The sequence below is a fragment of the Bacillus sp. EE-W1 genome (assembly GCF_009760835.1).
In the GTDB taxonomy this organism is placed as follows: Bacteria; Bacillota; Bacilli; order Bacillales; family Bacillaceae_G; genus Bacillus_A; species Bacillus_A wiedmannii.
The window spans coordinates 218,827-276,497 of sequence record NZ_WIPE01000063.1 but is presented as its reverse complement, the minus strand read 5'-3'; the positions used below and the strand labels follow the sequence as shown (position 1 = coordinate 276,497).

Annotated in this window: 51 protein-coding genes, 5 pseudogenes, 2 riboswitches and 1 other annotated feature (1 of these 59 running past the window's edge); of the genes and pseudogenes, 10 read left to right on the top strand and 46 right to left on the bottom strand. The window is 31.7% G+C overall.

The annotated features are described in order from the left end of the window. The 10 genes from GFJ36_RS14120 to GFJ36_RS14080 form a co-directional block, all read right to left on the bottom strand. A protein-coding gene (locus GFJ36_RS14120; RefSeq protein ID WP_087984444.1) for a GNAT family N-acetyltransferase crosses the window boundary here: on the bottom strand, positions 1-115 show its 5' end (the start). 302 nt of this gene lie to the left of the window's left edge; only the first 115 of its 417 coding nucleotides appear in the window; it begins with the start codon at positions 113-115; its stop codon lies beyond the left edge, outside the window. Positions 116-294: 179 nt separating this feature from the next. Then, positions 295-921: a cadmium resistance transporter gene (locus tag GFJ36_RS14115; RefSeq protein ID WP_087984443.1), complete on the bottom strand. Its 627-nt coding sequence runs from the start codon at positions 919-921 to the stop codon at positions 295-297. 235 nt (positions 922-1,156) lie between these two features. Further along, on the bottom strand, positions 1,157-2,365 hold the full coding sequence (locus GFJ36_RS14110; protein WP_097890149.1) for an L-lactate MFS transporter: 1,209 nt from the start codon (positions 2,363-2,365) through the stop codon (positions 1,157-1,159). A gap of 284 nt (positions 2,366-2,649) precedes the next feature. Then, on the bottom strand, positions 2,650-2,793 hold the full coding sequence (locus tag GFJ36_RS29155; RefSeq protein WP_087984441.1) for a hypothetical protein: 144 nt from the start codon (positions 2,791-2,793) through the stop codon (positions 2,650-2,652). 31 nt (positions 2,794-2,824) lie between these two features. Further along, entirely contained in the window at positions 2,825-3,841 is a 1,017-nt protein-coding gene (locus GFJ36_RS14105; protein ID WP_088063618.1) for a serine hydrolase domain-containing protein, read from the bottom strand. 102 nt (positions 3,842-3,943) lie between these two features. After that, positions 3,944-4,207 (bottom strand): heterocycloanthracin/sonorensin family bacteriocin, encoded by a 264-nt coding sequence (locus GFJ36_RS14100; RefSeq protein ID WP_060486806.1) that lies wholly within the window; start codon positions 4,205-4,207, stop codon positions 3,944-3,946. 198 nt (positions 4,208-4,405) lie between these two features. Further along, complete coding sequence (locus GFJ36_RS14095) at positions 4,406-4,852, bottom strand: NUDIX domain-containing protein (protein ID WP_087984439.1); 447 nt, start codon at positions 4,850-4,852, stop codon at positions 4,406-4,408. Between the two features lie 60 nt (positions 4,853-4,912). Further along, positions 4,913-5,371 (bottom strand): GNAT family N-acetyltransferase, encoded by a 459-nt coding sequence (locus GFJ36_RS14090; protein ID WP_087984438.1) that lies wholly within the window; start codon positions 5,369-5,371, stop codon positions 4,913-4,915. 193 nt (positions 5,372-5,564) lie between these two features. Then, positions 5,565-6,926 carry a family 8 glycosyl hydrolase gene (locus GFJ36_RS14085; RefSeq protein WP_087984437.1) on the bottom strand — a complete coding sequence of 454 codons (1,362 nt, stop codon included), beginning with the start codon at positions 6,924-6,926 and terminating at the stop codon, positions 5,565-5,567. Between the two features lie 122 nt (positions 6,927-7,048). Then, positions 7,049-7,963 (bottom strand): DMT family transporter, encoded by a 915-nt coding sequence (locus tag GFJ36_RS14080; protein ID WP_087984436.1) that lies wholly within the window; start codon positions 7,961-7,963, stop codon positions 7,049-7,051. 148 nt (positions 7,964-8,111) lie between these two features. Between GFJ36_RS14080 and pdxR the strand changes: the two genes are divergently transcribed. Next, on the top strand, positions 8,112-9,545 hold the full coding sequence (pdxR, locus tag GFJ36_RS14075; protein ID WP_097890151.1) for a MocR-like pyridoxine biosynthesis transcription factor PdxR: 1,434 nt from the start codon (positions 8,112-8,114) through the stop codon (positions 9,543-9,545). 45 nt (positions 9,546-9,590) lie between these two features. Here the strand turns inward: pdxR and GFJ36_RS14070 are convergent, their stop codons facing one another. Beyond that, entirely contained in the window at positions 9,591-10,121 is a 531-nt protein-coding gene (locus GFJ36_RS14070) for a DUF4269 domain-containing protein (RefSeq protein ID WP_157349658.1), read from the bottom strand. A 175-nt stretch (positions 10,122-10,296) separates the two neighbouring features. On the opposite strand from GFJ36_RS14070, the gene GFJ36_RS14065 reads away from it, so the two are divergent. Then, positions 10,297-10,758, top strand: a complete 462-nt coding sequence (locus tag GFJ36_RS14065) for a DUF2306 domain-containing protein (RefSeq protein WP_087984433.1) — start codon at positions 10,297-10,299, stop codon at positions 10,756-10,758. A 271-nt stretch (positions 10,759-11,029) separates the two neighbouring features. Here the strand turns inward: GFJ36_RS14065 and GFJ36_RS14060 are convergent. Continuing rightward, positions 11,030-11,881, bottom strand: a pseudogene (locus tag GFJ36_RS14060) (glycerophosphodiester phosphodiesterase). Between the two features lie 45 nt (positions 11,882-11,926). Beyond that, a pseudogene (locus GFJ36_RS14055) lies at positions 11,927-12,726 on the bottom strand (GNAT family N-acetyltransferase). Positions 12,727-13,221: 495 nt separating this feature from the next. Between GFJ36_RS14055 and GFJ36_RS14050 the strand changes: the two are divergent. Further along, positions 13,222-13,935, top strand: coding sequence for a hypothetical protein (locus GFJ36_RS14050; protein ID WP_097890153.1), 714 nt, complete (start codon positions 13,222-13,224; stop codon positions 13,933-13,935). 49 nt (positions 13,936-13,984) lie between these two features. On the opposite strand, the pseudogene GFJ36_RS30240 reads toward GFJ36_RS14050, so the two are convergent. After that, positions 13,985-14,140: pseudogene (locus tag GFJ36_RS30240) on the bottom strand (methyltransferase family protein); the annotation flags it as partial. A 69-nt stretch (positions 14,141-14,209) separates the two neighbouring features. After that, positions 14,210-15,505, bottom strand: coding sequence for an MFS transporter (locus tag GFJ36_RS14045; protein ID WP_097890154.1), 1,296 nt, complete (start codon positions 15,503-15,505; stop codon positions 14,210-14,212). Between the two features lie 496 nt (positions 15,506-16,001). Further along, a riboswitch (purine riboswitch) is annotated at positions 16,002-16,101 on the top strand. 58 nt (positions 16,102-16,159) lie between these two features. On the opposite strand from GFJ36_RS14045, the gene GFJ36_RS14040 reads away from it, so the two are divergent. Beyond that, entirely contained in the window at positions 16,160-17,344 is a 1,185-nt protein-coding gene (locus tag GFJ36_RS14040) for an MFS transporter (protein ID WP_097890155.1), read from the top strand. 93 nt (positions 17,345-17,437) lie between these two features. On the opposite strand, the gene GFJ36_RS14035 is transcribed toward GFJ36_RS14040, so the two are convergent. Then, positions 17,438-18,655: a methyltransferase domain-containing protein gene (locus tag GFJ36_RS14035; protein WP_087984483.1), complete on the bottom strand. Its 1,218-nt coding sequence runs from the start codon at positions 18,653-18,655 to the stop codon at positions 17,438-17,440. A gap of 260 nt (positions 18,656-18,915) precedes the next feature. On the opposite strand from GFJ36_RS14035, the gene GFJ36_RS14030 reads away from it, so the two are divergent. After that, positions 18,916-19,488 carry a DJ-1/PfpI family protein gene (locus tag GFJ36_RS14030; protein WP_087984430.1) on the top strand — a complete coding sequence of 191 codons (573 nt, stop codon included), beginning with the start codon at positions 18,916-18,918 and terminating at the stop codon, positions 19,486-19,488. Between the two features lie 134 nt (positions 19,489-19,622). Here GFJ36_RS14030 and GFJ36_RS14025 read toward each other — a convergent pair whose 3' ends face one another. The 9 genes from GFJ36_RS14025 to GFJ36_RS13985 form a co-directional block, all read right to left on the bottom strand. Next, the gene (locus GFJ36_RS14025) at positions 19,623-20,429 is read right to left on the bottom strand and encodes a DegV family protein (protein ID WP_087984429.1); all 807 of its coding nucleotides are present in this window, start codon (positions 20,427-20,429) and stop codon (positions 19,623-19,625) included. Between the two features lie 200 nt (positions 20,430-20,629). Then, positions 20,630-21,136 carry a DUF3189 family protein gene (locus GFJ36_RS14020; RefSeq protein WP_000576339.1) on the bottom strand — a complete coding sequence of 169 codons (507 nt, stop codon included), beginning with the start codon at positions 21,134-21,136 and terminating at the stop codon, positions 20,630-20,632. A 79-nt stretch (positions 21,137-21,215) separates the two neighbouring features. Beyond that, the gene (locus GFJ36_RS14015) at positions 21,216-21,683 is read right to left on the bottom strand and encodes a DUF1453 family protein (RefSeq protein WP_000353195.1); all 468 of its coding nucleotides are present in this window, start codon (positions 21,681-21,683) and stop codon (positions 21,216-21,218) included. Between the two features lie 206 nt (positions 21,684-21,889). Further along, positions 21,890-22,915, bottom strand: coding sequence for a serine hydrolase domain-containing protein (locus tag GFJ36_RS14010; RefSeq protein WP_098230295.1), 1,026 nt, complete (start codon positions 22,913-22,915; stop codon positions 21,890-21,892). A gap of 104 nt (positions 22,916-23,019) precedes the next feature. After that, on the bottom strand, positions 23,020-24,258 hold the full coding sequence (locus GFJ36_RS14005; RefSeq protein ID WP_087984426.1) for an MFS transporter: 1,239 nt from the start codon (positions 24,256-24,258) through the stop codon (positions 23,020-23,022). A gap of 65 nt (positions 24,259-24,323) precedes the next feature. Then, positions 24,324-24,582, bottom strand: a binding site (T-box leader). 177 nt (positions 24,583-24,759) lie between these two features. Further along, positions 24,760-26,898 (bottom strand): penicillin-binding protein, encoded by a 2,139-nt coding sequence (locus tag GFJ36_RS14000; RefSeq protein WP_098230294.1) that lies wholly within the window; start codon positions 26,896-26,898, stop codon positions 24,760-24,762. Between the two features lie 311 nt (positions 26,899-27,209). After that, a complete protein-coding gene (locus tag GFJ36_RS13995) occupies positions 27,210-27,809 on the bottom strand; it encodes an undecaprenyl-diphosphatase (RefSeq protein WP_060486824.1) in 600 nt (199 codons plus the stop codon). 261 nt (positions 27,810-28,070) lie between these two features. Continuing rightward, positions 28,071-29,060, bottom strand: a complete 990-nt coding sequence (locus GFJ36_RS13990) for a zinc-binding dehydrogenase (RefSeq protein ID WP_097890158.1) — start codon at positions 29,058-29,060, stop codon at positions 28,071-28,073. A 146-nt stretch (positions 29,061-29,206) separates the two neighbouring features. After that, entirely contained in the window at positions 29,207-29,710 is a 504-nt protein-coding gene (locus tag GFJ36_RS13985) for a GrpB family protein (RefSeq protein ID WP_087984423.1), read from the bottom strand. 127 nt (positions 29,711-29,837) lie between these two features. On the opposite strand from GFJ36_RS13985, the gene GFJ36_RS13980 reads away from it, so the two are divergent. Next, the gene (locus tag GFJ36_RS13980; protein ID WP_060486827.1) at positions 29,838-30,719 is read left to right on the top strand and encodes a protein kinase family protein; all 882 of its coding nucleotides are present in this window, start codon (positions 29,838-29,840) and stop codon (positions 30,717-30,719) included. Between the two features lie 86 nt (positions 30,720-30,805). After that, entirely contained in the window at positions 30,806-32,074 is a 1,269-nt protein-coding gene (locus tag GFJ36_RS13975) for a sensor histidine kinase (protein ID WP_087984422.1), read from the top strand. Positions 32,075-32,166: 92 nt separating this feature from the next. On the opposite strand, the gene GFJ36_RS13970 is transcribed toward GFJ36_RS13975, so the two are convergent. The 4 genes from GFJ36_RS13970 to GFJ36_RS13955 form a co-directional block, all read right to left on the bottom strand. After that, positions 32,167-32,274, bottom strand: coding sequence for a YjcZ family sporulation protein (locus GFJ36_RS13970; protein WP_000120182.1), 108 nt, complete (start codon positions 32,272-32,274; stop codon positions 32,167-32,169). A gap of 135 nt (positions 32,275-32,409) precedes the next feature. After that, positions 32,410-33,210, bottom strand: coding sequence for an energy-coupling factor transporter transmembrane component T family protein (locus GFJ36_RS13965; RefSeq protein ID WP_087984421.1), 801 nt, complete (start codon positions 33,208-33,210; stop codon positions 32,410-32,412). Further along, complete coding sequence (locus tag GFJ36_RS13960; protein ID WP_087984420.1) at positions 33,203-34,906, bottom strand: ABC transporter ATP-binding protein; 1,704 nt, start codon at positions 34,904-34,906, stop codon at positions 33,203-33,205. The genes GFJ36_RS13965 and GFJ36_RS13960 overlap by 8 nt, the downstream gene beginning before the upstream one ends. Before the next feature lie 10 nt (positions 34,907-34,916). Continuing rightward, positions 34,917-35,465, bottom strand: coding sequence for an ECF-type riboflavin transporter substrate-binding protein (locus GFJ36_RS13955; RefSeq protein WP_087984419.1), 549 nt, complete (start codon positions 35,463-35,465; stop codon positions 34,917-34,919). A gap of 138 nt (positions 35,466-35,603) precedes the next feature. Continuing rightward, positions 35,604-35,719, bottom strand: a riboswitch (SAM riboswitch). A gap of 153 nt (positions 35,720-35,872) precedes the next feature. Here GFJ36_RS13955 and GFJ36_RS13950 point away from each other — a divergent pair. Next, positions 35,873-36,553: an aspartate/glutamate racemase family protein gene (locus tag GFJ36_RS13950; protein WP_087984418.1), complete on the top strand. Its 681-nt coding sequence runs from the start codon at positions 35,873-35,875 to the stop codon at positions 36,551-36,553. Between the two features lie 49 nt (positions 36,554-36,602). On the opposite strand, the gene GFJ36_RS13945 is transcribed toward GFJ36_RS13950, so the two are convergent. The 6 genes from GFJ36_RS13945 to GFJ36_RS13920 all read right to left on the bottom strand — a co-directional run bounded on the left by GFJ36_RS13945 (position 36,603) and on the right by GFJ36_RS13920 (position 45,732). Continuing rightward, a complete protein-coding gene (locus GFJ36_RS13945; RefSeq protein ID WP_097890160.1) occupies positions 36,603-37,781 on the bottom strand; it encodes a macrolide family glycosyltransferase in 1,179 nt (392 codons plus the stop codon). Positions 37,782-38,117: 336 nt separating this feature from the next. Beyond that, the gene (locus GFJ36_RS13940) at positions 38,118-40,244 is read right to left on the bottom strand and encodes a peptidoglycan D,D-transpeptidase FtsI family protein (RefSeq protein WP_097890161.1); all 2,127 of its coding nucleotides are present in this window, start codon (positions 40,242-40,244) and stop codon (positions 38,118-38,120) included. Between the two features lie 221 nt (positions 40,245-40,465). Continuing rightward, complete coding sequence (locus GFJ36_RS13935) at positions 40,466-42,253, bottom strand: PAS domain-containing sensor histidine kinase (RefSeq protein WP_097857581.1); 1,788 nt, start codon at positions 42,251-42,253, stop codon at positions 40,466-40,468. A gap of 451 nt (positions 42,254-42,704) precedes the next feature. After that, positions 42,705-43,556, bottom strand: a complete 852-nt coding sequence (locus tag GFJ36_RS13930; protein ID WP_088063593.1) for a Cof-type HAD-IIB family hydrolase — start codon at positions 43,554-43,556, stop codon at positions 42,705-42,707. Positions 43,557-43,733: 177 nt separating this feature from the next. Next, the gene (locus tag GFJ36_RS13925; RefSeq protein WP_088063592.1) at positions 43,734-44,312 is read right to left on the bottom strand and encodes a cysteine dioxygenase family protein; all 579 of its coding nucleotides are present in this window, start codon (positions 44,310-44,312) and stop codon (positions 43,734-43,736) included. A 205-nt stretch (positions 44,313-44,517) separates the two neighbouring features. After that, positions 44,518-45,732, bottom strand: coding sequence for a cytochrome P450 (locus GFJ36_RS13920; RefSeq protein WP_088063591.1), 1,215 nt, complete (start codon positions 45,730-45,732; stop codon positions 44,518-44,520). A 140-nt stretch (positions 45,733-45,872) separates the two neighbouring features. Here GFJ36_RS13920 and GFJ36_RS13915 point away from each other — a divergent pair, with 140 nt between their 5' ends. Further along, entirely contained in the window at positions 45,873-46,370 is a 498-nt protein-coding gene (locus tag GFJ36_RS13915) for a PadR family transcriptional regulator (RefSeq protein ID WP_088063590.1), read from the top strand. A gap of 102 nt (positions 46,371-46,472) precedes the next feature. On the opposite strand, the gene GFJ36_RS13910 is transcribed toward GFJ36_RS13915, so the two are convergent. From GFJ36_RS13910 to GFJ36_RS13885, 6 genes are all read right to left on the bottom strand, one after another. Then, positions 46,473-46,628: a DUF1540 domain-containing protein gene (locus GFJ36_RS13910; RefSeq protein WP_000046089.1), complete on the bottom strand. Its 156-nt coding sequence runs from the start codon at positions 46,626-46,628 to the stop codon at positions 46,473-46,475. A 73-nt stretch (positions 46,629-46,701) separates the two neighbouring features. Next, positions 46,702-47,331 carry a Vat family streptogramin A O-acetyltransferase gene (locus tag GFJ36_RS13905; RefSeq protein WP_097890163.1) on the bottom strand — a complete coding sequence of 210 codons (630 nt, stop codon included), beginning with the start codon at positions 47,329-47,331 and terminating at the stop codon, positions 46,702-46,704. Further along, complete coding sequence (locus tag GFJ36_RS13900) at positions 47,321-48,604, bottom strand: MFS transporter (protein ID WP_087984410.1); 1,284 nt, start codon at positions 48,602-48,604, stop codon at positions 47,321-47,323. Before GFJ36_RS13900 ends, GFJ36_RS13905 begins: the two co-directional genes overlap by 11 nt. Positions 48,605-48,871: 267 nt before the next feature. Further along, positions 48,872-50,107, bottom strand: a complete 1,236-nt coding sequence (gene cypA / locus GFJ36_RS13895) for a cytochrome P450 (RefSeq protein ID WP_087984409.1) — start codon at positions 50,105-50,107, stop codon at positions 48,872-48,874. A gap of 158 nt (positions 50,108-50,265) precedes the next feature. Continuing rightward, entirely contained in the window at positions 50,266-50,670 is a 405-nt protein-coding gene (locus GFJ36_RS13890) for a hypothetical protein (protein ID WP_097890164.1), read from the bottom strand. Between the two features lie 149 nt (positions 50,671-50,819). Beyond that, complete coding sequence (locus GFJ36_RS13885) at positions 50,820-51,824, bottom strand: DUF1835 domain-containing protein (RefSeq protein ID WP_097890165.1); 1,005 nt, start codon at positions 51,822-51,824, stop codon at positions 50,820-50,822. Between the two features lie 229 nt (positions 51,825-52,053). Here GFJ36_RS13885 and GFJ36_RS13880 point away from each other — a divergent pair, with 229 nt between their 5' ends. Next, positions 52,054-52,266, top strand: coding sequence for a hypothetical protein (locus GFJ36_RS13880; RefSeq protein WP_097890166.1), 213 nt, complete (start codon positions 52,054-52,056; stop codon positions 52,264-52,266). 248 nt (positions 52,267-52,514) lie between these two features. Here the strand turns inward: GFJ36_RS13880 and GFJ36_RS13875 are convergent, their stop codons facing one another. The 5 genes and pseudogenes from GFJ36_RS13875 to GFJ36_RS13855 form a co-directional block, all read right to left on the bottom strand. Further along, on the bottom strand, positions 52,515-52,718 hold the full coding sequence (locus tag GFJ36_RS13875; RefSeq protein WP_000878362.1) for a hypothetical protein: 204 nt from the start codon (positions 52,716-52,718) through the stop codon (positions 52,515-52,517). Positions 52,719-52,857: 139 nt separating this feature from the next. Beyond that, positions 52,858-53,273, bottom strand: a pseudogene (locus tag GFJ36_RS13870) (DUF3995 domain-containing protein). A 128-nt stretch (positions 53,274-53,401) separates the two neighbouring features. Then, the gene (locus GFJ36_RS13865) at positions 53,402-54,175 is read right to left on the bottom strand and encodes a DUF3959 family protein (RefSeq protein WP_097857575.1); all 774 of its coding nucleotides are present in this window, start codon (positions 54,173-54,175) and stop codon (positions 53,402-53,404) included. A gap of 209 nt (positions 54,176-54,384) precedes the next feature. Then, on the bottom strand, positions 54,385-56,772 hold the full coding sequence (locus GFJ36_RS13860; RefSeq protein WP_141542832.1) for an RNaseH domain-containing protein: 2,388 nt from the start codon (positions 56,770-56,772) through the stop codon (positions 54,385-54,387). Between the two features lie 328 nt (positions 56,773-57,100). Continuing rightward, positions 57,101-57,370 (bottom strand): annotated as a pseudogene (locus GFJ36_RS13855) (thiaminase II/PqqC family protein); the annotation flags it as partial. Between the last annotated feature and the right edge of the window lie 301 nt (positions 57,371-57,671).

Sequence of the window (57,671 nt, the reverse complement as noted above, 5' to 3'; positions counted from 1 at the left end):
TAATTTTTTCTGAAGGCTTTTTCTCTTCATCCGAAATATGTTTTTGGTTATATTCAATTACTTTTTCTCTTATGTATTCACTATCTTCTTGGACCCATTGTTTTACTATTTTCATTTTAAGTAGCACACTCCTTTTAAAGTATCTATTCAATTTAATAATCGTAATATCCTGTCTAACTTAATAGTCGTAGAGCACTGTTTCATTTCACTAAAATAAAGAAAAGCCGTACTACATTTTATCTGTAGTACGGCTTTTTATGGGGTCTGATTCTTTTTAATCTAAGTTTCAACATATTAGTACAATAATTCAATTGTATTACTGCGGATAAGAATGAACATTCCTAAACCAATTAGAACGACTGGAACGATAATATGACAATTTCTCTCAAGTACTTTAGCTAAAATAGGAGCTCTTATCAATTTGTAGCTAATAAAACACCATATTGCTATCATGCAATAAAAGATTACTAATGTAACAATATTGGCATTAAGATTTTGACTAGCGAACATTGGTATATAAATCGAAATATTATCAGCTCCATTAGCTAATGTAATTGAAGCTACTTTAAATATTGAACTAGAAGCGTTAGCAATGACTTCGTTACTTTTATAAGAACGAAGTGACAATAGTCCTTTCACTCCCATATAAATTGGCACAAATCCTAATAATCCGATCCACGAAACAGGAATGAAAAAAGAGCTTAAAGAACCGATGATACTTAGAAAAATAATTAAACTAAACCCAAAATATTGTCCAATAACAATATAAAGTTCTTTCATTTTAGTTTTCCCTCGGACGGTACTACCTTCTTTCTTAATTACTCCTGTCCTTACTTGCGAAAATAAAACAAGAAGTATAAAAATGTCATCAACATTTGTTGAAGTGAATGCGATAAAAGAAGAAATTATAGTTGTAACCAATATAAGCCAACTACCTTTATAATAAAATAATGGTACACAAATGAATTGCATATCTAATAACAAAGGTGGTTAATGTAGGTTTATAACATGATTTCAGTGCCTTTATAAAACAATATGAATATTTTACCAACCTGCTACTTAGTTACTAAAGAAATAAATTACTTTATTACCTTTCAAATCATTTTCACTTATTTTGTAATATAAAAAGAGCCCTATACAAGGACTCTTTTTATAATTAAGCTACTTTCCGATATAAATGTCGTGTTTCTTTTTTGTTTTCTGCTTTTGGTGGACGAATTAATATCGAAATAATGAAGGAAATAACGCTTAAAACACCAATTATAATAAAGGTCGGTTGAAATCCACCCAGTAACGCTCCAATGAACGCTCCTGCAAGTGCACCAAACCCGAAACCTTGATATACAATCCCGTAATTTGTACTATGGTTTTTTAATCCGAAGAAATCTCCAACAATGGCTGGGAAGATTGTGATATTACCACCAAAGCAAAAGGCAACACTTGCTACACAAGCGAAATAAATACCGTAATTTAGTGGAATGAAACTTAAAGTAAAGACTGACAATCCAATAATAATAAGCGTTGCAGAGACAATTTTCATTCGGCCAATTTTATCTGATAACGTTCCAAGAACGATTCTACCTACCGTATTAAAAATTGCAATCATTGCAACGGCGTTAGCGGCGGTTGCTGCACTAAGTCCAACGAGCTGTACACCAATATCTTTTACCATACCGATTAAATATAGACCGCCCATACACGATGTGAATAGCATAAAAAACAAAAGATATACTTGTTTCGTTCGCATCATTTCACGAGGCGTATAGTCATTGTTTAATGATTCAGTTACAGTGTTACTTACGATTGCTTCACGTAAGAAGAACGATCCGGTTAAAACTAAAAGCAAGACGATGATACCCCAATATAAAAATGCTTGTGATACACCAAGACTATCGATAAGACTTCCGTTTATATATCTAAAGATTAAGCTGCCCATTCCATATGCCGAAACAGATATGCCAGAAATAAGTCCTTTTCGATTTGGAAACCATTTAATTAAATTAGATAGTGATGTAATATAAGCAGTTCCATCTGCATAACCAACAACGACACCAGCTAATAAATATAGTAATGGTAAGGAAGAAACTTGTGAACTAAGTATTAAACCGAGTCCCAAAACAATCCCTGCAGTAGCGATGAGTTTACGAAGTCCTAATTTTTGCTGCAACTTTCCTGCAAATAAGGTTGAGAATGATAATGAAAAACTTGTTATGGAGAAAGTTATCGCTACGGAATTGAGGTTCCATCCAAACTTACTAACAAGGGGTTGATTAAATAAACTCCATGTATAAATTGTCCCAAGGCCAATTTGAACAATGATTGTACCTAGAACAATTAGTAACGGATTTATAGAAGTTTGTTTCATACTAACTGTCCCCTTCTTTTATCATGACATGAATTTTCACAGTTAGTATAACCATCATAAGAAGCAAGATACTGAATGAAAAATGGAAATTGAATTCATGTACACAAAAAGACACTCCATAATGAAGTGTCTTTCTGCAGGTTATATTAGATTTACTTAAAGAAAGCTTTGTTAAGATAAGACATTTTCAAATGCTTATGTATATAGAATACCAAAAGATTTCAATCATGTGATGGGACTTAAGATGTATTTTTCATTCATCATATAGTCGGATGAACGAAAAATTAATATTCAATTTCATCAAAATCCTTCGGCTGCGGTACCGTTTGCATATTAGCTGCATCTTTAGGATCGCTATAAATTGCATTTTGTTCTGTATTCATATCTTTTATATTTTGTTTTTTATTTTTATTCATTTTATCTTTCATTTTTTTCACTCCTTTTTCATTATAGGAGTAATTATGCCCTATTACCGTTACGAAATGTATCAGCGACTAAATTGCTAAATTCACGTAAATAATATAAATAATTATCACCGCCGTAGTTATACCTTTTATTATACATTTTCGCAACAACTACATTATATTCAGGTATTACTAAAAGAGTCGGTCCTGTAATTCCTAATATTTGATACGCTCCTTTCGGCACTCGTTCACCAAGTTCACTTAAAAGCGTAGGTTCATTTTGAACGAACCAAAATAACCCATTTTGTGGTAGTTCTTTGTTTGCAAATGTTGGACTTTGCAAACTCGTAGCAATTTTTATAACTTCTTTTGGAACAATTTGTTTACCGTTTATCATACCTTGATTTAAATGAAGATTGCCCCAATAAGCAAATTCTCTAGCTGAGACAAATAGATTTTTTTCAGTACCATCATTTACCGTACCGATTTCACTAATCGCGTCTTCACTTGGATTATTAACAACTTTAACTAAGTTTTCATCTTCCTGAATTCTCCAACCTGTTTCTTTGAAGTTAGCTAGATCAAATACACGCTCCTTTAACAATTCAGGAAAACTTTTGCTATATAGCTGATAAATAAGACGTGTTATCATTCTGACATTAACATCTCTATACGCCCATGCTTGTCCAGGTTCAAATTCACGAAAAATTGTCCCATCATGCGTTTCTCCTAAACCGTGCGAATGGGTTACTAAATGTCTTATTGTTGTTTTACCAAGTAATACAGGATCAAAGTCTTTAAGATACTGTATCGCTTCATCATCAATAGAGTTTATTTTCCCCTCGTAAAGCGCAAATGCTACCATTAAACCTAAATAACTTTTTCTCGCAGAAGCAACGTTGAATTGTGAAGATGCGGTTACTTTTTTACTTATAGATGTATTTGAATGATGGCCACTATAATGCTCTAGTACGATTTTGTTATCTTTTATTATACACAGTGCTGTAGCAGAACTATGATTTTCTTCTTTTATATTTTCTACCCAAGAAATTAACTTATCGTATGTATACAAATAAATCCCCCTTAACACGAATAAAAAATTACAACATGAAAGAAAAGTATAAAATAGTATTTACACCTTTCTTTCATGTACACCATTGTTAGTTTTCTATACTTAAATGATCCACCAGTTCCAGCAGTTAAAACAACCGAAACATCCAGCGCAGCCTACACAACGACCACCACATCCTCCACATCTTCCGCCGCCACATCCACCACAGCGACCACCACAACCTCCGCATCCGCCGCAACGACGTGCATCGTCTTGAATGTAATAGTATGGATATTGATTTTGTTGTAGTTGATCCCAATACACAACATTACCAGATTGATAATCATTAAGGTTTAATGATTGTAGTTCTTGTTGAAACTGATTCATTACGAAACCCTCCATTTATAAAAATAAATTCCGTCCCAATGTTAAAGTTTATATATTTTTGCAAACAAAGTAGAAATAAGGCTATAGACTAAATGCGTACATCAACAAAATATGAACTTACACTAGGTGATGTACCTTGTTTTTCAGCCTATTTTCTTAATCTCCTTTCAGGGACGTATTTACTATTAATAGAGGTGTTTAAAAATTGCTAATCCAACAGTTTAGTCGTTCATCGCTTAATTTCCTTTCTAGTAACTCTTTAACTGAAGGTACTGGCATGATTTTATACGTATGTAAAGCTTCTTGATTATAATCTATCCAGTGAAACGCTAAATGAGATTCTTTAGATTTTGGTATGAAATCAATATGTAACTCTTGTGAATCTATTTCAAAAATGTGATTAATTTCATGATGAAGAACTTCTTGGTCTTCCCATTTGTTTTCTATTACGCCTAAAAATTGTTTTATACTACAGTTTACTCCGAGTTCTTCTCGTAATTCTCTTATTAATGCATTCTCAGCTGATTCGCCAACTTCAACATGACCACCTGGTAAAAAATAATGATGGCCAATATATTCAGCCACTAACAATTTTTTATCCTTTATCATAACAGCTCGTACAATATGATGAAATTTATTTTTCAATTGCTATTCCTCCCAGTCATTTAATTGTATCTTTCATTTCACATCTTTACTTCGTAATACTTAAACGAACAAACGATATACTTGCTCACCATCATATTCATGTCCCAATGGTTGAAAACCGTAACGTTCATATAGTTTCTTTGCAGAGATATTATCTTTATGTACTGTTAACCTTATTTCTTTACACGCCTTACATGTATTTTTTATTAAAGAAATACTTTCTTGTAATGCCGCTTTTCCATAACCATTCCTTTGCTGCTTTTGATCGATAATAAATCCGTTTATCCAATACATATCAGTTGTCTCTCTTACAACAGCATGCATAATAAACCCAACCATTAGATCGCCGTCGTATATCGCAAATGGTATGTACTCTACATTGTCACCATCTGGTTTTATATACACTTTAGCTAGTGAAACTGCAACAGCCGGAACAAAGTTTCTTTGCTCTTCTTTAACTTGTAATTTTAATGCATCTTCCCAATTCTCTCTCGTAACAATCTTTAACTGGACATTCAATATTTTAGGCTCCTTTATAAATAGGTTGTATTTTTATATTCAACAGAGTGACATGTTCTCCTTTTTCCGACAACAACCTACAACATGATCTTATTAAATTTTTCTTTATTTAAGTGTAAAGCTGTATTGTTTCACGAAATATTAAAAAGGAACTAGCATAGTGCTAATTCCTTTTACTAAAAAGAAAACCTTGTTATTTATCGTATCCTTTTTGAGTTTCACCATTTATTAGGTTTTCTATTTTCTTATCATCAGGTACTGGTTTCCACCAATTACCTGTAATAAATAGCATGGTTAATAAATTATAACTATCACTAAAGTAGCTTTCTTTCTTATTCTTCATCCAATCCCATCCACTATTTACCCACTTTTGATTATCGCTTTTCGTTGTACTTGCAGCAATAAACGGTGAAACAAATACAGCAGTTGGATAACTACCAATATTGGATCCGTTTAATTGATAACCATCCACAATTTTAGAAGGATTTCCATTCGTTTTATTTTGAATCCATGAAGAGACTTTATCAGAAATGACTTTACTTCTTTTCTCGCCGTACATCGCATAGTCCATTACAATTCTCAATGGTACCCGACTAGCATTGTAATAATATGCATTTGTATATTCTGACTCATCTAAGAAGTCTTTAGGTGCGGGTTGTGGTGGGGTTTTTACAACGAAATCTGAAATAAGTCCTGTATTTTGAGAGTACTTATTACTAAATTGCGTATAAACATCGTACAAATTATTAATAACAGTAAGCCAAGTTTTATCACCTGTAAATTCATAAAATGCTCTAAGGTGTGACATCATCCAATCAGATGGTCTCGTATCAAGTGAATTTTTAGAATCCCAATCTCCCAAATTTAGTCGATTATTATTTGTAACATTACTAGCTTTAATACCTTTTGTAATCATGTCTTGTGCTTCTTTCAAATAATTAACCGTTCCATTTGATCCCCACTGCTTATGAGCAAGAAGAAGAGAATACGCAATATCTAAATCCCCATCAGTAGCAGAATCAAAATGACCTTGTGCTTTTTTACTATCTGCGACAACCCATCCCATTAAATTAGGATTTTGAGAGCTTTTAAAAGTTCTTGCTGTTTTAAATAAACCGTCATAGATTTTTTGAGCATTCGAATCATAACCAGCCATTAATACTGTAATTATCATCCCATACCCTTGACCTTCTGAAGTTCCAAGTGGCTTAAACCCATCAGCATCACCCGTAATCTCTCCTTTTACGTAATAACCACCAGGTAAAGAAGATAAATCATTTTTCAAATATTTCTTTTTCCAATTATCGTAGTAACTTCTTACAGAAGTATTTAAACTTTCCTGTGTAACATGATTTGGTTTTATAACACCTGCATAATTAACTTGCTGGGGAAATGGTTTCATTTCTTTTACAGCAGCTACTTGTTGATTAACTATGGGAATAGAAGTTTGTACTGAATTGTCCGTTCCATTTGCTGCGAAACTAGAATTAGAAAAACTAGCTAGTCCGATGCCTATAATAGAAATACATGTGAAAATTTTTCTTTTTCCATTCATTATGTTGTCATCTCCTTTTAAAATGCTTACTACATAAAATGTAACATACAATATTTAACTGAAATACAAAATATTATATTTATCAACAAAAGAACGTATAATAAAGTGGTTATGGAATGAGTTTATATTGATTTATTATTTACTAGAGTTGTATATTTTTCTTTTTTTGATAGTGATATATGAGTAATTAAAACTCCAAGTATAGTAATTCCCCCGCCAATTATTGAAACAAAAGTCGGTACTTCACCTAACCATAACCAAGCAATAAAATATGCAGTTACTGGCGTTAAATATAGAGAACTCGTTGCCTCAGCAGCACCAGAATGAGATATGATATATGCCAATGCGATATATGGGAGTACTGTTGGAAATAAACCTAAATATATAACACTCATATTCACTTCAAGAGGAGCTGCTAGTATTTCTGTATACACTCCTGGCGAGAAAATAAGCATACATACAGTGCTAGATAAAATTGTATATATAGTAAATGGCAAGAAGCCATACTTTTTCAAGTAAGAAGTTTGGAAAACAAAAAATAAGCTTTCTGAAATCGCTGCTAATAAAATAAATAATCCTCCACTATTCAATTGAATAGCATCTCCTTGACTAAATGATATGAAAGCAATTCCTATAAAACTAATTACACCACCGATCCAACCATTTAATTTCATTTTTTCATTCAAAAAAACAGATGCAAAAATAGCCGTTACTATAGGTGTGACTGAAACAATTAAACTTGCAGATCCAGCATTTACTGTTTTTTCGCCGTAGTTTAATGCAATGTGATAAAAAGTAAATCCTAAAGCACCAAATATAAAAATTGCTGGGATATCCTTTAAGTCCGGCAGTCGTAACTTGTATATAAAAGAAAACAACAGAAGAATAAATGAAGCAATTAATAAACGTAGTAAAGTAAGGTGCTCAGGTGTATAAGATTCGAGCCCCATACGAATTGCTGGAAAGGCAGTCCCCCATATTAAAATCGTAAAAGCATGAGCACAAATAATCCGAAATTCCCATTTTTTATAATTCATGTTTTTTCTCCCCCTTCAAACCAACCACTTTATAATTACCAATTATTTCTTTTCATCATATTTAATAGTTGTTACAATGTCTTCAACCAGTTATTTATCGTAAAAACCAACCACTTGGCATTTATAAAGTGAACGAGGGAGTTTTTTTATGACAACTAATAAAAAACTGCCTAAGTATCGGCAGATAGTAAACTTTATGAAAGAAAAAATTGAAAATGGAGAATGGCCTATTGGAAGTAAGATTCCTAGTCAACGGCAGTTAGCCAAATTATTTCATGTAAATCGAAGTACTGTAATAACTGCGCTAGATGAACTTTTGGCAGATGGATTGATTCAAGGGAAAATTGGAGCAGGAACAATTGTAACAAATAATACATGGTCATTATTAGCGACGAATCCCCCGCCTGATTGGAGTGACTATGTAAAAGCTGGTATTCACAAACCTAGCAAGTTAATGGTACGAGAAATCAATGAGGCAGAAGCAAATAAAGAACTTATCCATCTTAGTAAAGGTGAACTTGCGCCTCAACTTTTCCCGCTAGAAACTATGCAGTCCATTATGAAAAGCGTAAGTGACGAAATAGATTATTTTGGATACGAAGAACAAAAAGGTTTTTTGCCGTTACGTGAAGCAATTAGTAAATACGTAAAATCATTCGGAATACATACTTCAGCCAGTTCTATATTAATCGTCTCTGGTGCATTACAAGCACTCCAATTAATATCAATTGGTCTTTTGCATAGAGAATCAACCGTTTTACTTGAACAACCTTCTTACTTATATTCACTTCATGTATTTCAATCAGCAAATATAAATCTATCTGGTATATGTATGGATAATCACGGTATTTTACCTAACGAATTATTAAAACGTATTAAATACAGTCAAAAGAAAAACATTTTATATTCTATCCCTAGTTTTCAAAACCCAACAGGGGCATTAATGTCTCAAGAACGAAGAAAAGAAATAATAAAAATATGTGAAAAGGAACAGTTACCTATAATTGAAGATGATATTTACCGAGAGTTATGGATTGATGAACCACCTCCACCTCCTTTAAAGTCGATAGATAAACATGGACATGTATTATATGTTGGTAGTCTTTCTAAAACACTTAGCCCAGGACTTAGAATTGGATGGATCATTGGACCCGAACCAGTTATTGATAGATTGTCAGATATAAAAATGCAAACAGACTATGGATCGAGCTCTTTATCTCAAAGAGTTGCTGCTGAATGGATAAATAAAGGTTTTTATGAAGAACATGTTGCAAACGTAAGAATTCAATTAAAAGAACGAAGACAATTCATGATACGAGCTTTAAATAAATACTGCGCAGATCTTGCATCGTGGGATATTCCTAGTGGTGGATTATTTATATGGCTAAAGATTGTACCTAACATTCCGATGAAGAAATTATTTTCAGAGGCGCTATCAAAAGGAATTCTTTTAAACCCAGGACGTATATATGAAGAAGAATCAGATCGGTACATTCGTTTATCATATGGATATGTTTCTCCAGAGCAAATGACTAGCGGAATTAAATTGTTGAGTGAATTAATCCGTAAGCTCATGGCATAACAAAAACTCCTCTTTTAACTATAGAGGAGTTTTTGTGTATCGTATTTACCACAATCTCATTTCCTGTCCCAATAAAATAAGTTCGTCATAAGGATCTCCGTCAATATTTAATACTTGAGCAAAAGCAGGTTCTGTTTTTAAACCGTTCTCTTTTAAGCGAAGAATTTCTTCCCTTATATGGGGATGCTGTATTAATAGCATGTGCTCTACTATCATATGTCTATATGCATTTTGGTTACGTACTGGCTTAGGCTGAGCAAATAATTCAAATTTAAAACCTTCAAATTCAAAATTTACCTTTATCGATTCTGTAGTTTTATTTTTTTTCTTTTTTATTTTGAATCCTTTATAAGAACCGTATAAAGATCTCATTTCCTGTTCAAAAACATCAAAGTTATGTACTTCCATTACTATATCTAAGTCAGATTGAAGAGTATCAATTCTAATAGGAATTGTCCCGCAAAGAACCGGACTATACAAAAGTAAATCCTCCATAATGTTAAGTTTATTCAAAACATCATACACTTTTTGTTGCTTCTCATTCCCAGATTGTAAATATGTAATAGATGTAAACATGGAAGTCTCTCCTTCTTTTCACGTAATACGTGTCTCCGCTAAGTTCAAGAAAAATTTGTCTGTTTATATTTTTGCTAGGAGTACATTTATTTCAAAATATTAAGGTGAATAAACAATGCGTTTCAACTTTCCTCTTATACTGCAATACTATAAAAATAAAAAAGGAGGAATTATTATGAGCATTTTTCACATTCTTTTAACCATCCACATATTATTTGGAACAATATGCTTAATCACCGGTATTGTAGCGATGGTTGCTCAAAAGAAGAAAGGAAAACATACGGAATGGGGTGAAATATATCATGCATCCTATGTTGTCATCACCCTTACTGCAATTATATTATCCATTATAAGCTGGGATAAAATCGCATATTTATTTTATGTAGCAATTTTCTCTTATTCATTTGCGATACATGGATACCTCGCACGAAAAAAACGTTGGAAAAATTGGCTCCATCACCATATTAGAGGTATGTTAGGTTCTTATATTGGTGCCGTTACCGCACTTTTAGTAAACGTCGGTATTCATATTCCCATAATTAATTTATTACCGCCTATATGGTTTTGGTTTTTACCTACATTAATCGGTATTCCTCTCGTAGTCAGTGTATCAAAAAAATATAAAAAGCGTAGTTAAAATTCATTACAATTTCGTTACTTTCTAATGGTAATTACAAAAAATCATACTCAATGTAATATTTTATTAACAAATTCAAATTCATATTGCTTTAAGTTCGTCTCTTGGAGCTAAATAAAAAGAATCCAATAAAAATATTGGATTCTTTTTCGGATTTCATTTCAATATCGGCTCTATGTATTCAATGATGTTACCATTTGGACCACAAACTATCTTTGTATACTTGTGGGTACTTGTTGTATTGATTCAGTGATAATTACACCATTATAATTCAAGATTGTAATAACGAATGTAAACGATCCGGGTAATTCGTAAACATCCCGTCAACTCCCCATAGAAGTAACTTTTTCATTATCTACAGTAAATGGATGAACTTCTAATCCGTGTTTCTTTGTTCTCTTTACATAAGCTGAATCAATATATTTATAGTTCATCCCAATACCGATACAGTATGTTTTATACTTTTTATCTCTAATTCAGTTAATTGAACTGCCTTTTTGTAAGGTAGTAATTGTACTAGAGGTATATGAACATCTAAACTATGAATTTTTTGCAAACTTACTTTACTAAATGATTGAATAATAACTTTATCACTTATTTCGTAGTGCTTTATAATTTCTAATAACTTTTCTTCCATACCGGGATATTCATCTGGCGATTTTGTTTCAATGTAATAATTAGTACTATTCCTGAACGTTTCAATAATTTCCTCTAGTGTTGGAACTGTAGCATCCTCAAATTCTTTCTTTGCTAAAGCTGGATGCTTTTCATTGAAAAAAGAACCTACATTTAGTTGCTTTATTTCTTCTAATGTATGTTCCTTAACTAGCCCCTTACCATTTGTAGTGCGGTTTACTGTTTCATCATGCATAGCTACTAAATGTCCATCTTTTGTCATTTGAAGATCAATTTCTATATAATCTCCTTTTAATTGTTGTCCTAGTTTATAAGCTTGTATTGTATGTTCCGGCGCATACGCAGAAGCTCCTCTATGTGCAATGTTTTTTATATGATTTGATTGATTAATAGCTTTTGTGTACTTAAGTTCATTTACTTTATGAAAAGCAAAAGTGACTATTACTATAAAGGTGAAAATGATTGTAACGATATATATTTTTTTCATAATGATGTATTAACTCCTAAATGAAGGCAATTTAGATTGAATAATTTATTCAATTAAACGTCTATTTTCAAATACAGTCATTTGTCCAACAGATTGAAAACCAGCCTTTTTATAAATATTAATTCCATCAGGTGAAGCTTGTAATACGCATTGAGAAACATTTAATTCCTTTGCTTCTTGTAGCAAGTATGAAACATAGTAGAGCCAAATCCTTGCCCTCTCATTTCTTCTTTTGTTGCTATATCATAAATACCAATACTATCTTTTGTACATACTAATGAACCAACAGATACGACTTCATTTTTAAAAATCCCTAAATATAGTTTCATATTCTCACTATTCCATAAATCGAAAGAAGCAGTTTCATTGTAGAATGCTTGTACATGTGTACCTTCCTCTGAAGTACCAAATAGATTAGCTAACGTTTCCCCAAAATTTTTAATTTGTCCTGACGAAGATGCTTTTTGTATCGTAAAACCTTCTGGCATGTTTATTGTTGGATGAATTGTTTTTAAGTCTGCTATCATCGCGATATTTTGTTCTGTTTCTTTTAAGCCAAGCCTTATTAATTCGCTTTTTATAGTCTGCTCATGCCTATCATTCCAAAACCAAACACTCATTGGAAATTTCTTTTGATTATAGTTGTTTACCACTTTATATAGTTTCTCAATACCTTCCGTTAAATTATTGTTTAGTATAGTAATGATATTAAATGTATCTGCCGGTAAACCACAGTCGACAGCAATGTAATCCTTCGTTTCTTTTACATTCATTCCATGTAACTGCCGCGCAATATATGAGGTTTTATATGTGAAGTTATCTATTAGTAACTGTTTATAATTCATTCATTTTGCTCCTTTCATAAAAATTCGTTTTCGAATTCTTCAGTATTAAATATAACACATAAGAAATGTATCTATTTCTATAAAAATATCTCTATACATTACTCTTTTTGCCCTAAAAGAATTAAAAATGATATAACGTTGTCGGAATGAAAAAAGTGGTATATAATAAATAGTAACATTACTAGTAATTATTTTAGGTATTCCTAGAATAAAGGAGCGATACATATGAAAATTACTATTTATTTCGGAAGTCATGAAGATCAAGATGTTCGTACTATGGACTGTCATTTAGATGTAGAAGATGCAGAAGAGATCGTTTCTGTATCATAATATAAATAGTTGGGATGAACCCTCTTCCCTACAGCGTTTAAGGCACCTTTTACAGGTGTCTTTTTGTTGTTTTTTTCGTCAAAAACCCTTTACTTTATAGCGTTTTAATAGTAAAATAAAAATATACGAACAAACGTTCTTTTTATTTTAATTGTACATGAAGGGATGATTTTTACAATGGCTCAAGCAAAGCGCAGAGGAAGAAAAAAGCAAACACCTATCATTTCAAATACAGGCTTTATCGGCTCTGTCTTTATTGATACATTGGAGTTACAAAAGAAATCCTATTATTTCGCTCGTAAAAAACTTCAAATTGTTCATCACGTACTTGATGGCCTCTCTGGGGCAACAAGTTCTTTATTTAAAGAACATAATATTTCAGCATACATGTCATGTGTGTATTTACATAAACAAAAGAAAATCGGCTTCGTTCTTTCAACGAAACCATTTGAACAAAGTGACGGCGTTGCTTATTTTGTAAATTATTTAATCGAAAAGAATTTTTACAGTAATGATGAAGAAGTAGAATATCAAGAAGTATTTAATACAGGTTTTATCGGTGTAGTATTCGCTGATTTATGTAGCATAGATCGCTTTAATTTCGAGTTTGAAATGGGTATGTTAACGAAATTAATGAAAGATATGATTATTCCGGTTAAAGAACTCTTTTTACGCCACAATGTACCGGCCTACATCTCCACTTCTCATTTAGAGGAACAAAACAAATTAGGTTTCGTTCTATCTGTAAAACCGTATGATGAACGTGCAGAAGCAGATTTATATTTTGAGGCGTATTTAAAAGAACGCGGGTTATTTAATGGTGATGAAGAAGATGATATTGATAAGATTGTTATTAGAAAAACAGCTGAATTACGATAGAAAAGCGCAGGATGATGATCCTGCGCTTTTTATAATTTATGAAACTGATTTACCAAATAAACGGTATTAGTTTTTTTGTTTTCTGTTTATACACTGTAAATTGTTCACCGTACTTATTCTGTAAGTAATCATCAGATTGCGGAATATAGTCAAAAACAAATACAAAGAATAGGCCTATAAGAATTAACAAACTATAAATTTCGTTTTATAGTATTTGCTTTTCTTAGCTTGAAAGAGGTAGCAGTATCCATTCTATAAATAATCTAAGAATCTACTAAGCACTATAATCTTTCGAATGAACCTCTAATATGAAACGATTTGATGAAACTTTAATTACTATGAAATATAAGAATCCCCCTACAATTGGAATGGTGTACGCTGGGATATAATTTAATAATAGACCGGATAGTGCCATTGCTATAGGGAGCATCATTTTACCTATACTTAATCCAATGCTGAGAACCCTTCCCCTGTATTCATCGGGAATCTCATTTTGCATGAAATAAATTAAAGGAATATCAATTAACGCTATAATAAATCCTAAAAAGATCATAACAACACAATACGTAATAACGAATACTAAATCATTCACTTCAAAACTTTTGAATAAAACTGGAATTCCTAAAATAATCATAAAAACTGACAACATAGAACTTAGTTTTTTCAAAAGATAAGAGTAAGAAAAACGATCAGTTATCTTTTTTACTACAATTGCACCAATTATCATCCCTACTGGAAAAGTCCCTTGAATGATACCAAATTGCTTAGAACCAAGATTGAGTACTGTGTTAATAATGTATGGCAATGGAACAGTTACAGCAAAGCCTAAGAAGAAATTAAACGAAATTAAAATATGAAACGTATTCTTTAAGCTTTCCTTTTCAAGTAAGTAAGAAAACCCCTCTTTTATATCTTTAATAAAATTAACTCCTCTTTTTGAATTTCCCTCATTTATGTTGTACTCGAACAGTCTAAAATGAATAAATAGTAATGCTATCCCTGAAAGAATAAAAGAAATACCGTTTATAATTATAAAGGTCTTAATATTAAATACTGAAAAAACGATGCCACCTAACATAGGGCCGAGAATTAAAGATACAGAATCGATAATTTTACTTATAGAATTAATACTCATAAGCCTCTCTTTAGAGACGATATTTGGTTTTGCAGCCTCTAATCCTATTCCAAAAAAGGTTGTAAACACTGTCATAAGAAAGGTTGTAGTATAAATGATGAATAAGTTTAATCCATAATAGCTGCTTAATATATAAACAGCTATTAATAAGCATCCACTTAGTAAATCCATACAAATAACTAGTTTCTTTTTATCAACCTTATCAGCAATTACACCAGCAAAGGGATTCAAAACAATTATTGGAATCGTTCCTAATATGAGCGTAATCGCGAAATTTAACGCAGATCCAGTTATTTGTAAAACATATAATCCTAGCGCGAAACTATACATAGAGCTACCGAATATTGATACTGTTTTTGCAATTGAATATAAACAAATATTTCTTAGTTCTTGGTTTCTTTTTTTATTTTCTATATGTAATCGTAAACTTCCCATAACAATTCCCCCCACTTTTCTTTGTATTACATTAAGTGTAAGTTATTGGGTTAACCCAATATCAATACATTGTGTTTAAAAATTAATACAAAGAAATAAAAAAAGATGGGGTTAACCCCATGCCCATTAAACTAATCTCATCTACCGTCAATGATTTGAAGATAAATAGCTTAGAATTGCTTAAGCAAATAGTTGTAATTGATTAGATACAAAAATATACATATAAAAAACGCCACCCTTTTCTATAATTAATTCTACAGAAAGGATGTCGCTTTTTTACTTTATATAGCCGTTTAATACTTACGTTTGTTATTTATATAATCTTCATTAGTGAAAGTTAGCAATAGTTGAATTATTTAGATCGCACTTCCATCGAAAGGTAAAATTATTAGAGTTTCAGAAAGCCCATTTTATCTCTTTCATATGGGTACACGTATACAAATGCAAATTTTTTTATTGAAATGTAAAAAGTAATATGGTATCTTCTATTACATTGATTAATTACATATGAGAATCATGTATAACTCCAAGAATATGGCTTGGGGGTCTCTACCAGGAACCAATAACTCCTGACTACAAAACGCGTCTTTTAGCGTTTGTGGTCAGGAGTTTTTTTATTCTAAGGTAAATAATGATGAGAAGGGAATACAAAAAATGAATTTCAAAGTATTTATATTAGCTTTAGCAACAATAGCAGTAGGGCTTGTAGAGCTTATTGTTGGAGGAATATTGCCAGACATCGCTAAAGATTTTAATGTTTCATTAAGTTCCGCTGGTCAATTAATTACAATTTTCGCCTTTACTTATGCTATAGCAGGTCCTGTATTATTGATTTTCACAAGTAAAGTGGAACGAAAAAAATTGTATATTATTTCACTTTACACTTTTCTAATTGGAAATATACTTACTTATTTTAGTCCGAACTTTACTTTTATGATGATAGCACGAATATTAACTGCTATGAGTACTGCTTTAGTTGTCGTACTTTCCCTTACAATTGCAGCTAAGATTGTTAATCCCTCTTACCAAGCAAAAGCATTAGGATTAATTTATATGGGTATTAGCTCTTCACTTGTTTTAGGAGTTCCACTAGGCATATTAATTTCGAACACATTTGGCTGGAGAGTTATTTTTTTATGTATAGCTATTTTATCATTGGGATCTATTATCTTAATTTCATTATTTTTAGAGAAAATACCTGGAGAGGAAAACCGAACTCCTTTATCTATCCAATTAAAAGCCGTGTGTAGTCCAAAACTAGGTGCTGCTCATCTAGCTACCATGTTTATGTTAGCAGGACACTATACTTTATATGCTTATTTTACTCCTTTTTTAGAAGAAAAGTTTCAACTAAGCCCTTATTGGATTAGCATATTTTATTTAATGTTTGGTATAGCTGCAGTAAGTGGCGGAGCATTCGGCGGTGGATTATCAGATAAAATAGGCGCTCCAAAAAGTATAGTGATAGTTATTACTTTATTTGCTCTAATCTTATTTATATTACCATTCACGACAGTTTCTATTAGCCTATTTATTCCCGTTATGATAGTTTGGGCTGCATTGAGTTGGGGACTTGCACCACCTCTACAAACTTATTTAATTCAAACTGCTCCAGAAACGTCAGATATACAGCAAAGTTTTAATAATTCAGCTCTACAAATAGGAATTTCGCTCGGCTCTGCAGTTGGAGGTATAGCCTTAAAACAAGTACATAATGTCGCTCATATGGCCTGGGTTGGTGGATCTCTAGTTCTATTGTCTTTAGGTTTGGCTATCTTTTCTCTTACTAGACATACATCGACAAGAGAGTGTCATGTGAGTGCTAAACATGTAGATTAACATACTCTTTGTCTTTTAATCGCAAAGAGTATAAATATAAATCGTCAAAAAAAGTCCAGTTATAAAACCGGACTTTTTTTGATGGGATTGCCCTTATCTTTTTCCGAAAAATGAATATGTATAAATTTCTTCTCCTTGAACAAAGAAATCCTCGTATTTTCCACCTCGTTTCAAATAGTTTGAAGTACTTTCATCTATGGATTGAAACTGTAAATCTTGGATTTCTTTCGTTACTTTTGAAAGTGTAAAATTTGCTCGAAAGTTATTTGTAATTTGGCTATTTGAGCTGAAATTTTTAAATAAAATAAATAAACTTAATAAATAACAATCCGTTTTAAAAAGTGGATTTAATTCGTGAAGTAAAAAATCCTCATGCTCAAAACTATAATTGCTCGTACCAGAATGATCAATTACAATATCAACAGACCGATTCTGAATAGGGATATTCAAAAAATCAGCACAGATAAAGAGAATGTTTCTTTTCGGATTTTTTCTCGCTAATACATCTTTTAAAAATAAAAGTTTATTTAAATCTCGATCCACTGCAATGTATAGGCAATCTTTTGGTAGTTCTTCATAAATGTTTCTCAAAAAGAACCCAAGTCCCGATCCTATATCCAGTATTAATTTATTATTTAAATCTAAATGTATTAGTTTCTTTTTCGCCCATTGTCCTTCTCTATGCATATTTTCCAAATACGCATTATCAGTTTCATGAATATAATCCGAAATAGTATCTTCAAGTGACGTTCGCTCATTTGCTTTAAATGATTTACCCGCAGTTATAATTCCTGAAGTAATAATATATTCTTCACCACAATTACAAATTAGCTTCCCCTCAGTAATTTGATTGTTAGTAATAATTCCATCTTGAAGAATTAGTTTTTTGCTACACTTAGAACATGTAAGTAAATGAAGTACGCTTAAATCTATCCCTATAATTGAATTTGAAGTTTCATTTGTTAATAATAAATCTTGTAACACTTCCTTTAATTTATCCCGCCTCTTCCCCAAAAGCTCTATTTCCTGTTCCATCTTGTCATATTTCAATTTAAATAAAGATTGGTAAAAAGTATCATTTTCGTAATTCATAGATTTCGCTAAATTTTTATAAAAAAATAGTTCTTTAATTTCATTCAAGCTAAATCCTAGATCTTTGTAATGTAATATAAGTTCTAAATCTATTTGACAATACTCATCAAAAAAATAATGCCCTCCCCTTTTTTCAGGAATAATGAGACCCAGGTCCATATAATGTCTAATTGTATCAATACTTATGTTATTTAATTCTCCAAATTTACCTATTTTCATAGCATCACTACCATTTATATATTTTTTTATATAGATTTCTATTTTTATATTTAAAAACCCTTTAAACTTTCGAAACAACATTATTTACGTTATGTATGGGATATTTGAATGCCACATATTTTATAGGTGTATAATCCTTTTATTTAATTAAATTTCCATCGCATAGAATATACAGGAATTTATAACTTAATATAGAACATAAAAAGGAGCAGTTTATATTCTAAATTAGGGGACATACATACGGAATGAGGGATTAGAAAATGAAAATTGCAATAGTCTGTTTTGATAACTTTACTGATATAGATGTTTTTCTACCATGGGATTTATTAAATCGTGTACGTTTAGTTGGCGGTATTTCTGATTGGGATGTTCAACTATTAGGAACGGGAAAAACTCATATATCCATGTCTGGCTTACGTATTCCCATGACAGGAAGCATATCTGATATTCCGTCTGCTGACGCTGTAATATTCGCAAGTGGTAAAGGTGTACAAAATTTATATAAAAATCAAGAGTATCTGAATAGCATTCATGTAGATCCTCAAAGACAACTAATAGGATCTATGTGTTCGGGTTCATTAATACTAGGAGCTAAAAAATTACTAACAGGTAAGAAAGCCACTACATATCCGTCCGTAGTAGAACAGCTTAAAGAATTTGATGTAGACGTTATTGAACAAAGTTTCGTAAACGAAGGAAATATCTCGACTGCTGCAGGCTGTTTTGCTGCTCAAGATCTCTCAGCCTGGATTATAAGAACCCTAATCAATGAAGAAATGGTCGATACTGTTCTAGAAACTGTTCAGCCAGTAGGCAAAGGCTTATATTTTTAATTTCAAATCAAGTTGAGGGATTGGTTGCTCCTTAAAACGATAAAATGAGCCTTTTTGTTTGATGGCGACATGATATGCCTCCAATTTCAATTCAATTAAATAAAAAACCCGTGAATTATTCACGGGTTTTCCTCTTAATAACTAATTGCTATTGTACCTTCACCTGCATGAACCGCAAATGAAATTGGTAATGGATATAGTTTAAAGTCCATTTCAGGGAATGCTTTTCTAATATCTGAAATCCATTCCTCAGCTCCATCTTTATCGTTAGCATGGAACATATGAAGTACTTTTGGTAATTCTTTTTCGAGTTCATTTTTAATGTATTCTCGACATTTTTGGATTTTGCGAACTTTCTTTTCAAGTAAAAGCTCTCCACCTTTTACTTCTAATATTAAGTTGACACTTAATAAACTTCCAAGTAAAAATTGAACTCCCTTTACACGTCCACTTGCGTAAAGGCCTTTTAAACTTTTCGGGAATACGTGGAAAGGTCTTCTTTTTTCATCTACTAATGTTTTGTGTATATCTTGTAACGTCATACCATCATTGTATAACGATTTCGCTTTTCTAATTAGTTCATCCATTGGATAACTTGTTGTTTCACTATCCAATACCGTTAATGGGAAACCTGCCATGTCTGCAGCTAACTTCATGTTTTGATAAGTTCCACTTACTTTTCCGCTAATAGCAACTGCAAATCCCTCTTCATATTCTTCTTTGCATTTCGAAAATAACTCTACCATTTCCCCTATGTTAGGTTGTGATGTAGTGACAGTTTTACCTTCGTTTAACGCATTATAGACGCGCTTACGCACACCTTCTTCACAATCTTTGTACGACACACCATCAATAATAACTTCAATTGGGATAACAAAGTTATCTCCTTCTGTTGTAAAACTCGCAGTTGTACTATCAGTAATCCAAGCAACACGCTTCATGTTGTTCCTCCCTTAATTCAATTCCTCTTTTCTGACTTTTCTATATATTTATGTTACGAAAAGAGAATATCCCTGTAATAGTAACAGGACTTTATTGTTTTGGCTATAGTAGATGGATATTAAATGTGAATATTTTTTGTCATTTTCACGAAAAAAAGAAGAAAACCGAAGTATTTGCCCGATTTTCTTCTTTTTATACATTATTTAAAGGTTTCATTATCTAAAATTACAACATAATCATTTGTCAATCGACCAGCTTCTTTCGTATAACTAACAAGTCTTTGTACGTTATCACAGCAAAGTTTCGCTCCCCATACGAGTAACGGTACGCCGATGAAGTCGATGTGAAATCTTCTAGAAAACAGACCACCGAAAGTCATTGGTAAAGGCACTGTTGGTGATGTATTAGAAAAAATAATCTTTTCATGACTTTGATAATGTTTTTGCAAAATCTCTCCTAAATGTTTCATCGCAGGTACAACGACTTTTGATGCACCACATCCAATTGTATAAACCGGATTACCATTTTCGTCTATTCCATGAAAAATGATTTTGCCCATATCCTCTGTTTTCAATTTATTAAAGTAATCTACATTCAAAATTTCTTCTTTCGTTAACTTACGATCCGTTGGTAATTTATTTAAATGATAAGCTGCAGCAAGTGAAGTTGAATGTGTTCCGCCAAAATCTGTATAAATGAATATCATATTATCATCCCTTGTTGTAAAAGTTCAATGTTATTTAGTATTACCGTTCACGGCGCTGTTAAACAATGGATGAATACTTTCATGTTTTTTGTATTAATTCATTATATTTTTTCCAAATATAATATCGTTTACTAATTACAGTACCTAATGTGATACATAAAAAGGTATTTGTTACAACCATTAATGTATAGTGAGTACTGCTAGAAAACATACTTTGTTTAATCAAAACCTTCGTACCTAGAATGGCAAGTAGAATAGTTGTACTTAACCAATTTCCTTTTCGTAATACATGACCTGTTTCACTATCTAATCGAAATGTTAAAACTTTTCCCCTAATCATTCCAAGACCCAATCCAATCCCCAGCATTACAACGAATAGTAATACTTTCAATATGGTTAATTGTCCCATATGAATAATAGACTGGATTGTCGCAAAGCACAGCAAAGTCGGAATGAACCAAATACGATTAATATTCACTTTATATTCTTTACCTTGCATTAATATCATTATAAAAACAACAAGTAGAATAACAAATAGAATATCCATTTAGAGTCCTCCTATTTACTTGTTTACATTTGAAAATTATATTCGCTTCTTTTCATTCCATACTTTAAATATACTAGCTAATAAAAATTATAAAATATAGAATGTGATTTCCCATCAGTTTTAAGCATTGTTTATGCAAAAAAGACGTACAAATAAATAGTACGTCTTTTTTGCATTTATTAATGCGTTCATAAACTCTTTTAACCTTATGAAAAAGAGTTTTCTAATTCTTTCATTATCTTTTCAGGACCCGCTCCTTTATTTGACGGAATAACTACTGTAATACCTAAGCCTGGATATACGGCTGAGCGAAAACTGACTCCTGGATCATATCCCATTACATGATATTTGAATATCTTGTTTTCTCTTGTTTCAATCCATATTCCATAGCCGTAAGACTGATTATTATTTACTTGCATATGAGGAGTTAAAAGCATGTTTGTATATTCTCGGCTTATGATTTCATAGTTAAATAACGCTTCCCAGAATTTCAGCATGTCTGGCGTAGTAATAAAAGCACCACCATCAGAACCACCTTTTATTGGTATAGAGTAGGCGTTTGTTCTCCAATTTTGGTTAATTTCGTCTTTTATATATCCTAAAGCTGTGTGTCTTGGTAAACTATCTAAAGAAAAATAGCCAGAATCATTCATACCAATTGGATTGAATATGTTTTTTTCTATATATTCCGTAAATTCAAATCCTGTCTGTTCTTCGATTATTAATCCCAGTATGATAAAACCTGCATTATTATAGTGAAACTTACTTCCAGGTGCAAACATCATATTTCTGCTTTGGAATAATGGTAAGAAGTCTTTTAAATTTTTTAATAGATACATAGGAGTTTGTTCCCAAAGATCTTCGAAGTTATCCATAATACTTTCATCAAAATAATCTGGAATACCCGAACTATGCGTCAGAAGGTGATGTATTGTAATATCTTCATTGAAGTTTGGACAGTTTATGCGTAAACAATCTTTTAACTTTGTTTGAAAAGTAATTATCCCCTTCTCAACAAGTTGACAGATACCGATAGCAGTGAATATTTTACAACCGGAGGCAATTCCGAACCTTGTTTGTAGCGTATTATTTATACATTCATTGCGATTTGCGTAACCAAACGCCTCTTCATAGACTAAGCCTTTTTCTTCTTTTACTAAAATTACCCCAGAGAAATCTATATGCTGATGCATTTCTTTTACAATACTGTCTATTTGATCTTTTGTTTTCATTACAAAAACCACCTTCGTTTATCAATATTGTTCACCCTTCTTATATTTCCATATATAGGAGGGTAAACCCTCCTATTGAATACCGTAAATCAAAACCAAGATTACTATTTTGAATTGATTGACTCAGAGGAATGCACTTTAGAATGTGAGGGCAATAAAGTAAATACACACAATATGATAGTTATAAGCAGCATTACCAATGAGCCTACAATAACCACAAGTTGTATAGAAATAAATTGAGTTGCAACTCCGAACAAAATCGTAATTAAAATGGTGATGCCCGCAATCACAAGCCCATATATACTCCCAATCCGTCCCATGATATGGACAGGGACATTATTTTGATAAAAGGTATAAAATCCTGTGTTTGCATACGCCATAGAGAAAGATAAAATAAAGAATCCAATAGCAGCTATTAAAAATTCATTTGAAAAAGCATAAATTAAATAACCGATTGCTATGAATAATGATCCTATTCCAATTAAAAATGAAGGCGCTATTTTTTGGGATAAAATTGTATTTGTTATAGCTCCTAAAATAAACCCGGCTCCAGCAATACTAACTAAAAAGCCATATTCACTATCTGTTAACAATAAAACTTCTTTCGCAAATGACAATTCAAGTGAATCAGTTGCGGCAACTAAAACCATCATCCCTTGAAATAAGAAATACACAAAAACGATATATAAAGATTTTTTACTGAAATTTAAAACGATGTTCCAATCTTTTTTTAGTACAGCTAAAGATAACTTATCATTTGACGTAGTAATATCGGATTTTTTATCAAGATTAGGTAACAGCAATGTAATTACTCCTGATAAGAGAAATGCTATAGCATTTATATATATAGCAAACTCCGGTGTACTTGCTATTAACAATACTCCCGCTATTGCTGGGCCAATTAAAGATGCACCAGATCCTATTAAACTACGTAATGAGTTGAAACGTTGTCTTTTCTCTACTGGTATTAATTTCGTCATATATGTCATCGCAGTAGGCTCATAAATTGCACTGGCCATACTGATAAAGAATACGAATACATAAACAATCCAAAGTGATGGAAGTAAAGGTAAAATAGCGATAAATACCGCACGATATATATCGAGGTGAATCATTAACTTCCGTTTATTTAAACGATCAATCATACTTCCTGACCATGCGTTTGTAAATAAAGCGGCTAATGGTTTAATTACATATAAAGTAGCAACAGCTAAGGCTGAGCCTCCCATATGATAGACAAGTACATTCAGTGCTATTAAATAAATCCATGCCCCTAAATTCGCAATACCAACTCCGGACAGTAATAATAAAGGATATTTCCAATCTTTAAGTAAGTTTTTCATTTTAGGCCCCCGCTTTCCAAATTGTATTGAAACAATAAAAAAATCCCACCCCCAAGACTTTTTGTCTTAGGGACGAGATTTATCATCGCGGTGCCACCCTAGTTTGTTAATATGTCGCCATATTAACCTTATCAGGTACTGCATTGTAAATCATGCTTATACCATAGCTCTATAACGGGAGCTCCCGTCACACCACCCCCTAATAAAAGGTTCCGATGTGCTGCTCAGAGGTTTGGTTCAATAAAGAATTTTTACTCCTTTTCAGCTAAATGGAGCTCTCTGTGAAAAATTCATTTTATTTACTCTTCTCTTCACTGCATTTGATTTTTTTCATATTATCACAGAAACATTTAACTGTAAATAAAAAATAATCAGATATTTAGTGGCGTGTTTCTGTTAATTCTTTTATTTATTATTTTTTCTAAAAATTACGGTGCGTGAAATTACTTAAATCTATAAAATAAAGAGCCTATTGTATATAGACCCTTCACTTTGTCCGAATTAATTTGTATTCGCCTCTACTAACGGTTGTAAAGGTGGTTCTAAGTTTAGTTCTAATGCATCGCCTTCTTGTATATCTTGTCCCTTTTCAATGCTTTGACTCGTTACATAGCCCGTACCTGTAGTCTTTAATTCTAATTTTAATAGTTTAGAGAAATACATAACATCACGCATGGACCAACCTTGTAAATTAGGCATTTTTGCGTTAGCACCTAATAAAAATATACGATCTCCTTCACTCATTATTTCACCAGATTGCGGATATTGCTTTTTTATTTTTCCTTCTCCTAAAACTATTGGTTGAAATTTCTCTTTTTTCACACTATTCTCTACTGTATCCATTGATTGATTTACATAATTTTGTACTTTTAATTCAGAACGTTTCGTTGCATCTGCCATTTGTTTTTCTGTATATGGTTTCACCTTTAAATATTCAAGACTATTTTTCATAACTGGTTTAAATATTTCAGCGAGCGGCTGAGCTCCATACTCATCTCCCTTTAACTTTGGCTGCTTAATAGCTAAGTATACAATTAACTCTGGGTCATCAATCGGAGCCATTCCTAAAAATGAAAAAATATAGTTTTCTTTTCCTTCCATATATCGTCCATTTTCAGGATTCGGAATTTGCGCTGTTCCTGTCTTACCTCCTATTGGATAACCATCCACTTTATACATTGTACCAGTACCTTTTGAAGACGTAATAACACGCTCCATTAAGTCTCTTACCTTGTCCGCTGTCTCTTTTTTTATCGGATTCCCAATTTCTTTCGGTTGATTTTCCATAATAACTTGTTTATTTATTGGATTTACAACTTTGTCAACGATATATGGTTGTATCATTTTCCCGTCATTTGCTATAGCGGTAGCAGCTTGGATTAATTGAATAGGCGTTACTGTAGAGCCTTGTCCGAAAGAAGTTGTGACTTGTTGAATTTGTGTATTTAATAATAAAGTATTTTTACTTTCACCAGGTAAATCTATTCCGGTTTTTTGATTGAATCCAAATTTATTCATATATTGCTTAAACTTATTTGGTTTCAATAGCTGATCTTCTAAAATAGAAAAAGCTACGTTAGATGATCTTTCGAAGCCTTCATCAAATGTAATGGATCCCCATCCAAATCCACCGTTATGATCTTTAATATCAGATGAACCAACTGAATATTTTCCAGATTGGAAATATTCTTTCCCGTTATATACACCTTCATTAATTGCGGCAGCTAACGTAAATATTTTCATTGTTGAACCTGGTTCGTATGCATTTGCGATTGGATCATTTAAAAAATATTCGATATCGCCTTTATTAGGATTAAAACTAGGTTTACTAGACATTGCTAAAATTTCCCCTGTCTTTGGATCCGCTATAATTCCTACTAACATAGAAGGATCATAGTGCTCTTGCGCTTTATTCATCGCTTCTTCTAAAAAACTATTAATTTGTTTATCGAGCGTAAGGTATACGTTATTCCCATTTTTAGCTGGTTCTATTTTCCCTATATCATTTGTAAGCGGGATCCCTCTTGGTGCTCCCACATATTCTATATTCCCGTTTGTAGAGCGCAAATATTTATCCAGGCTCTTTTCAAGTCCAAATTTTCCTTCTGTATTTCCTTTATCGTCAGGTCTCGCAAAACCAAGTATATAGGATGCAAAATCTTCATTTGGATATACTCTTGCTTTTTCTGACATAAAAGATACCCCTGGAATTTTTAATTTTCCAATTATTTCTTTTACTTCTCTAGATAAATTCCGGCCAACTTTTCCAATTTCAACTTGCGTGCGTCCATCATGAAAATTTTTTAATACGTCCTCTTTATCAATTTCAAGCGCATCAGCTAATCGCTCTGCAGTTTCATCTTTATTTTTCACTTTATTTGTTCCTTTTAAATTCACAACAACACGATATGTTGTGGAATCTTGGACTAACACTTTTCCAGCTTGATCATATATTGTGCCACGATTCGCTTCCAAAACACCATTTTTATTATGCTGTTCATTTGCTAAATCCTTTACATTTACATTATGCAAGACTCCTACTGCCTGAATATAGAAAAAACGCAAAAGCATAATAAGAAACAAAACAATAAAAGCAACCATAAAATACCGCGCGCCTTTATTCGTTTGAAGTTTATGCATATTTATCTCCTTTCTTTTACAATTAATTACTGCAAAAATGTGCTAGAAATTATGTAGTTTTTGCTTTCAATACTATATGTTTCGAAGTTTTCTTATTAATTCCTTTAAAACAATGTGAAACTAGTTATTGTTATTGATAGTTTATTTATATACTTAAAATACAGTACGTGAAATTTTTGAATATTCATTCTTTCATTTTTGCTACATAACACTCAAATTCTTTTTGCGAGTAATCTATTCACTTGTATACAAAAACCCTCCTTTCAATTTCCAAAGGAGGGGGGCAATATATAAAAGGCTAGTTATGAAATTTAAGCTACATGGTTATATTTCTTTAGAAAAGGAATTCGTTTCGCTACGAGTGCATACATTTTGAAAACAAGTTTTGCGATTGGTTCAAATATACGTTTTTTCTGCAATAATAAACTGCTTGTTATAATCGTTATTACAGCTGCACCCATTACATCTAAAGGAAAATGAACACCTACATACAAACGAGATATACAAACTAAAACCGCCCATAAAAGTGCAATATATCTTAACTTTTCTCCTCTAAGCATAAAAATGAACGCAATCGATAATACAAGTACAGAATGATCACTAACAAATGATGAGTTTTCTGCATGAGGTACTAATTGATTCACTTCATATGATACAAAAGGGCGTGGATGATAATATACTACATGAATAAAAACATTTACTAGTAATGCAATTATTACTGAAAGTGTCGTATACAACACTGTATATTGTTTTCTTATCGCATTCTCTTTCTTTCCGTTATGAAACCATAAAATAAACATGAATAGAATAGCCACATATGCAGCACTATTTGTAATAGCAATCATTACCTTATCTAAGAGCGCAGATGTACCTGCTAAATTGTTTATCCATTGAAATACTGTGTAATTCACGTTACTCTCTCCTTATAATTTCTTATATTACTTGAAATAAAGATACAAGTTAACTTGATTTACACAGTATACAACATTTACACATATTTAGATTTTCACTTTATTCATTTTACTATTTTTCATTTGACAATTATGTAACTATTTACATGAATTAAAGATATATAGGGTTGAAAAACCTTTTAAGTCAAATGATTCACAAACTATAAGTGTATATATTACATAACATATCCATATAAAAACATAGGTTATTAAATCATATTTTTATTCCATACGTAGAGCGATATTACCGAACTGTTCTCCTTGTTCCATACGACTTAACGCTTGAATGGCTTCTTCTAACGAATATACTTTATCAATAATTGGTTTAATTTTATGTTTCTCAATAAACTTAACCATTTCATTAAATTCCTCACGGCTACCCATAGATGTCCCCATAATATCGATTTGGTTATAAAATAATGCACGTAATGGCAATTCAATTTTATCTCCTGAACTTGCACCAAAATTAACAATTCTCCCATTTGGTTTTAATACATCAAAATATTGTAAGAATGTTGCTGGTCCTATACTATCGATTATTAGATCTACTTTCTCTTTGCCTAAACTCTCTTCCCAATTTCCAGAACTATTAAAAGAAAAGTCTGCACCATATGTTTCGGCAAACTTTCTTTTACTTTCTACCCTTGAAGTAACACTTACTTTTGCACCAATTGCTTTCGCAAATAACATGGCAAATGTCGCAACACCGCCGCCTATTCCTGGAATTAAAACATGTTCTCCACACTTCAATCTACCCTTTGTAAAAAGCGCTCTATATGCAGTTAATGCCGATAAAGATAATACGCCAGACTCTTCCCAAGTAAGATATGACGGTTTTGCCACTACATTTTCAGCTGGCACAATGACATATTCAGCGAACGTTCCATCTGTCGGTCCACCTAACACCTCTGGTAACTCTGGTACTTCGGCAATATTATCCCATCCAATGCTAGGATTTATAATAACCTCGTTATTTAATAAATGATTTGAAACGCCTTCTCCGATTTCTGTAACAATTCCTGAACCATCTGATCCTATTACTAACGGCAGATCCATTTCTTTTCTATTGTTTATAATAAATAAATCCCTATGATTTAATCCTGCAGCTTTTAACTTTACTTTTACTTCACCGGCATTAGGATTTGTTTCAGGTAAAAATTTACATTCTAATCCTTCTACCCCTTTTTTATATTGATGTACAATAGCTTTCATTGTTTAATTCCCCCTTAATATTTTCAATGTACTAGAAATATCGAAATAAATAAAATAATCCGTCTCCAATAATTAGAAATAATGTATATCGTTATGACAAAAGAAAAAATCCCTCCCTATAAATAACGTAGGAAAGGCAGGGGATTTTAAGTTTTGGCCAGTTCTAATATATTTTGAATAAACGGTGCTTTTGCACTTGTATATGAAGCACGATCAAAAGGATATGTAGCTGCAAGTTCCTCTTTTAATTCTCTATATTCTTTCTGTGCCCATTTATGTTCTATAAGAAAATCACGAAATAAAATGTTATTCTTCCACTCCTCACTATTATAAATATAAACATGTAAATGATGAGTACCAGCTCTCCATTTTCCCTTTCTAAAAAAACGTCGATTAGGTGTTTCTTTTGGAACATACTCATACCCAATTTTTAATAGCGCTTCAATCCAATTTTCTGTAATTTGCAAATCTGTTACACCAATCATCATATCTATTAGTGGTTTCGCTCCTAATCCCTCTATGGAAGTACTTCCTATATGTTCAATAGCAATACAATCTCCTCCGAATAAAGAAATAAATTTCTCTTTTTCTATTACATACTCTTTATGCCATTCTTTTTCATATGGCTTAATAACGATTTGTTGTTCCATTTTATCCACCCTCTTATAATCTTTTATTATTATATTTATAAAATTTCATGTGATTAACATAGGATTTTCACAAAATTTGTCGAATACTGAAATATACAACTTTATTATAATAAATGCGAGGTATAATATGAAAGATATTCCAGTTGAAATTCAATTGAATCAAGTTACATTCCAGTTAAAAGAACATCATAATTTTGATTGGCTATTGAAATTAGGAAACGTATTTGCGGTTTTTGACCAGCAAGATTCAGGCAATCTATCTTTTGGTGTAGAAAAAGATGGTCATAAGAAATTTATTAAATATGCAGGGGCACATACAATTGCATATAACGGAAAGACCAGCGATGCAATTGATAGATTAAAAAATTCAGTTTCCTTATATGAAGAATTAAAGCATGAGTCACTTATACAATTAATTGAACATTTTCCCGTTCAATTTGGATATGTCTTAATTTTTGATTGGTTTGATGGCGAATGTCTTCATTCACATTGGAGTTTCCCGCCTCCTGAAAAATATACTAATCCAAGCTCTCCATTTTATAAATTTAAGCATTTATCAGTTATGGAACGAATTCAATCATTACATTCCATTTTTTCTTTCCATACATTTGTTGAAAAGAAAAACTATGTAGCATTAGATTTTTATGACGGTAGTATTTTATATAATTTTCATACAAATGAGACGAAGATTTGTGATATTGATTTATATTCAAAAAAACCATATGTGAATAAAATGGGACGATTATGGGGTTCCTCTCGTTTTATGTCTCCTGAAGAATTCGAGCTACATGCAATGATTGACGCAAGAACAAATGTATTTAATATGGGGGCGATGGCTTTTGCTCTCTTGGGCGGTGGGAAAGATCGTTCCTTTACAAAATGGGAAGCAAGTAGGGATTTATATGAAATAGCGCATCGTGCTGTAAATGAAAGCCGAGCTAAACGATATGAATCAGTTAAAGTATTTTATGAAGAGTGGATAAACGTGGCAAATGCTGAAAAGATGTAAACTTATATTATGAAAAGCAAAAAGTTTCTACTATAATCATGTATAATACATATAAAATGGAAATTCAAAATAACGAGGAAAATATTATGAACTTTGTTTATATTAATCAAAACGTATTAAATAATCTTCTTTACATTTTAAGTAGTATATTTATTTTTTATTTTATATATGATAGCGGACGCTATTTAAAGAAATATAAAAAATTACTTATTATCCTTTGTACGAGTATCCCTCTTATTTTATGTATGCGCTATCCAATCTATATGGATGAAAATTGTATTCATGATTTAAGACAAATACCCGTTATAATAGGCACACTTTATGGTGGCTTCCCTGTTGGTATCATTTTGTTTGCTATTTTATTAATTACAAGATTTTCATTTTATGGATTTAGTATGTTAACAATACTAGTTTATGGAACAATGTTTATCGTTACAGCATTCGCATCCGCAAAATTTAATAAGTATAATAGAAAAATTAAAGTAGCTTATGGAATGTTTTTAACATTTTTTCTAGCAATATTTACAACTGTAATTGTATTAACTTTATCAGATTTTGAAGTGAATAATTTGTACATTATTTATTTCATAATATTACCAACCATTTTGATGTTGTTTGGCATTTATTTTAATGAAGTTTTAAAAGATGCAGTATGTATGCGATCAAAGATGATTAAAATGGAAAAAATGGAGATTGTTAGCCAACTTGCTGCTAGTATATCGCACGAAGTAAGAAACCCCTTAACTGTCGTAAAAGGTTTTACTCAACTTTTAAAAACACCTAATTTAACTCCAGAATCAAGAGACGAGTATATTGAACATATACTTGAAGAGTTACATCGTGCTCAAGGAATTATTGACGATTATTTAACCTTTGCCAAACCTGCTTCAGAAAAATTAGATCATATTTCAGTAGAACAAGAGTTAAATCGAGTTATTAATATGATCTTACCTTTATGTAACATGAACACAATACATATTACCAAAGATTTCTCTAAGGCAACAATTGTTGGTAATAAACAGCACTTTCAACAATGTTTTTTAAACTTAATAAAAAATGGGATTGAAGCAATGCCTAATGGTGGTACTTTACATATCTCCTCATCTATTAGTAATAATAAAGTTATTATTCGAATTGAGGATAGCGGAATTGGTATGTCACAAGAGCAAGTAAATCGATTTGGTGAACCATATTTTAGTACAAAAACAAAAGGTACAGGTTTAGGTACAATGGTTGCTGTTAAGATCATTGAAACGATGCAAGGTAGTTTAAAAATCCGAAGCGTTATTAATAAAGGTACAACTTTGACAATTACATTGCCGAAATGTAATATGAACTCATCTGAAAACAAATAAAAAAGGAGCATAATTGCTCCTTTTTTATTTGTTTCGATACATAAGTATCTTCTATGTTTTTTAAGTTTACATTTGTGGAGACTAATTAGAAATTAGTACCCTCCGCCCCAGCAGCTGCATCCAACGATAATTAATAAAATAAATAACACAACTAATAACGCGAAACCTCCACCAAAACCACAAGAACCACCGTAACTCATATTTTCTCCTCCTTTTGGTTTGAAAGCTAATAGGTAGTTGATCATTTTAACTGGTTCGTATTATACATTATGTAAATATCCCTTTTTTGAGCATGTCCACATAAAAATAAGTAAAAGCACTCATTTGAGAGTGCTTTAAAATGGATACCAAAAGTTTTGAAATATATGTAACTTTAAATACACTGCAACAATTAAAATAAAAACACCTACAAATAAAGCAATGAAATCCCCACTTTTCGCTTTATTTGTATAAAACCAAGTTCGTGTATTCTTCTTTCCAAATCCTCTTAAATCCATTGCATTTGAAACTGTATCGATTCTATCTAGTGAATGAATAATTAAAGGCCAAAAAATTAAGACACGGTTTTTCATACGAATCCATAAACTTGCTTCTCCTTTTTCAAAAGCTACTCCTCTCGCCTCCTGTGCATGTTTAATAACTTTATATTCGGACTGAATATCAGGTATATAACGTAATGCAATATTTATTGCATATGTAATCTTATAATGAATTCGAAATTTAATTAAGCTACTCACAAATTTGCTTGGATCAGTCGTGTATATATAAATAATTGTAAATGGTAATAACGTAAAATATTTTAATGAAAGTGTAGCTGCATAAAATAATGTTTCATATGTAATTGTTGCATATCCGATATGTAAAAACGAAGTATATGATTCGGTTAATTCAGATCCATGAGTTGGTGTAATAAATAAAATCATGACAGAATTTAATAAACTAAATGTAAATATAACAGTAAAAACAATGCAAATTTTACGAAATGGAATTTTAGCAATAAATAGTCCGATACATCCAATTATAAATACAAATAGCAATACGCGAAAATCAAAAAATAAAAAAGTAAGCGTCATGCAAAAAATAAATAACAACAATTTCACTGCTCCATCCATACGATGAAAATATGTATTATACACCTTCCTCCCTCCTCATAACATCAAAATAAAGTTCTATAAATCTTTCAGGTTTTGCAATACCACTTAATTTAACGAGTTTGAATAAAGAACTCTCCCCTAAGTGCGCTCTATGTAAAGTTTCTGAATTCCCTAATACAGTAGAGGCAGTATTATTCGCAATAATTTCCCCTTCATCTAGAACAATCGCTCTGTCTGCATATTCTAAAGCGAGATTCATATCATGTGTGATAAAAATAAAAGATATTCCCTTTACAGCTAGTTTTCTAATAAACGACATAAACTGTTTATAATGATAATAATCTTGTCCCGCTGTCGGTTCATCTAATATGATAAGTTTCGGATTTGCTATTAGTACAGATGCAATCGTTACTCTCTTCTTTTGTCCATAACTTAATGCCTGAATTGGCCAATTTCGAAATGGATACAAACCACAAAGTTTTAATGTTTCTTCCGCTCTAAGCTTAATTTCTTCCTTTGAAAACTTTTTTAATTTTAATGAAAATGAAACCTCTTCTATAACAGTAGGTTGTGTAATCATCTGATTTGGATTTTGCATCACATAACATATAACCTCACCACGTTTACGAATAGACCAAGAATTGATATTTACTTCATCAAATGCAATCCTATCATTTTTTGTTTTGTTTATGCCTATAAGACTATGAGCTAATGTTGATTTACCGGCTCCATTATGGCCCAAAAGTGCTACAATTTCACCTTCATATATGGAGAAATTTACATTGTCCAATACTTTTTGTTTATTAGGATAGGAGAATGACAAATTCTCTACTTTCAATAATTCTTTTTTTGTAGGAGTACCTTTAAAAGAAATTTGCTTCTCCATCCACTCATCTATTATGCTACGAACACTTTCCCTTTGAAGATTTTCAAGCGGGTAGTATATTACGTCATTATTACCATCAAACTGCAATTTCTTTAATACTTCTACGTACATAGGCTCTCTTAAGCCGATAGATGGTAATATATTTGACGCTAAAATCTCTTCTGGTGTCCCTATCGCAACAATTTCCCCTTCATTCATTAAAATGATTTTATCTAAATCCAGGTTTAACATTTCTTCTATTCGATGTTCAATAATTACAATTGTTTTATTATATTGTTTATGTATGCCTTTAATAAGTTCTATCGTATGTAAACTACTTGCTGAATCTAAATTTGCTAACGGTTCATCGAACAATAATATATCAGCATTTGTTGTTAACAAACCTGCTAAAGAAACAGTTTGTTTTTGCCCTCCTGATAATTCATGTGGACTTTGTTTATGAAAAGCATGCATCTTTACTTTTTTTAATGAGTCCGAAACAATCTTTTTCATATCATCTTGATTTACACATTCATTTTCTAAATAAAAAGCTACATCCTCTTCTACTGTAAGACCAATAAATTGAGCATCTTGATCTTGCAAAATTGTTCCTACCTGTTTACTCAGTTCAAAAACACTCTCTTTCCTCGGGTCTTTTCCGGCAATTAAAATATTACCAGTACTAATCCCTTCATAAGAAAAGGGGATTAGCCCATTTATACAATGAGCTAACGTTGACTTCCCTGAACCACTTCGTCCAGCAATTAGTACTTTTTCTCCAGGGTATATATGAAATGTAATGTCTTTTACAGTAGGCTGCGCAGCATGTTCATATTGAAAGCTGAATTGTTCAAAAGAAATGATTGGTTGCATGTTAACATCCCTACTTTTCAATTTTTAAATGTGTATGTTTCTTATTAGATTTAGCTAGACCTATTGTAATTGGCAATCCAAGAACTAAAAATACAATAACATCAGCAATTGTTGCTCCTAATACTTGTATAACAATTTTGTCAAATGGTTCTCCCATCACAATAACATCGAATGCCCCAGCAAATATAATAGCAATTACGATACCAAGTAACCCAGTAATAGCTAAATAAGAAATATCGCCTTTATTATACGTCCCGTTTTTCACACTAAAGCCAACTCTTTTTTGAATGAGTCCCATTGCAAAACCGATAATGCCTGAACTAATAACCCATCCCCACCAAATACCCCATCCAGCGATTGTATCTGTTACGGTATGACCGATAAGTCCTATTAGCAGCCCTGCCACTGGACCAAATAAAGCTCCAAAAACGGTTAAAATAGCTAATGCAGGTTTAATAAACGTATTTGGTGCAATAGAAAATCCCCAAAGTCCTAATATGCCGTATAACGCTGCTCCAATTCCGATTGCCACTACTAACTTCGTTGATAATTTGTTCATTACAATTCCCCTCTCATATGAGTCAACTTTTATTACTCTATATTTATTTTGAAAATGAATTATGCATCGACACTCCCTTTCTATACAACAAAAAATGACCCCTTACATAAGAGGTCATTTTCTTCACGTTCAAGAATCCTCTTATCTTCCAAAAAACACATCGTGTCCTCTGCGGAATTAGCACCTTCCTATACATTTACATAGGGGTTGCTGAGGTTTCATAGGGCCGTTCCCTCCACCTCTCTGGATAAGTATTAATTTGTAATTCGTATTATGGCACTAATAAGTGTAAATTTCAACACTTTTCTAATTATTTTTATTTTTCGTTTAACTGTACATTTAAATCATTGTATTCTTATAGGAATTATGAAATAATGAATTCAAAATAGTTACGGGAGGAATGTACGATGAAAGTAATCGGTTTAATTGGTGGACTAAGTTGGGAATCTACATCGTTATACTATAAACATATTAATACACTTACACTCTCTCAATACGATCAAAATGCGAAGCTTGTTTTATATAGCATGGACTTTGGTGAAGTAACTACTTTATTACAAAATCATCAATATGAAGAAGTGAAAAACGAATTAGTCACAGTTGCAAAAAAGGTTGAAAAATCCGGAGCTGATTGTTTATTAATGTGTTCCAATACGGTCCATTTATTTGCTGAAGAAGTAGAACAGGCAATATCTATTCCACTTCTTCACATTGGTGATGTAAGTGCTAAAAAAATGGTAGAGCAGAATATAAAACGGATCGGACTATTAGGTACGAAACAAACGATGGAACAAGACTTCTATAAATCACGTCTAGCGAACTATAACATTGAGACAATTATTCCAAATAAAGAGGAAAGAAATTTTATTCATCATGTTATTTTAAATGAATTAAGTAAAGGAATTATTTCAGAAACATCAAAAGAAAAGCTATTACAAATTACAAACTCATTAATTCAAAATGGCGCAGAAGGTATATTGCTAGGCTGCACTGAAATACCATTGCTCATTTCCCAAAACGACCTTACTGTACCTGTTTTTGATACCGCTTTTTTACATGCAAATACTGCTGTGCAGTTTGCAGTATAATAATATAAAAGCATAAATGTAGTGCCTCTATGCTTTTATATTGTCTAAACTATTTATTTAAAAGAGATGTAATCACTGCAATTGCTTCTTTAGTACCACCACATTCTAAAAAACTATCATTCAGTTTTCGTATACCATGTTTATACTTTTCATTTGAAAGAACGTCTGTTACCGCTTCATTTAAAGTTCGCACATTAACATTCTCTTTCAATAACCGATGTGCTACTTCAAGCTCAGTTAATCGTTGCGCTATCATTGGCTGGTCTTTATCATGTGGAATGATGACAAATGGGACATTAAAATAAATGGCATCGTGTACGCTATTCATACCACCATGTGTAATGAAAACATCTGCTTCACTTAATATTTCTGATTGGGGTACGTATGAAGCAATAATAAAATGGTCTGGCGCTTTCTTAATTTTTGAACGATCATTTCTATCACCAATTGCCATTACAACTATTCCATCAAAATTCGAGAAAGTATCAATGCAAGTATTAAAGAATGGTTCGAGTCCTTCAAGCAGTGTCCCCATTGAAATATAAATAACTTTCTTATCTTTAAGTAATTCAAATGGAAACTGTACATTTGTTTTACGATTTGAAATACTCGGTCCAATAAAAATGTTATTTCTTCCAAATAAATCGCTATTAGGTTGAAAATAGCGACTTGTGTACACAAGAGTAATATCTCCCTTGTTATGCATAAATTGAAGATTATTTTTAGGTGTTACTCCAAATTCATGTTCCATTTGATATAGTAACTGTTCAGAAATTTTATCAGGTTGGAATGGTATTTCTGCATTTGGATGAAAAGGTAATGTTTCCAAAAAATTTGGAGGAATTAAAAATATAGGAGAAGAAACTATGCCTGGAATTTGTAAATACTCTTTTACTAACTCTCCAGCGCCAAATATATCATAAATTAAGAAATCAAAATGTATGTTTTCACATAATTGTTTCGTAATTTCTAATATATACAAAGAAGTTTGAACATGTACACGAAAGAAAGAATTCAGCCCATCTGGAGTTTCAGAATCAATAGAAATCTCCTTTAATAAATCTGGATGTGTATATACAGTAGCTCCCAAATCTTCAATTCTGCCTTTAAATTGTTCTGTCGTAATATAATGTACGTGATCACCTCGTTCAGTATAGGCTTTGACTAAACTTAATGTAGGATTTACATGTCCCTCTGCTGGAAAATTAACCACTAAAATATTTAGCACTTATTTCTCACTCCTTACATTTCAATTCGCTTATTAAGCATACTGTAATTATTACCGTCAATCTTCACCTAATAGTCCTAATATGCTTGCTACTTTAGGTTGATAAATAATTGTTAGTGATTAAATTAAAAAAGGCATCTACATAAGTAGATGCCAAACCGTGATAAGGAGTGTTCTGTGAGGTTAGAATAAGCTTTTCAGCTTGTCCTATGCTATCAATATATGATTTATTTTATAAAATGTGAATAATTGATAGAATGATTTTACCTCTCTATCACCCATTTTGAACCTATTTCTAAATAAGTCGACTCTAGTTTCTGTACTATTTCATATGTTTTAACCTTCTTGAGAGCTATCTATTTTTATAGTTTCTCCAGTCAATCGCTTATTTTTCAATTCAAAATAAGCATCTAAAACTTCTTTTCCAATATCAGAGTTAATACCAGATTTATCATTAATAACCCACGGCACAACCACAGAGAATGCTACTTCAGGATTATCATATGGCGCATATCCTGCTAACGTTAAATTATAACATTCTCTTCTCTCGCCTTTTTCATTTCTTCCGATATCACTTTCTCCACCATATACCGTCTGTGCTGTCCCTGTTTTACCTGCTGGTTTATATGATGCTTTTTGGAACGCCCTTACCCCTGTTCCATCACCTTCTTGGAATACCTTTCTAAATCCTTCTTTTACTTGATTTATATATTCCTCTTTCATTTCAATTTTATTTAAAACGATTGGTTCTACTGAATGTACAACTTTACCAATCTCATCTTTTTTCGACGTTTGCTCTCTTACCTCTTGAACAATTTGTGGCTTCATTCGATATCCACCGTTTGCGATCGTTGATATATATTGTACAAGTTGAAGCGGAGTATATGTGTCATACTGACCAATTGAGTAGTCTAATAAGAAACCAGGTTGATTATCTTTTTTACCAATTTGTCCAGCTGTTTCATTCGGTAAATCGATACCCGTTGGAACACCTAATCCAAATTGTCTGAAATAATATCTCATTTTATCAAAGTACTCCTGTTTAATATTTAATGAACTATTTTTCACATAATCCACACCTGCAATTTTTAATGCTGTATGAAACATATAAACGTTTGAAGAGACTTGTAACGCTCTTAAATCATCAATATTACCAAAATCTTTCCAAGACTTTTTTTCCTTAGTTCCTTTAAACTTCATAGGTGCATCATAAAAATATGTACCTGGAGTTATAGCTTTCGTTTCAAATCCAGTTAAAACTGTCGCACCTTTCACTGTTGATCCAAGCTCATAAGAACTAGTCATTGTGCCTAATGCATAGTCTTCAACTTCTGTTTTCCCGTCTTTTTCTACAAGTCTTTTCCCAGCCATGGATAATACTTGTCCGTTTTTCGGATTCATCATCACAACGAAAGCACGGTCCAACATAGATTCTGACCCTTTATATGCCTTTAATATTTTTTCAATACTTTCTTCTACTTTTTTCTGCAGCTCCATATCTATTGTTAAAGTTAAATTCTTACCGCTCTTTCCCTCAGAAACAGTTTCGGTTCTTATTGTATTACCTTGTTTATCTGCAACACTTCTTATTTCTTTTTTTGAACCATGAAGTACATCTTCATATTGCTGCTCGATATAACTTTTTCCAACCCTATCATTTCGGCTATAATCACGTACCAAGTAGTAATCTAATCGTTCACTTGGTAATCCTTCATCGGAATTAGAAACATTTCCAAGAACAGATCGGAATAATCCATCATTTACATACACTCTCTCCCAATCAACCGATACGTCTACACCTGGGAGATTCGCTAAACCTTCACTAATTATAGTAAATTCCTTTTCACTAACATCTTTTTTAATAATTTGAGGAACCATTTGATAACCAGAAGTCATCTTACTTTTAATAGCTAACACTTTTATATCTTTCTCTGTTAATTCCTGAAGATTTTTATCTGTAACCCGTTTTCTTTTTAACTCTTCTATTTTTTTATCTAGCTTCTTGCCGCTAATATCCTTTTCTCTAAATGTATCTATTTCTTTTTTCGATACTAGATTTTCAGCCAGTTTTGGATTTAATTGCATCCAAAAATCTTTCTTATCTGTCTCAGTTAACTTAGCTATATCTTCTTGCGGCATTTCAATTATGTCTGCAAGTCGTCTTGCGGTTTTTAATATCTCTTCTGATTTTACACCTTTCATCTTTGTATATGTAATTGTACGTAAAGATTTATTATCAACTACTGGATTGCCTTCTCTATCAAATATTTTCCCACGCGGGACAGAAAGACTTACGGTTGCATTTTCTCTCTTCTCTACTTCATTTTTATACGTTTCTCCATCGATAATTTGTACTTTACCTAATTGTATAATCATGGCAGAAAATAATAAAAATACACAAAAGAATAAAATGTTTAACCGCATCGATAGTGCTCTACCTTTTATTTTCTCTTGTTTTTTCACTTCGTCTTAATCTCCTCCTTATAATATTCCAAATAATATTTTATTTATATATTAAAAGCAATGTATAACTTCTATACATTACCTTTTACAAATATTAATATAATATTTAAAACTTAATAGAAATTAAAACAAATCTAAAGAAAAGGTAAAGTTTACTAAATTAAATGTAAAAATACCCAATAACCAAAAACTAAGCTTTTGGTTATTGGGTATTTAGTAATTTAAGAATTAATAATGGGACGCATTGATTCGAATCTATCATCATAATTTGATAGAGGTTTTTTGATTTGAGCTTTCGGCAAATATATCGTTACTGTTGTCCCGACACCAACCTCACTCATAATACTTATTTTCCCTTGATGGCTTTCAATAATTTTATAACTTAACATTAATCCAATACCGGTACCTTTTTCTTTCGTACTATAAAACGGTTCGCCTAATCTCTTAATTCTTTCTTCAGGTATCCCAATTCCTTCATCAATTACATGAATAATAACACCTTCATCGTTTATCTCTTTTATATGAATTGTGATTTTCCCACCATCTGGCATAGCCTCGATTGAATTTTGCAAAATATTAATAAACACTTGTTTCAATTGATTTTCTGAGCACTCAATACTTATATCTTTGGTGTCTGCATATAGTTCTACTTGAATATTCGTCATAATTGCTTTTGTATTCATTAATGAAACGACATTTTTATAAATTTGATAAATATTTTTTTGTTCTGTATTTATTTCATCTGTTTTAGCGATTGATAAAAACTCTTGAAGAATCGCTTCTATTCTATCAATTTCAGAAAGCATTAAATCAAAATATTTTTCTTGATCTTCTTTATTAATTTGGAATAACTGTATAAACCCTTTAATAACTGTCAATGGGTTCCTCACTTCATGAGCAACACCAGCTGCTAATTGACCGATTGCTGCAAGTGTATCTGACTTATTTAGCAATTCTTCTGTCTTTTTCCGTTCTGTAATATCACGTACAATGATCATAATTTTATCATGTAATAATGGTAAACATCTGGCTTCAAAGAAATTAACACTATCATTAATTGTAAGTGGGTATTCAACAATTACATTCGTTGCTTTTTCCTTCACTTGAAGAATTGCTTCCTGAAACTGCTGCGCCACTGGCGATGGTAATACTTCGAAAAACTTTTTTCCCATAAAAGCTTCTGCCGGTACGTAAAATTTTGTAGGAGATCCTGCTTTATAATCTATAATTGTGCCATCATCTTTTGTTAAGAAACATAAATCCGGTAAAGCCTTAAAAATCAATTCCAATTCAGACGTTTGTTGTTTTAACTGCTCTTCTATCGCTTTTAAATGTGTAATATCTACACCAACAGCCCAATAGCTATATCCTTTTACAGGAAACTGTTCTGAAATATTGGACCACATGATTGTTTTGGTTTCACCATTTTTACATGTTAAGTGCATTTCCCAATCTCTGAAATTTTTTCCACAAGTTAAAAATTTCGTTTGTATTTGGTGACGATAATCATGATCAGGGTACAATAATTGAAGTGCATGTGGATTCCCTATTATTTCTTCAGCGGTATAACCTGTTACAATTTCACACTCACGATTCCACAGAACAAAATCTCCATTATAATCAAGCGCATCAACCATAACGGGCATATTTTGTAAAATCGTATGTAATTCCTCTTCTTTTCGAGAGAGCAATGTTGAATTTTTACTTTGAAATATTTTTGTTGCTCCATCTATAATTAGATTTGAAAGCATTTCAAAGTATTTTTGACAATTGAAAATGTCACTTTTGTTTGACCATACTACAAAAGATCCTAAATGTTGATTGTATAAAAAAATGGGGATTTCAATTTTGGGAAGTTTACATATTTTCATTTCATTTATTCCAAAAGAAAATATACATTCTTTTTCAGCATCAAGAAGTTGATGTGATATGTTGGTTAATTTATAAAACTGTTCTGCCATGGTTTCTATTGTACTCACATCAATAAGTTCCATTAGCCGCGCATTCATTCCTTTTTCACCTCAATATGTAAAATTAATACAAATTCAAAATTTATACTTCTCCATTATACGTAGAATGTGCCTTTAGGTATATAGCTGCAGAATAATTATTCGAATAAATTTTATTTTTCAATTAAAATAGAGAAGAATTAGCGTATAAAATGAATCCTTAATCAGTACGTATTTTGTTCATCACATATTAATTCTGAATGTACGACCAACCTAAAACGGGTACTCATGCAGAAACCGGATTTTAATATCAGAGTCATACACATCGATTTTAGTAGTATAAAAATACAAAGTTCATAAAATTTTCACAATTAATATGAAAAATATAAACATTTATTCCAATATATTCTATATAATAAAAAGTAATAAGGCTTCTATGAATCTCATAGAATACCTTACCCCTAATAAAAAGAAAAAAAGAATCCATTTGGATTCTTTTTTTCTTTTTATATTACATTACATATTTATATAAAGCATGTGCAACACCGTGTTCTTCATTTGATAAAGTTTCGTATTTACACATTGCTTTTATTTCTTCGACTGCGTTCCCCATTGCAATTGATATGTTTGCTTTTTCCATCATGGATACATCGTTTAGCCCATCACCTATCGCTACAGTATTTTCAACTGGAATATTTAGATGTTCTGCTAAAGTATATAATCCATTTCCTTTTTGAGCATCTCGATGATTAATCTCTAAATTATGCCAATAGGAAGATGTAATTGCTAAATCAGTATTATGCAGAAACGCTGCTTTTAACTTTTTTAATTTTTCTATGTCATAAGAAAATGGTAAAAGCTTATGCACATGTATATCAGTTTCTATAATCGGTTTACAACTTTCTGCACTATGAAACGCTGTATGCTCAAGGTATAAAGCTGCGATCGTTTCTAATTCTTTCAAGTCGAAATTTTCTTTTGAACTCTTCACATACTCAATTTCATTACGTACACTCTCTACTCCATAATCCGGTACATACACACCTTTATCAGTATAAAGCTGATAATATAAGCCATTCTCTTCAAGATATTCTACAATTTCAAGTGCTTGCATATTTTGAATTGGATATCTCTTCATCATTTTTTTATCTTTATATATAAGCGCACCATTTTCCGCAATAATTGGACACTCTAAATTAACTTCTAACAACAATCTTTCAATGTCGACGATAGAACGTCCTGTACAAATTGCTACAACATGACCCGCTTCCTGACATTTTTGAATTGCTTCTGCATTCTCTTTACTAATCATTTTATTCCCTGAAAGAAGAGTTCCATCTAAATCAATTGCAATTAATTTCATTATTTCTTCACCACTTTCTATAAATACACGAGTTCATTATAAACAAAAGGTATCGTTTTCATACTGATCTCGTGAAGTACTCCTTATTTATAATTTATGAAAAGCGTTTCAGGTCAAGAAATAATTAATAATAAAATCAAAAACTTTTCTTTTTAAAGAAAAGTTTTTGATTTTATACTATGAACTATAACTAATATATTTCGTCTCACACATGTAAACACTCTTTTCTTCAGTTGGGACATATACTTTAAACTTTTCTAAACGTTTTCCGTAAATATGAATAGTGACAACGCTTTCATTTTTAGCTATTTCAAGAATATGACAATCAGCTGGTGGAATGACTTTATCTGTTTCTCCTTCTCCCAAATAAAGATTTCCTGTATGTGTTAAATAAACAAGTGAATTTTCAAACTGCTTCGTTTGTATAAAGTTTTGCACCATTATCCTCCCTGTAAAAACGCCTTCTACTCCCCATGTACCATCATGATCATGTAAAGGTGTAGATTGTCCATCTTTCCATACAAGAGCTAATACTTCAAAACGATTAAAAGGATCTTCATATAACAAATGTCGTGCGTATTGAGCCGAATTCGCCTTCTGTTTTTCTAACGGAAGCCATGTTTTCTTTTCTAAAAGTTCTTCTAGTAATTTTTCAATCGCACAAACAATTTGATCTTCTAATAAATTACTATCCATTAAATCCGTTACAGCTTTAATAAATGTTTGAAACGTTTTACTTCCATTACACGTTAACATAAGCGTCCTCCTCCATTCTTTTTCACACACCTCCATACTAAATAACTAACTAAAATTTTACAATTGAGAAATAAAGTGAAACTTTAATCAGTGGGGGTTTTCTTCATCTCCCACTGATTATTAGTTGAACCAATCGGGACGTTTACTGTCCGTTAACGCGGGATAAAAAAACAAGGTACAGTAAATTTGTACCTTGCTGATCGATTTACCTATTATTCAAAAGAATAGGTAAGTAATTTAACGTTTGTTCATTTTCCAATAGACATTTTTCTAAATTGAACAATGGAGATAACTCTATTTTTTCAAAAGCATTTATGAAAGTTCTTAATGCAATCTCAGCTTCTAAACGTGCAAGTGGTGCTCCTAAGCAAAAGTGTGCACCTTTACCAAATGTTAAATGCTTTTCATTTCCTATTCGGTGTATATTAAATTTAGAGGCTTGCGAAAACTTTTTCTCATCTAAATTTGCTGCACTTACCCACGCAACAATCATTTGATCCTTTTTCATAAAAGGCCCAAATATATTTGTATCCTCTGTAATCCTCCTAGCTAATGTAACGGGAAAGCGATAGCGCAATACTTCCTCAATTGCCTTTGAAATTAATTTAGGTTCTTCTCTTAATTCTTTATATGTCCCAGGTGAATCCACTAAAAAGCAATAAAAGCTATTAATAATTAAATTAGTAGTTGTTTCATTGCCTGCCGCTAATAAACCTAAAGAAAAAGTAACAATTTCTTCATCTGTTAATCTTTCGCCTTCATATTCAGCTCGTATTAAATCCGAAATAATATCATCGGTTAAATGGTACCTCTTTCCCTGAACAATCGGTAGAAGATATGCTTTAAATTCATTTAGTGCTATACCCTTTTCCGCATCCAGATCACTAAACTTTTCTTTACTATACGGCATAAATAAAATATCAGACCATGCTTTAATTTTTTTACGGTCCGTTGTTGGCACTCCTAATAAATCGGATATGACGGTAACAGGTAAAGGTGCAGCAAACTCTTCAACAATATTAACCTCACTATATTTTTCGATATGTTCTATAAGTTCATTTGCGATTGCCTGTATTCGGGGTTTCCATTGTTCTAAACTTCTTGGAGTAAATGCTTTAGAAACGATAGAACGTACATTGCGATGTTCTGGTGGATCCGTAGAGTTTATATTTATCCTAGTTTCTAAAGGAGGGATTGCGAATTGTCTTCGCTCCCTTCTACTTGAAAATAAGCGATAATCCGATAAAACTCGATTTACATCATCGTATAAAAAAACATTCCATACATCTTGCTCTTCATCGTAATGTACAGGGTGATTATCCCTCATAAATTGATACCACTCATACGGATTCCACAATTCTTCTTTTGTTTTCAGCTTTGAAATTTCATGAACTAAAATCACATTTTCCGGCGAAGCCATAGTTCTTTCCTCCCTTTTCTTTTACAATAAAAGTGATAGGTCGGTAGTTCAAAGTTGTATAATCTAACATATGTTATTTTAACATATACTAAAGGAGATTTTTTATTGGAGAACTTGAGAAATATATAAGGGGGATTTTTATGTACGTTGACATTTTACTATTAGCAGAATTAACAACTGGACCAAAACATGGATATGAAATAAAGAAAAATGTTCAAAACCGGTTAGGTGAGAATTTCGAATTAAATCATAACACACTTTATCCCGCTCTTCGGCGCTTCGAAAATATGGGTGCTATAACGAAAAAAATACATAAACAAGTCGGAAAGCCAAACCGAAATATGTACGATATAACTGAAACAGGTGAAGAAATTTTTTCAGAGATGTTAAGAGAGTTTCCTGAAAAAATTGCGACAAATAACGCTGAGTTCCTTGTACGTATCGCTCTATTTGAAAAACTTGATTACGAAGGTAGAAAAGAAATTTTAACAATACGCCAAGACGTACTACATAAACAGCTTACTGCTATTCAATCTTTAGATGTTAGCTCATCTTTTATTACAGAAGTTATTGAATTTAGTAAATCACGTATAGAACACGAATTACTCTGGATTACATCACTTATGAAGAAAATATAAAAATTAACAAGAAAAGTTAAAAATAATGAATGAAAATGAGATTTATTATCAATACTATAATTAATAAAAGGGCAACCACGATTTGGCTACCCTTCAAAAATTTTATACTTCTGGATCAAAAGTTTTGCAATCTGTTTCTTCCGTAGTTGATGCATGTTTCCCTTTATGACTTACTACATAAATTGCATCTGCACTACATTTATTGCCGTTAGCCCAAAATTTACAGTTGTTTACTTCACATAAAACGTCTTGTGCCATAGTATCACACCTCCTTGTTCTATTATCATTAACAAAATTCGGAGGTATGATACTCTTTGTCACGCATTTTTTATTACCTTTTTAGCTTTCTTAATGGTTCAATATTTCCTTGTACAATAGCATCTATATTTTCTGTTATTTTTTCAATGTCAAAATGCCACCATTGAATTTGCAATAACTCTTCTACTATTGTATTTGTAAATCGTTCCTTTATTTTATTTGCAGGGTTTCCGCCAACAATTGTATATGGTGCGACGTCTCTAGTCACAACAGATTTAGCTGCAATGATTGCACCATCTCCTATTTTTATTCCAGGCATAATCGTTGCATCCATACCAATCCATACATCATTTCCTATAACTGTATCCCCTTTGTAAGGTAAATCAGACAAATTAGGTGTATAATTCTCCCACCCATTTCCAAATATATTAAATGGATATGCCGAAAATCCATCCATCCGATGATTCGCTCCGTTCATAATAAAGGTAACTCCATTTGCAATACAACAAAAATTTCCAATAATAAGGCGATCTCCAAGAAATTCATAATGATGTAATACTCGATCTTCAAAAGTTTCTCCATCTTTCGCATCATAATATGAATAATCACCAACAAGTATATTAGCTTTCATTATTGTATTTTTTATAAAATGGACATTTTCATTTCCTTCAATAGGGTATTTAACATTTGGATTAGGATTCATGTTGTACAGCACTTCCTTTACCATTTATTTCACTTTCAACCGCTATTACTGGTTTTAAATTGTATATAGGTAAAATAAAAAATAATCCGATTATAAATAGTAAAGCTGTGCCCTCATACATCGTACTTAATGAAAACATTTCTTTTAATGAACCAGCAATACTCATCGTTACTACCATTGAACCGGTAAATAGCGGACTTAAAATGCCATTTACACGACCGATAAAATCAGTATCGCTATTTTGGATAATGAGCGTATTAATACCTATTTGGATACAAGGAAGAGCTAACCCACTAAAAAGTTGTGCTGTCAGTGTTACCCATAAATTTGTGGAATAACCTATAATACCAATACCGATTGCCTGACCAAGCATACCGATAATTAACATCTTTTGCGGAGCAACGTTCTTCGCAAATACCATCGCTAAAGCGCCGCCAACAATCATTCCCACGCCATTTACTGTTAGTAACCATTGTAAACTCTCTTTTGATAATCCTAACTGCTCAGTTACAATAAAAATACCTAACGGCTGAATTAAACCAATCCCTAGTCCTGCTGCCATAAAACAAAGCCCTAGCAAAGTTAATGCTTTTTTCTTTTTCACATATTTAATACCATCCAGCATCTCCTGTAATAGCGTGATTTCTTTCTTCTCAATATCATTCTCAAGATCTTTCGGAAGAAATAACAACACAGCTGCTGCCAGTAAAAAAGCGATACCTGTTATGATAATTGAAATATAAATTCCAAAACTATGAAAGATAAATGTTCCAAGAATCGGTCCTAGCACCATAAAAATCGCAAATATTGTTTGATATATAGACATCGCTAATTGGATTTGTTCCGTTGATAAATGCTGTTTAAACAATTTCATACCTGATGGTTGAGAAAACTGCGAAAGGATTGCAGAAATAAGCGTGACAAAAAACACGATTTTCCAGGTTCCAAACATAAGTGTAATTAATACAGCGAATACTGAAATGGAACTTAACGTTTCACACCAAATCATTGTCTTCTTTGGCTTCCACCTATCAGCAAAGGTTCCACCTATAAAGGAAAAGATGAAAATTGGAGCAAACTCAGCAACCGAAATCATTGAAATAGCAAAAGCATCACCTTTCGTCATTTCCATTACATATAATAATACCGCAAAGTTCCGAACCCATATTCCAATTTGTAAAAATAATGCTGATGCAAGAATTCCTTGCACAAACCGATTTTTTAATACTTGTGATACCCCATTGTTTTGTTTCGTTACTACATTTGTCGACATAAAAAATCCCCCTATTTCATGTTCTGAACAGGAGGCAGCACAAATCATATAAAAAGACTATATATTCGCAGAGCGAAATACATCCCTTTTCTATAAATGCGCAGACTAATCCTATTCAGAAGAATATTTCGTTTTTTAACGAAGATCTCTTACAAATAGAATTAGTTGATCATTGGGATGTTTTCACCCTTCCGTTCCGAATTTAAATAACACATACATACTCTATGTAAATCAATTTCGATGTATGCATGTCTCCTTTTAACTATTCTAGAAATTTAAAGGCAATTCCTCTAAAGAACGCATTAAATAATTACCTTGCCATTTAATATCTTCACGATTCCCTTTTATTTGTAATTCAGGCATTCGATTAAACAAAGTAGTAATAGCAATCTTTGCTTCTAACTTAGCAAGTGGAGCTCCTAAGCAGAAATGGCTACCATGACCAAAGGCAATATGGCGATTATTTTCCCGAGTAATATCGAATACTTCTGGGTTTTCAAATACATTTTCATCACGGTTTGCAGAAGCTAATGCAATGACAACCATATCTCCTTTTTGGATTGTTTGGTCATGGATTTGAAAAGGTTCATCCGCCCATCTTGAAGTTGTAACCTCAACTGGAGAATAATATCGTAACCCTTCCTCAATAGCTGCATCAATTAATTTGGGATTTTCTTTTAATAACTGTAATTGATTCGGATTTTCAAGAAGCGCTAATACCGTATTTGTAATTAAATTTACAGTTGTTTCGTGTCCCGCCACAATTAGTAACATTATCATTGAATATAGTTCCCGAGCGCTAAGTTTATGCCCTTCACTCTCTGCAAGTATTAAAGCACTTACCAAGTCCTCTTTTGGTTCTTGTCTTTTGATATCAACTAAATATTGGAGATATGTAATAAACTCAGATAGTTGCTTTTCGGTTTCTTTTATTTCTTCTGGCGTTTCTGGATAAGCAATAACAGCATGAGACCAAATTCTAAATTTCGCTTGATCCTCTTTCGGAATGCCTAGCATTTCACTTATTACAATAATCGGTAAAGGAAAAGAGTAATCATCAACAAGATTTAATGAACTTTTTCGCTCGACTTCATTTAACAAATCATCTGCAATATCCTGTATTCTTCCTTCCAATTGCGTGATCATCTTCGGTGTAAAAGCTTTTTGTACGAGTGATCGTAAACGATTGTGGTTAGGTGGATCTGAATTTAGCATGTGCGTCGTTAAATAATCACTATTATCAACAGTAAGAAAGACATTCAATGTATCTTGAGAAAATACATTGGCCGGATCTTTTTTTAAGCGATTATCTTTTAAAAGTGGCAGCGCATCTTCATATCTCGTAATCAGCCACTCTGCACCTAATTCGGTTTTATTCACAAATAAGATAGGTTGCACTTTTCTAGATTCTTTATAAATTTCATACGCATCTTCTTTAAACTGAGCTGAAGCTAAATTAATACCATCCTCTATTCTTAGCCCAACTTTATTTTTCATTGACATTGTATTCCCTCACTCTCATTTGTTTTTGAAAACCAACCAACATATGCATTATACTCTAATAAAAACGCGAAAATTGTAAATTTTCATTTAAAATCTTACTTCGTATATTGAAAAATAAAAAGTGAGAGAGTAAAATCCTTCTACTCTCTCACTCTTCTTTACGCAAAACACATGAAATTACTAATTTGTTGATAGCGATAACTTACTTTACGACGGCGACCACCTTGCCAAGTGTAACCTGAAACCCCATTTCTCCTCACTTCAGTCGGGAAGAACCATAAGTCTCTTCCGAAAGGTCCAGGACGATGCAAACGTAAGTAGCCCCATCTTCCTAGACAGTTACACATCCATGATTTCATATTCCCTGGTTGTGCTGGCGAAGCAAATGTAGACGGTAACGACGGTGCTTGTGACGGTGGTGGTGACGTTGGAGCATCTTCCGCATCATCTGGTCTATAATCTTCTTGTTCCATATCTCTCACTTCATTTACAGATTCATACCCGTAGTTTTGTGGATTATAATACACCCCTTGATCATATGGATAATTTTGCTGGTTATACATATTAACAAATCACCTACTTTTCATTCAGTACCTTTAACATTCATATGTGATTTGCCTCCTATAGGAAGCTTATGTATAGCCTAAATTCAACAAAAAAATAAAACTCGTATTTTAAAAATACGAGCTTCTTCATAATCGGAATAGATGTATTATTTTCTTAATTTCACACTATAAAAACGCATTTCATCTAACGAACCTTCAAATTCAAATACTTCTTGTTTAATTAATTCCTTTAAGCGATATTCTAAAAACGTATCGCCAACTAACTGCTCTACATGACCAAGTGCTTCACCAATTACCCTAGGGGCTTTTAGGAATTCTCGATCAGCACCTATACTTTTCGCACATTCAATAATAAATTGATCAAAATAATCTTCTTGTACAGAACGCACTTCATTGTCTGTCCAAACTCTTAAAAATTCCGTACTTTTCGATAGACTGTCCCACTCATGTTCAAACTGCATACGTTTCTCTACAGTTAAATATCGCAATTCTACAAAACTTTTTTGAATTAGAGCTAAACTTTCAGGTGCTAACTCTCCAGTTCCACGAATAGCATACTCTTTTTTTAATATTTCTTTACTTGCTTCAGACGTATTAATAACGCGAATGTTTTTCTTATCTTTTAATTGCGCCATTACAAAACATAGGCCTACATGTTCATGTGCGTTATTAGCTTTCCAAATTGTAATAGGTGTTTCAATAGGAATAGTGTGTAGTTCTTCCATAGTTTCTAAAAACCTTGGTAAATACTCTTCTTCAAAATAATTATCATAAGCAGTTAAATTGTTTACTAACCATTTCTGTCTTGCAAGTTGCCCCTCATTCATATGTAGCTTGTTTATCGGCCCAATTGAAAAGAATTCAGAAAAAGCGACAACCCTCTCTTCCAATTGTTCTTCTTGACTAAGCATATATTTTAAACATCCAGCTGTTGAATCATCAAACGCAATATGTACGTGTGTGCTTTCTTTTACATTTCTTATATATGATGTATTACTCGTTAGTTGCTTAGGAATATCCATCAAATTTTTAATTGCATCTTCACTATAGTTTTCTTCTAATAAATTCAACTGAATAAGAATACTTTGAAGTAAATGTTTTGCTTCATCTTCGTACATATCCTCTACAACATTTTTGATTTTATCTATCATACAAATCCCTCTATTCGTTTCATAAATAACGTATATTATAGTGTATCATTTTAGTATCATTCTTTTAAAGTTTTTTTTAAGTAAAAGCATTTATTATTCAGATTGCTACAGCTATCCACATTTTCAACAAAATCTCTCCTACAATTCTTAATTACTAAATATTCTTTTGTAAATTCTTTTATTTAAATGTATAATTATATAGAAAATAAAAAATACAGGAGCTATATGTATGGAGAAAGCGATTACTACTTATAAACATTATTTGAAAAATTGGAGATTTATATTTATTTGTATATTACCTACTATCGCCTTACTATATGTTCTCGATGTCATCTTTGAATTACTATTTCATCAAGATTTCTATTTATCTAACTTAATTTTTGCTATTATTTTATTTTTAATATTTATGAGCATCAAAGATATGTTTAAAATTGAAAGTTAAAGAGCCGGATAAAAAAAGAGCACCCTGCAATCGGATGCTCTCATGTGATAGAGGTTTTTTCTGAGTATTAAGTAGGACACGAAGGTCTTGTCCTACAATGTAATATATGCTTGTACTTATTTTATTGTGCATCTATTAAACATCAAATGTATACGTATTGCTAAAAATTCTGCTCATTTATTAATTGTATAATTATTATATTTATACATAAAAAAACATCCCTATGGATGTTTTTTATGTACCAATTTTTAAGCTTCCATAAACTTAGCCGGTACACCAATTTTTTCAACTACAGAAGATATATTAGTAGGATTAATCATTACATTTTCAATACTAACTAATTTATTTTCTAATAGTCCATTCTCTGTAGTAATAAGTTCTTCAAACCGATCTAAAGTCATCGAGAATTTGTGTTCACTTCCGCCATTCATACAGACTTTAACATACTTCATAGTGTCACCGCCTTTCATAATAATCTATATTTCGATAAGAAGACGCTTACATCCTTTTTATTTACTACTAGATTTCTCACTTTTACTCCTTGCTAATTCACGTTTATTTATTTTAGAAAAAGCAGTTACTATTTTATGTTCACGTTATAATTGCTAATAAGAACGATAAAGATACAAATGCACAAAGTGGTATATATAAAACAGTATCCATTTTAGCAAAATACGTATCTTTTTTTCGCTTAAAGATTCCAAAATAATGAAACTCACCAATTACTCTTATAAAAAAACAATCATACAAATCCAGGAGCCCAATTGAACGATAATATTAGGAACTTCGAAATGAACAACATTTGTTTGTTGTAATAAAATTATTGCCGCCATACTTAATAATAAAGCAATGAACAATGTCATTCCTACACTTGGTGTAAACGCCTTTTCTCCAGCTTTTGTTGGAATGACACTATTTGTCGCCCACTTACCTCCGAAAGCCCAGTAAACATGTAAAAAGCTAACTAAAAATAATATACAGACAGAAATATATGTAATAATAAGCATTTTGTCCTCCCATTATTTTATTTAAGTCCTTAACTTTAGGGTATGCTATAAATTCCTCATTAGCAATCTATATATAATTACATAAAAAACCCTTCAATGATAAATCATTAAAGGGTTACTCAAATATCTTATGCATTATACCTATTTCTACGACGTTCCATCCTCGTTTGTCCTTGAGCGATACCTTCTTTATATGGATCTATTTGCTCTCTCATTTCATATGTTGCAGCTTGAGCTGGTTCTTCGTAATTATGCTCACGTATTTTTTCTGGCGTATTTCGTTTTGATACTTTTCCACCAAACTTAAATAATTTGATCTTTAATTTCGGTAATCTAGGAAGTGGAATCTTAAATGATAATTTTTTGCGCTTCTTTTTTTGTTGAAATAGATTTATATTTTCTTTATTATCATCCTGCTCTTTACGATGTAATAACATCGCAAGTAATCCACCTAATATAAGTCCTCCAACTAACAGTAGAAGATATAAGTAATGACTTGTCATTAAACTCGACATACGTTCAAGTATGATTAACGACTGTCCTTCTTTAATATCCCAAAGTAAAGCGGCCCATAATGAGAATAAACCGAAAGTAAGTCCATATGTACGAAAACGGAATAAACATGGAATTAAAGCGATACAAGCGGCGATTTTCGCATTCCCTATTATTGAACTTGTTGAAATATCTTGATGCCAAATGACTAACAGCAGTGTTATAAATGGCGCATACGCTATCCAACTACATATACGTGAATATATTTTTTTCGCAAAATAGCTACCGAAACTAGTAAAAAATAAAAGGCCTCCGATATATAAAGATTGTTCTAGTGGGATTTGCTTCATAATTCCTGCAACTGGAAAGAGGCCGCTTAATAGCATTAATAACACATCTAATTTCTTCACAATTCCTCATTCCTTTCAAATTTCTTTTGAATCAATTCATATTGCTTTTCCATATGATGTAGATTTTGTATTTCTAAAAAATATCTTAATCCTGTATGTAAATAAAGTAAATACATAAAAGAAAAGATACATGACAAAGGATATCCTTATTTACATGAAAAAATGACAAATCCTGATCAATATAACGAGCAGGATTTGTCTACTATTATTTAAAGCAAAATAATTGAATCTTTCTTTTCTATTTTCATTATATCTACATCCAATTCATCATCAAACTCTTTAAACTCTCTTGCATCTATATCAGTCCTATAGCTCTTTATTACTTTCGCCATATGCATAGAATACGGCATATGTATATTTTTTTCCTGAAGCATACTTGAATTACAGCACATATAGTGTACCATTTTAGCGATATAATTCCTTTCTACAGGTTTTACACCTAGCGGTAATATTTCAAGTATGTATCGCTGCAATGTTTCACTACCATTTTGTGAATACTCGCCAGTGCTATAATACATCCCTTTTTGATCTACATATAAACTTGTACCTTCAGGAACATCATCACGTTCTATCACACCGTATTTTGGTGTATCAAAAGATGTATTTATTCTTATAATGTTTAAATTAGGGACCTTTAGCGCATCAGGAACAATCTCCGGTAAAATATCTATATCAATTTTTTTATTTTGTAACTCTTTTATCCAATATTTTCTTAAATTCGCATCAATAATAATATATACTTGCTCATTTTCCTCTTTTGCATGTTGTAAAATTTCTGTTAATGTTTCAGAAACAAATTGTTTAAATTGAATTCCCATATCATTTCTTTTTGAAGGCTGCGGTAAAAAGGCATTATGTTTATTTATATTTAATAATAAACGATCAATCGTTTGCCAATCTTTATTCCCATATAATTTATATGAAATTTCTTTTCCTTTTATTTGTGAAATAATAGGTAAGAAATCAAATTTCGATATTCGTTCAATTGATAAATTAACATATGTACAAGGTAAATTTATCTTATTCCAACTACGTTTCAAAAATCCTTTTTGTTCTAATAAACTAAGGATACAATTAATAATTGTTTTACGAGATACACTTTGGCCAATAAATAAATTAATAAATGCTGAAATACGGTTAGTTCGTGCAAACCCTTCTCTAACGATTTGCTTTGGATCGATTTTTTCACGCCCATCACAATTTTCCATTGCGATTAACGCCAATGTCGCATCATTGCGCTTACCTGCAGTAGCATAAACCGCTTTCATAACATCCTCTACTAAATTTGTTTTGTATTTCTGGCAATATTGCATTTTATATGGATTTTGTAATACTTTTTCAATATTATATCTTACTATTTTTAACAATACTGGAGAATCTGCATTTAATACATATGATGACTCACTGATTTGAGCTAACACAATTTCACTTTCAATTAACGCTTGTTCTACTTCCATCAATATTTTTTCAGACCATATTTCTAACGTTATAGTCTCTAATCCTTTTGGTGCAATTAAAGGGAATAATTCATTTTCATTATTTGTTGCTATCTTTTTACATTCTGGTAGTAATGTGAAATAAGTGAATTTTTGCTGAAACCCTTTAAATAGATACTCTCTTTCCTTTACTTTTATACCAGGTTTTATTTTAGTACCTTGAACTTTATATATTCTCTCATTGTATGGAAGTAACACCCTAATATTTGTTCCTAGCATATAATCTTTCGGATATTGAAGAATATGCTCTAATTCAACTTCTCCACCTATACGAAAATCATCTTTTAAATTTCTAAATATCTTAATCCATTTTATGCCGTTTGTAGCTTGTTGTACTTTTAGTTTTACAAACCGTAATTTCTTATTATTCGATGCAAATTCTGGCGTAGAAACCAATATCATGCCCCGTTTACGTCTTAATAGCAAAGGAATATCTGGATGATTATATTCTTGATAAAACCTCCGAATTCCTATTGAAACATTTAATAACAGAATATTCTCGCCACCGCGCGTTATACATTCGAACCGATATACATAGGCGAAATAATCTTGTGTTTTTTCATCTTTAATTGGCTTTGACATTGCCTCACAAATATTTTGTGATCTAAGAGGAGAAAAATATATATCTTCTTCGTTGATATTCTCTAATCGTACAGGTTGTTCACAAAAAATATGTGAAATTAAAGCAGGCACCCACTTAGAATATATTTCATTATCATGTAGTACTGTTAAATTAGAAATTAAATCGTAATGCCATTCATATTTTGGCAATTCTATTAATTTATTAGGTTTCCAATCATGAATCACCTCATACCAACTTTGGAAAATATAATCAAGTTGTTCTTTTCTAATAGGTTCTTTGGATACAATCCATGGTGTATTTTCATTTAATACATATGGATTATGCTGAATAAACAATATATCAGAAAACATATCATATAATCTTTCATTCAATCGTTTTAACTTACTTGTTAATAAAAATGTCTTATAATGTATTTCTACAATATCAAGCCATTCGATAGGAAAGTATATAAATGATACACTTTCATTTAAAAGCGGCTCTACTATATTCTCAAATGTTAATAACCGTAGTTTTTCCATGTAATAAATACTTCCTTTCTTCATTTGCCTTGATCATCTAAAAACTAGAAGAAACCGTTACGTTACATAATCTAATCAATTAAAACCCGGTTCTTTAAAATTAAATTATTATTAATTTATTCAAATAATACATTATAAATAAAAAATAATAATTGCTTATCTTCTATATTTTATAAAACACAACATATACATCACCACCTACTAATATTAAATACAATACATTAGAATTATACAATATAAATAGTGTATTATATTTGCAATTTACAATAACTTTACAAAAATAACTATAAAAAGGTATTGTCTATTCCTAAGTTTAGTAATACCTTTTTTATCCAATTACTTCTTTTACATCTGTATTCACTCGCCACTTTTCTAAAGTATAAGCCCTTTCCCGAAATTAATATTCATATTAACTATTGATAATAAAATGCTGTTTCATTCACTTGCAGTCAGACTCTGTCACTTGTTCAGCGATAGTATCTAACCGTGCAATTTGCTCTTCAACTAAAGTACGGAACCAGTCCGATGCAGAAATCCATTCTTTATAAATTGGCTCTTCTGGCTGACGCTCTTTTAAACATTCATCAATTGAGTAGAAATCAATATCATGTCCCGGTTTCGACTCAATACCAATAAAATATCTGGATGGTTAAACTCTTGGTATTAAGACTATTTTTATGAGCATTTCGTATAAGTTTAATTTAACTAATTAAAGCTATTTTCAAATAAGACACGATAATTTATGTCTATTCTGTATAGCTGTTAGTAAGTTCGTTTGCAAATTTGTTAGCACTTTTTTATATTTCTTCTATTACACAAACCTTCACAAAAACATCCTGCATGTTTGAAACATGCAGGATGTTTTTTAATCTTTGTTTTTCATAATGTAAGAAACCAGA

Excerpts from the sequence above, each read along its gene's own strand:
- GFJ36_RS14110 (WP_097890149.1), bottom strand. The coding sequence starts at position 2,365 with ATGAAACAAACTTCTATAAATCCGTTACTAATTGTTCTAGGTACAATC.
- GFJ36_RS29155 (WP_087984441.1), bottom strand. The coding sequence starts at position 2,793 with ATGAAAGATAAAATGAATAAAAATAAAAAACAAAATATAAAAGATATG.
- GFJ36_RS14100 (WP_060486806.1), bottom strand. The coding sequence starts at position 4,207 with ATGAATCAGTTTCAACAAGAACTACAATCATTAAACCTTAATGATTAT.
- GFJ36_RS14085 (WP_087984437.1), bottom strand. The coding sequence starts at position 6,926 with ATGAATGGAAAAAGAAAAATTTTCACATGTATTTCTATTATAGGCATC.
- GFJ36_RS14080 (WP_087984436.1), bottom strand. The coding sequence starts at position 7,963 with ATGAATTATAAAAAATGGGAATTTCGGATTATTTGTGCTCATGCTTTT.
- pdxR (WP_097890151.1), top strand. The coding sequence starts at position 8,112 with ATGACAACTAATAAAAAACTGCCTAAGTATCGGCAGATAGTAAACTTT.
- GFJ36_RS14070 (WP_157349658.1), bottom strand. The coding sequence starts at position 10,121 with ATGTTTACATCTATTACATATTTACAATCTGGGAATGAGAAGCAACAA.
- GFJ36_RS14065 (WP_087984433.1), top strand. The coding sequence starts at position 10,297 with ATGAGCATTTTTCACATTCTTTTAACCATCCACATATTATTTGGAACA.
- GFJ36_RS14050 (WP_097890153.1), top strand. The coding sequence starts at position 13,222 with ATGATTTTTACAATGGCTCAAGCAAAGCGCAGAGGAAGAAAAAAGCAA.
- GFJ36_RS14045 (WP_097890154.1), bottom strand. The coding sequence starts at position 15,505 with ATGGGAAGTTTACGATTACATATAGAAAATAAAAAAAGAAACCAAGAA.
- GFJ36_RS14040 (WP_097890155.1), top strand. The coding sequence starts at position 16,160 with ATGAATTTCAAAGTATTTATATTAGCTTTAGCAACAATAGCAGTAGGG.
- GFJ36_RS14035 (WP_087984483.1), bottom strand. The coding sequence starts at position 18,655 with ATGAAAATAGGTAAATTTGGAGAATTAAATAACATAAGTATTGATACA.
- GFJ36_RS14030 (WP_087984430.1), top strand. The coding sequence starts at position 18,916 with ATGAAAATTGCAATAGTCTGTTTTGATAACTTTACTGATATAGATGTT.
- GFJ36_RS14025 (WP_087984429.1), bottom strand. The coding sequence starts at position 20,429 with ATGAAGCGTGTTGCTTGGATTACTGATAGTACAACTGCGAGTTTTACA.
- GFJ36_RS14020 (WP_000576339.1), bottom strand. The coding sequence starts at position 21,136 with ATGATATTCATTTATACAGATTTTGGCGGAACACATTCAACTTCACTT.
- GFJ36_RS14015 (WP_000353195.1), bottom strand. The coding sequence starts at position 21,683 with ATGGATATTCTATTTGTTATTCTACTTGTTGTTTTTATAATGATATTA.
- GFJ36_RS14010 (WP_098230295.1), bottom strand. The coding sequence starts at position 22,915 with ATGAAAACAAAAGATCAAATAGACAGTATTGTAAAAGAAATGCATCAG.
- GFJ36_RS14005 (WP_087984426.1), bottom strand. The coding sequence starts at position 24,258 with ATGAAAAACTTACTTAAAGATTGGAAATATCCTTTATTATTACTGTCC.
- GFJ36_RS14000 (WP_098230294.1), bottom strand. The coding sequence starts at position 26,898 with ATGCATAAACTTCAAACGAATAAAGGCGCGCGGTATTTTATGGTTGCT.
- GFJ36_RS13990 (WP_097890158.1), bottom strand. The coding sequence starts at position 29,060 with ATGAAAGCTATTGTACATCAATATAAAAAAGGGGTAGAAGGATTAGAA.
- GFJ36_RS13985 (WP_087984423.1), bottom strand. The coding sequence starts at position 29,710 with ATGGAACAACAAATCGTTATTAAGCCATATGAAAAAGAATGGCATAAA.
- GFJ36_RS13980 (WP_060486827.1), top strand. The coding sequence starts at position 29,838 with ATGAAAGATATTCCAGTTGAAATTCAATTGAATCAAGTTACATTCCAG.
- GFJ36_RS13975 (WP_087984422.1), top strand. The coding sequence starts at position 30,806 with ATGAACTTTGTTTATATTAATCAAAACGTATTAAATAATCTTCTTTAC.
- GFJ36_RS13970 (WP_000120182.1), bottom strand. The coding sequence starts at position 32,274 with ATGAGTTACGGTGGTTCTTGTGGTTTTGGTGGAGGTTTCGCGTTATTA.
- GFJ36_RS13960 (WP_087984420.1), bottom strand. The coding sequence starts at position 34,906 with ATGCAACCAATCATTTCTTTTGAACAATTCAGCTTTCAATATGAACAT.
- GFJ36_RS13955 (WP_087984419.1), bottom strand. The coding sequence starts at position 35,465 with ATGAACAAATTATCAACGAAGTTAGTAGTGGCAATCGGAATTGGAGCA.
- GFJ36_RS13950 (WP_087984418.1), top strand. The coding sequence starts at position 35,873 with ATGAAAGTAATCGGTTTAATTGGTGGACTAAGTTGGGAATCTACATCG.
- GFJ36_RS13935 (WP_097857581.1), bottom strand. The coding sequence starts at position 42,253 with ATGAATGCGCGGCTAATGGAACTTATTGATGTGAGTACAATAGAAACC.
- GFJ36_RS13930 (WP_088063593.1), bottom strand. The coding sequence starts at position 43,556 with ATGAAATTAATTGCAATTGATTTAGATGGAACTCTTCTTTCAGGGAAT.
- GFJ36_RS13925 (WP_088063592.1), bottom strand. The coding sequence starts at position 44,312 with ATGTTAACGTGTAATGGAAGTAAAACGTTTCAAACATTTATTAAAGCT.
- GFJ36_RS13920 (WP_088063591.1), bottom strand. The coding sequence starts at position 45,732 with ATGGCTTCGCCGGAAAATGTGATTTTAGTTCATGAAATTTCAAAGCTG.
- GFJ36_RS13915 (WP_088063590.1), top strand. The coding sequence starts at position 45,873 with ATGTACGTTGACATTTTACTATTAGCAGAATTAACAACTGGACCAAAA.
- GFJ36_RS13910 (WP_000046089.1), bottom strand. The coding sequence starts at position 46,628 with ATGGCACAAGACGTTTTATGTGAAGTAAACAACTGTAAATTTTGGGCT.
- GFJ36_RS13905 (WP_097890163.1), bottom strand. The coding sequence starts at position 47,331 with ATGAATCCTAATCCAAATGTTAAATACCCTATTGAAGGAAATGAAAAT.
- GFJ36_RS13900 (WP_087984410.1), bottom strand. The coding sequence starts at position 48,604 with ATGTCGACAAATGTAGTAACGAAACAAAACAATGGGGTATCACAAGTA.
- cypA (WP_087984409.1), bottom strand. The coding sequence starts at position 50,107 with ATGTCAATGAAAAATAAAGTTGGGCTAAGAATAGAGGATGGTATTAAT.
- GFJ36_RS13890 (WP_097890164.1), bottom strand. The coding sequence starts at position 50,670 with ATGTATAACCAGCAAAATTATCCATATGATCAAGGGGTGTATTATAAT.
- GFJ36_RS13885 (WP_097890165.1), bottom strand. The coding sequence starts at position 51,824 with ATGATAGATAAAATCAAAAATGTTGTAGAGGATATGTACGAAGATGAA.
- GFJ36_RS13880 (WP_097890166.1), top strand. The coding sequence starts at position 52,054 with ATGGAGAAAGCGATTACTACTTATAAACATTATTTGAAAAATTGGAGA.
- GFJ36_RS13875 (WP_000878362.1), bottom strand. The coding sequence starts at position 52,718 with ATGAAGTATGTTAAAGTCTGTATGAATGGCGGAAGTGAACACAAATTC.
- GFJ36_RS13860 (WP_141542832.1), bottom strand. The coding sequence starts at position 56,772 with ATGGAAAAACTACGGTTATTAACATTTGAGAATATAGTAGAGCCGCTT.